A 57671-nucleotide genomic window follows, 5' to 3' on the forward strand; every position below is an offset into this window, starting at 1 on the left:
CGCTCCGTCGTTCCGTCTGGCGTCCCGTTAGCGCCTCAGCGCCGCCGGTGAGGGGGTATTTACGGTTGAGGGCCAAACTCCGCAAGGGCTTTTTTGACTAATTTACGAACTTCCTGTCGAAAAACTGTCATCCGCCGTCGGATTTTCCTAGGAAGCCTTATAAATAAGGGGTTCTATGGCGGCGGTGGTTCGCAAGTTCTTTTGCGCGCCCTGCCCCGGCCAGTGGTTTTCGGGGCCTCTGTGGTTACGGCCTGGTTAAATTCGGGCGGAATCGCCGCCAGAATCCCCGGAATCGCCCGAGTCACCCGGCCGACTCGGGGCGATTCACAGGGGAATCCCCCGAAAAGAATCTGCCCGACTCGTGAAATTTCTTCCGATTCCGCCCTTCGGGGGTGAATCGGCCCCTGGCGATTCCGCCGCCCGCGGCATCGGGCGCGAAATCGGTGCTGTGCAGGGTACTATATATATAGTGTCTCTCTCAGACCGAGATCGGCTGATCCGCCTTGATCGACTTCAGCACGACATTGGTCTGGGCCGAGGAGACCGCCGGCAGACGAAACAGGAAGTCATCCATGAATCGGTTATAGGCGGCGAGATCGGCACAGAGGATCCGCAGGTGGTAATCCGCCCGGCCGGTGGTGGCATAGCAGTCCTGGACCTCGGGCGCGGATCGCACCGCCTGGATGAAGGCCTCGATCGCCTGACGGTCGTGGCGCGTCAGCTCTACGTGCACGATCGCATGAAAGGTCAGTCCCAGGGCCTCGGGATTCACGCGGATCCTGTAGGTGTCGATCACCCCCGCATCTTCCAGCGCCCGCACCTTCCGCCACAGGGCAGAGGCCGACATGCCCACGGCGTCGGCCAGGTCGGCATTGGAAATCCGGCTGTCCTTTTGCAGCAAGGACAGGATTTTCCGGTCGCGATCGTCCAGCTGCATGGTTGGCCTTTTCCTTATTCACCTTCTGCATGGACAATCTATCCACTCATCGCATCAAAGGCACGACAATTCGGCCACCTATTCCACGATATCCGGGCCATCCTCCCGCGAAAGGGAGGATCACCATGACCATCACCACGCCTCTGGACCGCAGCTATCACCTGGCCGACCGCTATTCCCGGACCTCTGGCCGGGTGTTTCTGACCGGGACGCAGGCACTGGTGCGGGTGATGCTGGACCAAGCGCGGCGGGACAAACGGGCGGGGCTGAACACCGCCGGCTTCGTCTCGGGCTACCGGGGGTCGCCGCTTGGGGCGCTGGATCTTGAGATGTGGCGCGCCAAGGCGATGCTGGACGAGGAACGGGTCAGCTTCATGCCGGCGGTGAACGAAGACCTTGGGGCCACCGCCGTTCTGGGCGCGCAGCAGGCCGTGCTGGATCCCGACTGCGAGGTCGAGGGCGTGTTTTCCATGTGGTACGGCAAGGGGCCCGGCGTGGACCGGTCGGGCGACGCGCTGAAACACGGCAATGCCTATGGATCGTCCCCCAAGGGCGGCGTGCTGGTGGTGGCGGGCGATGACCACGGCTGTGTCAGCTCCTCCATGCCGCATCAGTCCGACGTGGCCTTCATGTCGTGGTTCATGCCGACGCTGAACCCGGCGAGCATTGCGGAATACCTGGACTACGGGGCCTATGGCATCGCGCTTTCGCGCTATTCCGGCACCTGGGTCGGCTTCAAGGCGATTTCCGAGACGGTGGAATCCGGGGCCTCGGTCCCCCTGCCCGAGAATCGCGACTTTGTCCTGCCCGACATCGCCTTTACCCCCGGCGGGCTGCATGTCCGCCCCTCGGATCTGCCAAGCGTCGAGATCGAAACGCGGATCCAGCACAAGCTGCGCGCCGTGCGCGCCTTTGTCGAGGCGAACCCGATCGACCATGCGGTGCTGGACCTTCCCGACGCGACATTCGGCTTTGTCACCACCGGCAAGGCGCATCTGGACCTGCTCGAGGCGCTGCGGCTTCTGGGTCTGGACGAAAGCGCATGCCGCCGTCTGGGCATCGACATCTACAAGGTCGGCATGGTCTGGCCGCTGGCGCGGCGCGACGCGCTGAACTTTGTGCGCGGCAAGGAAGAGGTGCTGGTGGTCGAGGAAAAGCGCGGCATCATCGAAAGCCAGTTCAAGGAATACTTCTATGACTGGCCGGGCGACAAACCGCATCGCATGGTCGGGAAATACGACAGCCAGGGCAATCCGCTGATCCCCTGGACCGGAGAGCTTTCGCCCCTGATGCTGGTGCCCGTCGTCGCCGAACGGCTGGATCGCTACTTCCCCGAAGAAGGCCTGCCCGCAAAGGCCCGCGCCCTGACCGAAACCCCCGCCCCGGTGCTGTCCGTGCCCGGTGCAGTGCGCACGCCCTATTTCTGTTCCGGCTGCCCGCACAATACCTCGACCAAGGTGCCCGAGGGCTCGACCGCGGCCAGCGGCATCGGCTGTCACGTCATGGCCAGCTGGATGAACCGCGACACCGTGGGCTATGCGCAGATGGGCGGCGAAGGGGTGCCGCATGCGGTGGCGTCGCGGTTCAACGGCGGCAAGCACATCTTTCAGAACCTGGGCGAAGGCACCTGGTATCACTCGGGGTCGCTGGCCATCCGGCAGGCGGTCGCGGCCGGGGCGAACATCACCTACAAGATCCTCTATAATGACGCGGTGGCGATGACCGGCGGGCAGCCCGTCGACGGTCCGGTCAGCGTGCAGGGTATTGCCCAGACCACCCGGGCCGAGGGCGTGACCCGGATCGCCCTGGTCTCGGACGACATTGCCAAATTCGCGGCGGCGGATTTCCCCACGGGCACGACCTTCCATGACCGCGCCGATCTGGATGCCGTCCAGCGTGAACTGCGCGAGGTTAAGGGTGTCTCGGTCCTGATCTACGAACAGACCTGCGCCACGGAAAAGCGGCGTCGGCGCAAGCGCGGCACCCTGCCCGACCCGGCACGCTTTGCCATGATCAACGATCTGGTCTGTGAGGGCTGCGGCGATTGTTCCGTCGAAAGCAATTGCCTGAGCGTGGAGCCAAGGGAAACCCCGCTAGGACGCAAGCGCCGGATCAACCAGTCGTCCTGCAACAAGGATTTTTCCTGTGTGAACGGCTTCTGCCCCAGCTTCGTGACGGTTCACGGCGCAACCCGGCGCAAGGGCCGCGCCACGGTCGACCGCGCCACGTTGGAAGACGGGCTGCCCCTGCCCGCCCCCGCCGACCTGGCGCAACCGTTTGAGCTGCTTGTGGCCGGGGTCGGTGGCACCGGGGTTGTCACCGTGGGCGCGCTGATCACCATGGCCGCGCATCTGGAAGGCAAGGGCGCAAGCGTGCTGGATTTCACCGGCTTTGCGCAGAAGTTCGGCACGGTGCTAAGCTACATCCGCCTCGGGGCCTCGCCCCAGGCGCTGAACCAGGTGCGGATCGGCACGCGGGCGGCGGATGCGGTGATCGGCTGCGATATCGTGGTCAGTTCATCCCCCAAGGCGTCGATGCATTACCGCCCCGGCACGCGCATGGTGCTGAACCGGGCCGAGATGCCGACCGGGGACATCGTGCTGAACCGCGACGCCAGCCTGTCGGTCGCCCGGCGCGAAAAACTGATCGCGGGCACCATCGGGGCCGAGAACCTGATGGCCAGCGATGCCAATGCCCTGGCGGAAACGCTTCTGGGCGATGCGGTCTTTGCCAATGTGATCCTGCTGGGTCAGGCCTGGCAGGCGGGGCTGGTGCCCGTGACCCTTGACGCGATGGAGCGCGCGATCGAGCTGAACGGCGTGAGCATCGAGGCGAACCGCACCGCCTTTGCCCTGGGCCGCTGCCTGCATGCCGCGCCCGAAAGGCTGACCCTGCCCGATGCGGCCCCGGCCGAGGAAACGCTGGACCAGATGATCGACCGGCGCGCGGCGCATCTGACCGACTACCAGGGGTCGGACCTTGCGGCCCGCTATTGCGCGCGGCTGGATCAGCTTCGCAGTGCCCTGCCCTTCGCCTCGGAGGCGCTGATGCGCAGCGTGGCGCGGAACCTCTTCCGGTTCCTGTCGCCCAAGGATGAATATGAAGTCGCGCGGCTGATGACCTCGGACCACTTCCGGGACGAGATCGCCCAGACTTTCGAGGGCGACTACACGATCAGCTACCACATGGCCCCGCCGCTTCTGCCGCTTGGCCAGGACGGGCGCGGCCGCCCGAAAAAGCGCAGCTTTGGTGGCTGGATGACGCCGGTGCTGACGGTGCTGGCCCGGATGAAGGGGTTGCGCGGCACCTGGGCCGATCCCTTCGGCTATAGCGGTGAGGCGCGGCTGCATCGCGACATCCTGCGCTGGTACGACGCCCTGCTGGATCAGGCCATGGCCGAGGGCACGCCAGAATCCGAAGACACCTGGATCACCCGGCTGGCCGCCGCGGATGAAATCCGCGGCTACGGCCCCGTCCGGGAAGAGGCCGCGCGGAAGGCCATAGGCGTGACCGACAGCGAAAAGGTCGACGGGGCCCTGGGCGTCCCGGCCGAGTAACCGGCCCCCACGATATACATACAAAGAAAAGCGCCGCCCCGGCCCAAGGGGGCGGCGCTTTTCATGCGGTCAGTCGCGGAAGGCGATCGTGTTGTCGGACCAGCGGCGCGAGATATGCGGAAACCTCAGGTCCGGTCCCGCGCCGTCCATCAGTGCCATCACCCGGGGCGCGGTCAGCGGAAGCTGGTTCGCGGCCTGCCCGGTGGCGCGCGCCAAGGCGCAGGCGATGGTCGCCCCGACGTTCAGGATCGGCACCTCTCCGGCCCCCTTGGTGCCAAGCGGCCCGCAAGAGGGCGCACCTTCGTACAGGTGAAAGTCGATCGGCAGCGTGTCCAGCGCGGTCGGGATCCGGTAGTCCGAGAACCCGGCCTGATCGAAGGCACCCTGGGCGTTGATCGTGATGTCCTCGTGCAGGGCATAGCCGATGCCCTGGGTCACGCCGCCCTGGATCTGGCTGTGCACTGCGCGGGGGTTCAGCGCGCGGCCGACATCCTGGACCACGCGGTAGGACAGGATCTCGACCGCGCCGGTGTCGGGATCGACAGCCAGTTCGCAATCGTGCACGGCAAAGACCGGAATATCGATGGCGTCGATGAAATGGCCCGCCGCACAGCCCGGCATGGCAGGAATGCCCGGCGCGGTGAAGGCCCCGCTGCCCGAGATCGGGCCGATATCGGCTTCGGCCTGGGCAATGACCGTCTGGATCGAGGTGCCAGAGCCGGGACGCCCGACGATCTCGACCCGCCCGTCCTTCAGAACCAGCTGCTCCTCAGACGTCTGAAGCATCTGCGCGGCGACGCGCAGCAGCTTCTGCCTTACCTCCTCGCAGGCAGCCTCGCTCGCTGCGCCGATGGACACGGTGGTGCGGCCGCCGCCGACGCCCAGATCCCGGCCAGAGGCATCGGTGTCGGCGGTCTTCACGATCACATCGTCGGGATGCAGGCCAAGGTTCGCCGCCACGATCTGCGGCAGGGATTGAACCATAGTGCCTGACCCGATCTCGACCCCCGAGGTGACAAGCGTGGCGCTGCCGTCGGCGTTCAGGTTCACGGTGGCCGCGGATGGCCCGACAAAGATGAACCAGGTGCCAACGGTTGTCGCGCGGCCATAAAGCCGGCCGTCGTCGGTATGGGTGCGGCCATCGTGCGGGCCGTGCTTCGTCAGCGCGAGGTCGAGCATGGGGCGCAGCACATCGCCTTCAAAGACCTGGCCGGTCGCCCCCAGATCGCCATCGCCCACGACGTTGCGGCGGCGGAACTCCATCGGGTCCATGCCGATGGCGGCGCAGATTTCGTCGGTGTGCCGTTCCAGCGCGAAGGTATTGTAGACGCCGTTGCAGGCGCGGAAGGCCCCGTTCGGCGGCGTGTTCGTATAGACCGCCCGGCTGCTGAGGCGCACGGATTCCAGCCGGTAGTTCCCGCCCAGGGTGTGGGCGGTCATGGTGGTCAGGAAAACCTGTTCACCGCCATAGGCCCCGCAATCCATCAGCACCGTCGCCTCGCGTCCCAGGATGCGGCCATCGGCGGTCACGGCAGAGCGGATCAGGATGTCGGCGTTTTCGCGCGACAGGCAGGTCATCTGTTCTTCGCGCCGCGAATTGACCAGCGACACGCGCCGCCCGGTCTTGCGCGCCAGGATCGCGGCGAAGGGTTCCAGCGAACAGTCGAACTTCAGCCCGAAGCCCCCGCCAACGGCCGGCACGGTGACGCGCACGCGGGATTCGGCCACGCCCAGAACCTTGGCGGTGACATGGCGGACGGTCCAGGGCACCTGGGTCGAGGTACGGATGTGAAAGCGCCCGTCTTCGTAATCCGCGACAACGGCGCGCGGTTCGAACGGGACGTGGCTTTGCCGTCCGACCTGATAGGTGCCTTCGACGATGGTGACATCATCGCGGGCGAAGGCGGCATCGGTATCGCCGCGCACCACTGTCGCCTCCCAGGCGACGTTACCACCGCGGGCGGCGCCGTCCTTGAGGATTTCGTAGCTTTGCCAGTCCGGGTGGATCAAAGGGGCATCCGCGGCCAGTGACTGTTCCATTGTCAGGCAGGCGGGCAGCGGTTCGATCTCGACCTCGATGGCGGCGGCGGCAGCACGGGCTTGATCCAGCGTGGTCGCGGCCACCACGGCCAGCGGTTCGCCATGATAGCGAACGACCTCATCCGCAAACAGGGGATGGTCGGCAATCCCGATGCCATGCAGACCCGGCGCGTCTTCGGCCGTGGCGATGGCCTTGACCCCGGGCATGGCGCGGGCGGCAATGGTGTCGATGCGCAGGATGCGGCCGCTGGCGATCTCGGCCCGGCGGAAGGCGGCGTGCAGCAGGCCCGCGTCGGTGTCGTCGACGGTATAGCGGGTGCGCCCCTGCAGCTTGTCGCGCGCGTCGCGGCGCGGCAGGTTCATCACGGCCTTGGTCAGCCTGTCGGGGGTGGTGGCCTGGGTGCTCATGACAGAGCCTCCTGTGCGGGGGCGATGCTGGCCAGCGCATCGACGATACGTTCGTAGCCGGTACAACGGCAGAGGTTGCCGGTCATGGCGCGCTTGATCTCATCGCGTGTGGGATGCGGGGTCTCGGCCAGAAAATGGCTCATCGACAGGACCATGCCGGGAAAGCACATGCCGCATTGCACGACGTCATGATCGACAAAGGCCTGCTGAACGGCGTTCAGCATATCCGGCGCGCCCAACCCTTCGATGGTGGTGATACTCCGCCCGGACAGGGTGCCCATGGGGATCAGGCAGGCGACCTTGGGCGCGCCGTCCACATGCACGGTGCAGGCCCCGCAGAAGCCTTCGCCACAGACCTCCTTGGCCCCGGTCAGGCGCAGATCGTTGCGCAGGACTGACAGAAGCGTACGGCGCGGATCGCCGGAATACTCCAGCGGGTCGCCGTTGATCGTCAGGGATATGGTCATGTCAGCGGCCCTCCGGGGCGGTCAGTGTGGCGAAGGCGCGGGCGACAAGGCCCGGCAGGACGCGGGTGCGATACCAGCCGGGGGCATCGACCGCGTCGCGCCCGATGAAATCCGAAAGGTCGCGGGCGATGCCGCGCAGGGCGGCGGGGTCAGGGGTGCATCCGATCAGTGCCGCTTCAAGCGCGGGCCAGCGGCGGGGCCGGGCCTCGACCGCGCCGACGGCGATCCGCAGATCGCGGATCGTGCCGTCCGGATCGGCCTTCAGCGCCATTGAAAGAGCAGCCAGGGGATATTCCCCGGCCTGGCGCTGCATCAGCCGGACATGGGTCGACCGGCCCGTGACGGCAGGCAGCTTGACATGCGTCAGCACATGCGGGCCGGGCGGGGTGGCAAGGTAATCGGCCAGCGGCAAGTCTTCCACCCCTTGCGCCGTGACGATGGTGACGCAGGCCCCCAGCACCAGAAGCGCTGGCACCAGATCGGGCGAGGCAAAGTCCGCCGTGCAAATATTGCCGCCCAGGGTCGCCATCCGGCGCACCGCAGGCGTGGCGGATTTCCCCGCCGCAAGGGCCAAGGCGGCGCGGCCCGGATCGGTCGACAGCGCGCGGGCCAGCGCTTCGTGTGTGACCAGGGCGCCCAGGATCAGCTGTCCGCCCTGACCTTCGATCAGGTCCAGGCCAGGAATGCCCGAGAGCGTGACAAAAGGCCGGTCCATCGGGCCGCGCATCGCCCAGGTGCCCCCGGCGAAAAGCACCGCACCCGAGGCCTGGTGGTCCAGCGCCTCCTGGAGTGAGGAGGCATGGATCATCGCGCTGTCCATCGCTGCAAACGCCATGATTTATTGACCCGTCGCAACGCGGCGCGACATCAGGCTGCCGGGGCGGGCCCGCGCCAGGGATGCGGTCAGCATGGCGGCGATCGCGGCTTTCAGAAGGTCACCGGGGATGAAGGCGGCCATCAGCAGGGTCGATTCCACCAGGGATTTCTTCAGCACCAGCGACATGCCCAGGATCCCGCAGGCATAAAGGACGACAATTCCGCCCAGGACCGAGGCCACCGCCGCCATGGGCAGCACCGGGGCCTTCGCCCCGCGCTCCATGATCCAGCCGGTCACAAAGGCGGCGGCGACCCAGCCCCAGAGGAAGCCGGCCGTCGGCCCGACAAAGACGCCCAGCCCGCCGCGGCCTCCGGCCAGAAGCGGCAGGCCAAGGGCCACGATCAGCAGGAACAGCAGAACCGCAAGCGCGCCGCGTTTCGCCCCCAGCACACAACCGGCCAGCATGACACCCAGGCTTTGCGCCGTGATCGGCACGCCAAAGCCCAGCTGAAGTTTGGGTAGAAGGCCCAGGACGGCGATGATTGCTGCAAAGAGCGCAACGTGGGTCAGTGACTTTTCCATTGGCTGTTCCTTTCGTCAGAGTGAGCGGCTGGAGGAGGTTCGGGGTATGGGCGTGGCGATACCGCCCCGGGCGCGCAGCGCCTCGGCCACGTGGTCGGCATCGTCGAGCGTGGCAAGCGTCAGGGGCAGCACGATGCGCCAGCGCGGTTTGCGGGCGGACCGCGCCGACCAGCTTTGCGTCAGCTGCGCCCCCTTGTCCGACAGCACGGGCACCATGCGGATCACCAGGGCGATCCCGATTTCAAGCGCGCGCAGGTTCAGGCCAAGCCGGGCCAGCGGCGCTCCGCCCCGGCGGATAACCTGCATTATGTCGCTCAGCCGGGTGGTCATTGTGACAAGGTTGGCCAGCCCCACGGCGGTGATCATGCGCAGCGCGATGCCCAGCCCTGTGGCCGGATCGCCGGTGACCAGGTGCCAGACCAGAACCACCGCGACAAAGGGCGCAAGTCCCCTGATCCGCCGCGCCCCATGGGACAGGAAGACCCGACCCGGCAGGGCATAAAGCGCGGCCATGCCCGCAAAGGCCAACGCCAGCACGGCGGGGGATTGCGTTGCCGCCAGCGCCAGCGTGGCGATCAGCAATGCCCCCAGTTTGGCCGCGGCAGGCCAGTCATGGGCCCGGGTTCTAACCGGCGAGGTCAGAGAGATCATCGCCCGCCCCCTTTTCCGCCATGGCATCCAGATAGGCACGTGTGACCTCTGGGCCGTCACCGGCGCGGATCACCCGCGCCTCGTCCAGCCAGAGGCACTGATCGCAATCCGCGATATCCTCTGGGTCGTGCGAAATATGGATGATCGCGCCGGGATGCAGGCGCAGGGCGCGGCGCAGCTGCATCCGCGTCGGAATATCCAGGCCTGCGAAAGGTTCGTCCAGAACGATGACGCGCGGCCGCATGGCCACCACCGCCATCAGGCAGACCAGGTGTTTCTGCCCATGGGACAGGGTCGCGACCGGGGCTTCGGCCCAATGGGGTTTTCCGAACCGTTGCAGCGTCTTGCGGGCCAGATCCTCGGCCCAGTGTTTGCCATGGCCCTGCTGTGTCAGGCCAAATGCGATTTCTTCCAGCACGGTCGGAAAGATGATCTGGTGATCGGGGTTCTGGAACAGGATCCCGACCTCTTGCAGGGCGGCGCGGCGATCGCGGGCCATGTCGATGCCGTTCAGGCGGGCGGTGCCTTCGCTTGGCTCGACCAGCCCGGCGATGATCCGCGCCAGCGTCGACTTGCCCGAGCCGTTGCGCCCCAGGACTCCCAGCCGGGTGAATTCAAGCGAAACATCGACATCCTGAAGGATGGCCTTGGCGTCGATGCGAAGACCCAGGCCAGTCAGGTCCAGCTGCGCCGGGCGGAGGGCACCGGCCGCGGGCGTCTGTGGTGTCAGCCTGTTTCTGTCCATCTTCATCACGCGGGGTCTTTCCCTGATTGAGCCCTGTTTGGCCCTGTTTCAGCCGGGGGCAGATCGGAACCGGGGCGCGGCCGGTTGACCGCGTCGCGCCCCGGCGCGTGTCAGCTTCCGCTCATGATCATGCGATAGCGCAGCTGGTCGAAGATCACGGCCAGGATCAGAAGCGCGCCCAGCAGGACCATCTGCATGTAAGAGGAGATCTGGGCCAGGTTCATGCCGTTCTGCACCAGCACGATGAAGAAGCCGCCCAGCACCACGTTCTCGACCCGGCCGATGCCGCCGCGCAGCGACACACCGGCGATGACACAGGCCGCGATGGATTCCAGTGCGATGGTGCCGCCCAGGTTGGCCTCTCCGCTTTCGACCCGGGCGGTCAGAAGCAGCCCGGTCAGCGATGCGATGAGCGCGCAGATCACATAGGCCATCATCAGCGTCCGCTTGGTGTTGATCGCCGACAGATGCGCGGCCTTGATATTGCCCCCCACCGCATAGACCTGCGTGCCAAGCGCCGTGCGGGACATGAAGATCCACATGGCAGCGATGCAGATCACCGCGACGATCACCGGCACCGGCACGCCCCATAGACGCCCGAAGCCGAAGATATCGGCAAAGGCGAAGGGCAGTCCCGAAACCGGCACGCCGCCGGTCAGGAACAGCGCGGCACCGCCGGCCAGGGACGAGACACCCAGCGTCATGATGAAGGGCGAGACGTCGAAATAGGCGACGCCGATGCCGTTCAGCAGACCGACGCAGGCCGCAGCGGCAAAGCCGGCGAAGGCCCCCAGAAGGATGACCAGCCAGATCGCATCGGGAAAAATCCCGGCCAGGAAAACCATGGCCGTGGCACTGACGACGGATGTCAGGGCGATCGCTGTGCCGACCGACAGGTCGAACCCGCCCGAGATCAGCACCAGCATCTGGCCCAGCGAGACCAGCACCAGATAGACCGACTGGCGCATCACGTTGACCAGGTTCTGCCCGGTCAGGAACTTGGGCGACAGCAGGGTGAAGACCACCAGGGCCCCCAGCAGGAAGAAGGGCAGGACCCCGACCCGGACAAAGATCTTCCGGATCAGGCCGGGGAATGAGGAAGTTGCAGCGGCGCTGGTCATTGTGTGGCTCCGGTTTCGTCGAAGAAGTATTTGAGGACCTGATCCTCGGTCATGTCGTCCCCGCTCAGTTCGGCCGAGATGCGGCCATGGGCAAGGACAAGGAGGCGGTGCGAGATGTTCATCGCTTCGGGCAGATCGGACGAGATCACGACAATCGCCTTACCGGCTTCGGCCAGCTGTTTGATCAGCAGGTAGAGCGCGGCGCGGGTGCCCATGTCGACGCCAACCGTGGGTTCGTCGAAAATGATCAGGTCGGCCTCTTGCCCGAAGCATTTGCCGAACAGCACCTTCTGCTGATTGCCGCCCGACAGCTGCGACACGGGCTTGTTGCGATAGCCGGGATGCAGCTCGACGTGGTCCGAGATCTCGTCGGTGCGGGTGTTCACGCCCCGCCAGCGGATGAAGGGGCTGCCGCCGGTATTCCGCGCCCCGGCGACGATGTTAACAGACAGGTTGTCCCGTGCGGTCTTGGCCAGGTCCAGCCCCTCGGCCTTGCGATCGGGCGACAGGTAATACATGCCGCCCATGATGATGTCGCGCGTGGCGGATCCGGTGATGTCCGTGCCCTGGAAGCTGACCGTGCCGGATAGCACGGGGGTCAGCCCCATGACGGCACGGAACAGCCGAGATTTGCCAGACCCGACAAGACCGGCCACGCCCAGAACCTCGCCCCGGCGAACGTTGAAACTGGCGGCCTTGATGCCCGGGGCGGTCAGCCCGCTGACCTTCAGGATTTCCTCGCCCTCGGTGCGGGCAATGGCGGGATAGATCTGATCGAAGGACCGGCCGGTCATCATCTCGATCAGGGCGTCGTCATTGGTGTCACTCATGGCGACCGTGCCGATCACCGCGCCGTCGCGCAGCACCGTCACGCGTTCGGCGATCCGGGCGAATTCCTGGATGCGGTGCGAAATATAGACGATGCCGACGCCACGGGCCTTCAGGCTGGCGACAAAATCGAACAGGTGATCGACCTCGCGGTCGGTCAGGGAAGCGGTCGGCTCATCCAGGATCAGAACCTTGAGGTCGCCGTGAAAGGCCTTGGTGATTTCCACCATCTGCTGCTGGGCGCGCGACAGATGCGCGACGATGGCCGAGGGGTCGATGTCAAAGCCCAGTTCTTCCAGCATCCCGCGCGCGCGTTTGCGCATCGCCCGGTGGTCCAGGAAGGGACCGCGCCGCAGTTCCCAGCCAAGAAAGATGTTCTGGGCGACGGTCAGCGTCGGGATCAGCGAAAATTCCTGAAAGACGGTGTAGATGCCCTTGGCCTGGGCCTGGCCGACGCTATCAAAAGCAACTTTTTCCCCATCCAGGTGAATGGTGCCTTCGCTTGGCGTATTGGCCCCGGCGAGCATCGAGATCAGGGTGGATTTTCCGGCACCGTTCTCACCGAACAGCACGTGCACCTCGCCCGGTTCCAGATCGAAATCCACGTGGTCCAGCGCCAGGACGCCGGGATATTGCTTGGTCAGGCCGCGTGTCTCGATCAATTTGGACATGGGTTTTCCTTGCGATGTGCGAAGCATTGTGCAGGCCGGGGGCGGGAGAAGACCCCGGCCTGCCAGTCCGGCGTTACTTCTTGACGCTGAAGACCGGAGAGAAGCCCTCGGGCGGGAGGATGTTCTCGCGCGCGACGTCCTTCACGTTGTCCTGGTCGACAACGAAGATCTTCGGACCGACGTGCTTGAAGTACTCCTTGCCCTCAAGGACGCGGACCGCCTGATCGACGGCGATCCGGCCCTGGATGACCATGGAATCCGCCGGGGCACCGGTGATGAAGCCACGCTGGATGCCGGTGTAGACGCCCGGGGTCATGTAGAAGGCCAGGATGTCGACCTCGCCCTTCAGGCCGCGTTCGCGGATGACGCCCTGGGCCGCTTCGGCGGTCACGGCGGTGCCCGCGATGTACTTGATCTCGGGGTTGGCCTGCAGAACGTCCTCGACCAGTTTCAGCTGTGCTTCCTTGCCGGTGTCACCATAGCGCGGTTCCAGCACGGTCACGGCCGACCCTTCGACGGCTGCCAGGAACCCGGTGTTGGCCGCTTCGACCCAGCCGGCACCTGCCGGTCCGGGGAACCAGCCCACAGTGACCGGGTCAGAGCCTGCGGGGTGCTTTTCGGCCAGGTACTTGCCGGTCTCGAAGCCCATGGTGTGGAAGGACACCAGCGACTTGGCCGCGATCTCGGACGAGGACACGCCGTTGATGACGTCGATGACCGGGATACCCTGGCCCGCAACTTCGCCGATGACGTTGTTCAGACCGTCATAGGAAATCGCGCCGACGATCACCGCGTCGGCACCGCTGGCCACGCAGTCCTCGATCTGGCTGATCTGGGTGTTCAGCTCGGTGTAGCCACCGGCCTCGACCACGTTCAGGTTGACGCCCAGACGTTCGGCTTCGGCAACGACGCCATAGTCGACGCCCAGCCAGTAGGCATCTTTCATGTGCGGGAAGGACACGCAGATGTTCCAGGGCTTTTCAGCCGCCGCCAGCGGTTCATAGGTCACTTCGGCAACCGATCCGTCGGTCGAGAAGGCCGGGGTGACCTCTTCCGCGGGATAGGGGAACCAGGCGTCTTGGGCCAGGGCCGCGCCCGGAAGGGCCACCGACACCAGCAGCGCAGAGGCTGTGTTCAGGACGAGTTTCATTGATCTGACTCCTTGTTGGCAAATCAGGTAAGGGCGATCGGGTCGCCGGACTTGGTTTTGGGTGGAGCAGGGCTCCGGGGGGGCCAGGCGCTTAGGTCAGCGCCTGGCGGATTTGCTCGATGACCTCTTTTCGGGCCTTGCGAGCAGCGAGCGCCTGATCCATGTCGACGCGCGCGAATGTGACCGGGGCATTCGGCTGAAGCTGTCCGATCAGGTCCATGTCTGCGGAAATCACTGCACCAAGGGTGAAGTAGCCCCCGCCCGACACCGCATCCCGGTGCAGCACGATGGGCTCCAGCCCGCCGGGCACCTGGATCGAACCGTAGGAATAGCAGCCGTCGACGATATTCGACGGATCCGACCCGGCCCCGAAGGGTTGGGGACGGTCGACGAATTCCATCGGCTGGCCACCGCGGAAGCGATAGCCCATGCGGTCGGCTTCGGGTGCGACGGTCCAGGCATCGTCAAAGAAGGCTTGCTGGCTTTTCTCGGTCAGACGGTGCCAGTACAGGCCCGGCAGAACGCGCAGGGTCGCGGGCTTGCCCGGACGGCGGCGCAGGTCTTGCGGTACGCTGCGGCTGGCGGCCACGGGATCGGCGGTGCCGACCGGGATCACGTCACCGGCAGCAATGGGGCGGCCTTCGAACCCGCCAAGCGCACCGATCGCATAGGTCGAGCGTGACCCAAGCGCCAGCGGCGTGTCGATGCCGCCCGACACCGCGATGTAGATCCGCGCGCCTTCCTTGAGAAAGCCGAAGGACAGCACCTGCCCCGCCTTCACATTGAAGCTGGTCCAGGTCTCGCGGGGTTCGCCATCCAGCATCACCGGAAGCTCGGCCCCGGTGACGGCCACGGACATATCCGCACCGAACCTGATCTCGGGGCCCATGAAGACCGCTTCCAGACAGGCGGCACCGTCGTCATTGCCGACCAGCATGTTGGCCGCCGTCAGTGCCAGGCGATCCATCGCCCCGCCTTCGGGAATGCCAAGGTGGAAATAGCCCGGGCGGCCAAGGTCCTGAACAGTGGTTGCCAGTCCGGGTTTGACAATCTCAAGCGTCATTGAGGGCCTCCATCAGCTTGGCGTTGAAGCCGGTCATGTCCTTGTTGAAGGCATCCAGATCGAATTCGACCTCGGCGATTTTCGGGGCATAGGTGCCCTCTTCGACCTGTTTGGTGATCGCGTCGTATTCTGCGCGGTCGATCGGCTTCCATTTGACGATATCGCCGGGGCGGAAGAAGACCATGAAATCCTTGAGATAGCTGATCTTCTGTTCGGGATCGAAGATCGGCATCGGGGTGATGCCGAACATCTGATAGCCGCCCGCACCGCGCACCGAATAGATGCACGAAAAACAGCCACCATAGCCCACGGTCAGTTTCGGCGTATCGGTCCGGGGGCGCAGATACTTGGGCACCTCCAGCTGCTTTTCGCGTTCGACCAGCTGATACAGGAAGGGCAGACCGGAGACGAAGCCGACCATGGAGACGAACCAGGGCTGGGAATGATGCGCCTCGATAAAGGCTGCGACCGAGTCATAGCCATTGATGCGCGCGGCATAGTCCAGATCGGTGCCGGACGGATCCTGGTGACGTTCGCGGAACCGCATCAGCGTCTCGTGGGTCCAGGGATCTTCGTAGAACACCGGGATTTCGATGATCCGCGTATCCAGACGTTTTTCCTGGGCCTGGGCTTCGCCCTCAAGCTCCTTGATGCGGGCCATCATCTCGTCGGGGGCGATGACATCGGGGTCAAAACGCACCTCGAACGAGGCATTGGCCGGGCAGATTTCGGTCACGCCGGGGATGTTGGCCTCGCGGACCAGGCGGGACAGCGAGAGGCCGATGAAGAAGGCATCCAGCGACATTTCATCGTCGACCTCGACGTAGACATGTTCATCGCCCCCGTAGGTGTAGCGCGTTTTCATGCGGCATCTCCTTTCGCGGTGAGGTTCCCGGCCTCGAGCCAGGGTTCGAGCCACTGGGTATGGAAGTCGCCCGCGCGCACGGCCGGATCGGCGGCCAGCGCCAAATGCAGCGGCGCAGTGGTCTTGGTGCCTTCGATCTCCATCTCGGTCAGCGCGGTGACCAGCTTGTCGATTGCGGCGTCGCGCGTTTCGGCATGCACGATGACCTTGCCCAGAAGGGAATCGTAGAAGGGCGGGATCTGGTAGCCTTCGGACAGGAAGTGATCAAAGCGCACGCCCTCGCCCGTGGGTTCCTTCAGGGTCTTCACCTGACCGGGCCAGGGCATGAAGTTCATGAAGGGATCTTCGGCGCAAAGCCGCACTTCGATGGCATGGCCCGTCCGGGTGATCTGATCCTGGGTCATTGACAGTTTCGCACCGCCGCAGACCTGGATCATCTCGGCCACCAGATCCACGCCGGTCAGCATTTCAGTGACGGGATGTTCGACCTGGATGCGGGTGTTCATCTCGATAAAGAAGAACTGGTTCGCGGCCTCGTCATACAGATACTCCAGCGTCCCCGCGCCGCGGTAGTTCACCGCCTTGGCCAAAGCCACCGCCGAGGCGCAAAGCGCTTCGCGGGTTTCGTCATCCAGGCAGGCCGCACCGGCCTCTTCCCAGACTTTCTGGCGGCGGCGCTGCAGCGAACATTCGCGTTCGTAGCAATGCACCGCGTTTTCACCGTCGCCGAGAATCTGAACCTCGATATGGCGCGGCGAGAGGATTGCGCGTTCAACATAAAGCCCGCCGTCGCCAAAGGCCGCCTCGGCCTCGGATTTCGCCTGGGGGGCCAGGGTCTTCAACTCTTCCACCGTCTTGGCGACGCGGATGCCCCGGCCACCGCCGCCTGCGGCGGCCTTGATCATCACCGGAAAGCCGATCCTCTCGGCCACGGCGACGGCGCTGGCGACATCTTCGACGCGCCCGTCCGAGCCGGGCACGACCGGAACACCGGCGGCCTCGGCAGCCTGGCGGGCGGCAACCTTGTCGCCCATCCGTTCAATCGTATCGGCCGAGGGGCCGACGAAGATCAGACCGGCCGCTTCGACGGCGCGGGCAAAGGCGGGGCTTTCCGACAGGAAGCCATAGCCAGGGTGGATTGCATCGGCACCGGTGTCCTTGGCGGCCTTCAGGATCGCATCGATCTTCAGATAGCTGTCTTTCGACGGGGCCGGCCCGATGCAGACGGCTTCGTCCGCCAGCTTGACCGCCAGCATATCGGTATCGGCCTCGGAATGGGCCTGGATCGCATGGATGCCAAGCGCCTGTGCCGCCCGAACGATTCTGACGGCGATTTCGCCCCGGTTCGCAATGAATAGTCGCTGGATGGCCATGGCTTATTTCAGCTCCGCCACGACGTCACCGGCGGTGACGGGGGACGCATTGTCGACCTTGTAGGCCACGAACACGCCCGAGGTTTCTGCCGTGACCTGGATGAAGGTCTTCATCACCTCGATCAGGCCGATCACATCACCCACCGCGACGTCGTCGCCCTCGGATTTGAACGGCGGTTCTTCCGGGGAAGCCTGGTGATAGAAGGTGCCGGGAAGCGGAGATTGGATATCGGACATGATGTGTTCCCTGTCTTGCTTTTGTGGCGCGGCTCAGGCCGCTTCGATCACGGCCGACGAAGGCGCGATCGTGATGTTGTTGGCAGTCAGTTCCTTCCGGATGGCGCGGCCGATCTCGACCGCACCGGGGGTGTCGGAGTGGAAGCAGATCGATTCAAATTCGATATTGATATCCGTGCCTTCGACGGTGGTTACCTTGCCCTCGCGGCAGGCACGCAGGCATTTTTCGGCGATCGCCTGCGGATCAAGCCGCCCGACCTTGCGGGTAAAGACGATCGAGCCGTCGGTGCCATAGTCACGGTCTGCATAAAATTCGCGCACGACCGGATGGCCCAGGCGTTTGGCGATGTCGTAGGTCTTCGAAATATCCATGCAGTAGACGATCAGATCGCCGCTGATGGCAGCCAGACTTTCGATCATCAGGCGGGACAGGTCTTCGTTCCGCGCGGCTTCCATATACAATGCGCCATGCGGTTTGACATGTTGCAGGCGGATGCCGTGGCGGCGGCCGAATTCCCGCACCGCGCCGACCTGATAGATGATGTCGTTGACCAGTTCTTCGGGCGAGGTGTCGATGAAGCGGCGGCCGAACCCCTGAAGATCGCGATAGCCGGGATGCGCCCCCAGACCGACACCATAATGGTTCGCCAGCTTGATCACGCGGTCCATGGAATTGGGGTCCCCGGCGTGAAAACCGGCCGCGATATTGGCGGATGAGATCAGCTCCATCAGCTGTTCATCAGGCGCTTCGCCCAGAACCCAATGGCCAAAACCTTCACCCATGTCACAGTTGAGATCGACAATATTTCGCATCACACGCCCTTGGAATTTCTGATGCCCTGAGCATGGCGAGCGCGTCACATTTTTGTAAAGTTCAATTATCAGATACCACATTATCGGAAAATCCGAATGCTTCGGATTCCGGTTTCACCTGTTTTTCAGGCAGAAAAGGGATGATCTGAAAGGCTTTGACCAATTTCCTTGCGGTCTGAAAACACATTATCGATTTTTCCGATAATGTGGTTGCAGGCTTTCAGAAAGGCGGAAATTATCCTGCCTATATGATGGGCAGATCACAGGGGCGCGCGCCGATATGAATCTGAGACAGCTGAAGTACTTCCTTGCGACGGCCGAACTGGGCCAGGTCAGCCGCGCCGCGTCCGAACTGTCTATCTCTCAGTCGTCGATCACCTCGGCCATCCGAGAGCTGGAGCAGGGCATGGGCACGACGCTGTTCAACCGCACCGCCCATGGCATGGATCTGACCCCCACGGGCCGCGATCTACTAAGTGCCGCGCGCGATGTGATGGAAAAGGTGCAGATCGCCCAGGACATCGGGCAGAACCATTCGGACGTGACCGGCACGATCAATATCGCCGCGACCTATACGGTCTGCGGCTACTTCCTTCCCTTTCACCTGGACCGGCTGGCGCATCGGTTTCCCAACCTGACGATCAATATCTCGGAACTGAACCGCGAAAGCATCGAAGAGGGGCTGATCGCCAACCGGTTTGACGTCGCGGTGATCCTGACCTCGAACACCTCGAACCCCGAACTGGCGACGCAGACGCTGCTGCGGTCGCACCGGCGGCTTTGGGTGCCGCAGAACCACGCGCTGGCCGGCAAGGAATTCGCCACCTTCGAAGAGGTCGCCGAACAGGATTACATCATGCTGACGGTGGACGAGGCCGCGAATACCTCGATGAAATACTGGGGGCCGACGGGTCTGGCCCCGAAGGTGCGGATGCGCACCTCCTCGACCGAGGCGGTGCGCTCCATGGTGGCGAACGGGCTGGGCGTGACGATCCTGTCGGACATGGTCTATCGCCCCTGGTCGCTGGAAGGGCGGCGGATCTCGACCCTGGTGATGGAGCGCGAAATCCCCTCGATGGACGTGGGCCTGGCCTGGCGGCGCAACCAGGAGATGCCCAATGCGGTGAAGCATTTCGTGGATTATTTCCGCACCGCCTATCTGTCGCCGCAGATGGCGAACACCGCCTGGCGCGGCTAGGCGGGCGCAGGCAAAAAAAGGCGGGGTCCGGCCGATTCGGGCCCCGATGGCGACAGCCTAACGGCGCTGCGGCACGCCGGGCAGCGCGCACAGCATCTCGTACAGGTAGTTTGCCGCGATCACGGCCGTGTTGCCCGCAGGATCATAGGGCGGAGAGACCTCGACCAAATCGCACCCCACAAGGTTCAGACCGGCCGTGCCCCGAATGATTTCCAACCCCTGCATGGTCGTCAGCCCGCCGACTTCGACCGTGCCGGTGCCGGACGCATAGGCCGGATCAAGGCTGTCGATATCATAGCTTAGATAGACCGGCGCATCGCCGATCTTGTCCCGGATCTCCTGCATCAGCGGGGTCAGCGATTTGTGCCAGCAGTCTTCGGCCTGGATGCAGGTCCAGCCCCTGTCCCGGCCCCAGTCGAAATCGTCGGGGCCATAGCCGGTGCCACGCAAACCGATCTGGAACACCTTGTCGTTGATCAGGCAGTCCTCTTCCCAGGCGCGGCGGAAGGGGCAGCCGTGGGCGGCCTTTTCGCCGAACATCTCGTCATTGGTGTCGGAATGGGCATCCACGTGGATCAACGCCACGGGCCCATGCTTCTCCCTCATCGCCCGCAGGATCGGCCAGGTCAGAGTATGATCCCCACCCAGTGTCAGCGGAATGGCCCCGTCGCCCAGGATCTTGCGATAGTGATCCGCGATGATCCCAACCGACGCCTTGAGGTCGAAGAGGTTGATCGGGACGTCGCCGATGTCGGCCACCTGAAGGTGATCGAAGGGCGCGGCACCGGTGGCCATGTTGTAGGGGCGGATCATGCGGCTTTCGTCACGGATCTGGCGCGGCCCCAGTCGTGTGCCGGGCCGGTTCGAGGTGCCGATGTCCATCGGAATACCCACGAAACAGGCGTCCAGCCCGGCGGCGGTTTCCGCCACCGGCAGGCGCATCATCGAGGCAAGGCCGCCGGGCCGAGGCATGGTGTTGCCGCCCAGGGGCTGGTTGAATTTGGAAGCGGACATCGCGGATCTCCTTATGTCGCCGGTCGTCTTCGCGCCCTTGGGTGTCTGCCGTCAGACCCGCCGGGACGATGCGGGCCGCCATATCAGGCATGCGCGAAAGGGGGGCGCCCCACCGCGCGCAGGGTCAGAGACCGTGCACCGATTTGACCTCGGTAAAGTCCTCCAACCCCAGCAGGCCGCCTTCGCGACCGTTTCCGGACTGGCCGTAGCCGCCAAAGGGGCTGCCGTAATTGTGCGGCGCGCCGTTCAGGTGAACCATGCCGGCCCGTAGTGCGCGGGCAACCCGCCGGGCACGGGCGGGATCGCCAGTCTGGACATAGGCCGCCAGCCCATAGGCCGTATCATTTGCCAGGCGGATGGCGTCGTCCTCGGTGTCGAAGGGGGTGATGGTCAGCACGGGGCCAAAGACCTCTTGGCGCCAAAGCCGCATGTCGGGGGTGACGTCGGCAAAGATCGTCGGGCGCGCGTAGTGCCCGGTGTCAAACCCCTCGGGTTTGCCGGGGCCGCCAGCGATCAGCCGCCCGCCATCTTCGATCCCCGCCTCGATCAGCGCCTGAACGCGGGTCCATTGCAGTTGCGACACCAGCGGTCCGATGTGCGGGCCTTCCTGCGCCGGATCCCCCACCGCGGTCGCAAGGGCCGCTGCGCGGGCCAGATCGACGACCCGATCATAGACGCTGCGTTCGACAATCAGCCGGGTCGGGGCGTCACAGCTTTGGCCGGTGTTGTTCATGCATTCCGCGACCGAGGCCGCGATCTGCGTATCCAGATCGCAATCGGCAAAGACCAGGTTGGGGCTTTTGCCCCCCAGTTCCAGCGTGACGCGTTTGACCGTTTCGGCGGCGTCGCGGGACACGGCAGCCCCGGCGCGGGTCGATCCGGTAAAGGACATCATGGCGATGTCGGCATGGCGCGACAGGGCTGCACCGACCTCGGGGCCGTCACCATTGACCAGATTGAAGACGCCGGGCGGGAAGCCCGCCGCGTCGATCATCCGGGCAAAAAGCATCGCGGACAAAGGCGCGATTTCCGACGGCTTCAACACGCAAGGACAGCCGGTCAAAAGCGCCGGGATGACCTTCAGCGCGATCTGGTTGATCGGCCAGTTCCAGGGCGTGATCAACCCCACCACCCCAATCGGTTCACGCACCAGCGTATCGCCATTGGGCAATTTCCATTCCCAATCCAGCGCATCAAGCGCGTCCAGAAACCCCTGGGTGTGGCCGATGCCGGTGTCGGCCTGCTGTTCGCGCGCCATGGTCACCGGCGCACCCATTTCGGTCGAGATTGCCTGCACCATCTCGTCGTAGCCGTCCTTGTAGAGTGTTAGAAACCGTTCGACCGCAGCCCTACGTTCGGCAACGGGTGTCGCGGCCCAGCCCGGGAAGGCTGCGCAGGCGGCGGCAACGGCGCGGTCCACGTCTTCGGCGGTGCCCAGTGAAATCTGCGCAACGGTTTCTTCGGTCGCAGGGTTTTCAACCGGGAACAGCCGCGGCGTCAGAGGCGGCACCCAGGCCCCGTCGATATAGAAAAGCGAATGGTCCATCAGGCGTCCTTGTCCTTGAGCCAGGTGGTGATCAATTGGGTCAGCCTCTCGCCCGAGAAGGACGGGAAATGCCCGCCGTGTACGACGCGCACCGGCAGATCCAGCAGACGTCGCATCGACCGGACATAGTCCTGAGCGTTCGAGTGATAGGTGTCTTCGATCAGCGGGCCGTCATAGATGATATCACCCGAGATCAGCACGCCGGTCGCCTGTTCCCACAGGGCAATGCCGCCGGGGCTGTGCCCGGGGGTATGGATGACCTCGAACTGGCGGTCACCCAGGTCGATCATATCGCCATCCGCCAATAGCCGCGTCGCAGGGGCGGCTTTCACCGCGTAGGTCGTCGATTGATAGGGCACGTCCGGCAGCGCGTCGAAGATGTCGTCGGTCACATAGGGATCGGCCAGGGTCGCGCGCCGGGTCGGATCGGCCAGGATATCGGCCTCGGCCGCGTGACACAGGCGACAGGGGAATTCGTGATGACAGCCGATGTGGTCGAAATGCGTATGGCTGGCGACCGCATCCAGCGGACGTTCCGACACCAGCGGCACCCATTCACGCAGCGACACGACGCCCATGCCACTGTCGATCATCAGATCACGGTCACGGCCCCGCACGTGCCAGATATTGCAGCGATAGAATTCCTGGATATGCGGCTCATCAATCCAGTTGATGCCGTCCCCGACCCCGCGCTGACGATACCAATCCTTGGGCGCGATACGGGTCATGCTGCGTCCCTTGGGAAGATCACCGGATTGCGGCCGAACAATTCGACCTCATCGCCGGGATGCAGCGCGATGCCCTGAGGCAGATGGGCGATCCATTCCCGATCCGGAGCCTCCAGCGGGCGGAAATGACAGCGATGATGCGACCCGAAAAAGGACGCATGTGCCAGCCGGGCGCGGCCGAGGCTGAAATCCCCCTGAAGGCCGATGCTTTCAGGGCGCAGACACAGGGTGCCGCCGTCCAATGCCGGCTGCGCATCGGTCCCCCCAAGGGATGCCGCCTGCCCGGTCGCGATCTCGATCCGGTTCATTTCCCCCATGAAATCCGCCGAGAAGGGCGTTTTCGGGTTCAAATAGACCTCTTCCGGGGTGCCGCAGTGTTCGATCCGGCCCTGGTTCATCACCACGATGCGGTCAGCGATGGCCATGGCCTCTTCCTGGTCATGGGTCACATGCACGAAGGTGGTGCCGACGCGCTGCTGGATTTCCTTCAGCTCGTCCTGCATCTGGCGGCGCAGTTTCAGATCCAGTGCGCCCAGAGGTTCGTCCAGCAACAGCACATCGGGATCCACGGCCAGGGCGCGGGCCAGGGCGACGCGCTGACGCTGCCCCCCCGAAAGCTCGTGCGGTTTGCGGCTGCCCTTGTCGGCCAGCCCCACCATGTCCAGCATCTCCATCGCCTTGTCCCGACGCGCGGCCTTTCCGACGCCGCGCATCCGCAGCCCAAAGGCCACGTTGTCGGCCAGGCTCATGTGCGGGAACAGGGCGTAATCCTGGAACATGGTCGTAGTGGGCCGGTCGCGGGGACCGACGTGGGTCATGTCCGCGCCGCCGATCAGCACCTGACCCTTGGTCGGGGTGAAAAAGCCGCCGATAATTGACAAAAGCGTGGTCTTGCCACAACCCGAGGGCCCGAGAAGGACGATGAATTCGCCCGCTTCGATCGACAAGTCGACCCGGTGCAGCGCGGTGAAATTGTTGAACCGGTGTTCGACGGCCTGAATGGTCACACTTGCGGTCATTTTGCACCCTTTCGAAAAAGCAGGAGTTCCAGCGCAACAACGATGACAATCGACACCAGAAAGACGAGAGAGCCGACGGCATTGGTTTCCGGCGACAGGCCAGAGCGCAGCATCGACCAGATCTCGACCGGCAGGGTCACGTCGAAACGGGTCAGCAGGAAGGCGATGATGAATTCATCCCAAGAGAAGGTGAACGCCAGGAAATAGGCCGCAGCGAGCGAGGGCAGAAGCATCGGCGCGGCCACCAGCCACAGCACCTGCCATTCCCGGGCACCCAGATCCCGCGCGGCCTTCAAGGCGTTTTTCTGATGCTCTCCGATCGAGGCATAGATGATCGCGAAGCAAAGCGGCAGGTTGATCACCACATGGCCGATGCCCGTCGCCAGAAGCGAAGGCCGCACGCCGATCTTGCCGAACATCTGCAACAGGCCAAGCGCCACGATCAAATAGCTGACGGTCATCGGTGCAATCAGCACCCCGCGCATCAGCACCGATCCCGGCAGCACGACCCGCGCCAATCCCGAGGCAGCCAGGAAGCCAAGCGTCAGCGACACGGCCGCCGAAATCAGCGCGACGATCATGGAATTCAGAAGCGCCTCCATCAGGGCGCGGTCGGCCAGGACGGAGGCATACCACTCCAGCGTCGCGCCCTTGAAGGGCGGCACCGGCAGGCGACCATCCTGGAACGAAAAGACGACCAGAACCCCGACGGGCAGAAGGATGAAGGTAAACAGGGCGATCAGATAGGCCCAGGACAGGATCCGCATCACAGACGCTCCATCTTCAGCCAGCGGGCCGAGGCCGCATAGGCCAGGGTCACGATTGCCATCAGCACAACCGACAAGGCCGAGGCCATAGGGTAATCGCCGCGCCGTCCAAGCTGCATCATGATCAGCTGCGGCAGGCTAAGTTCATTGTTCCCGCCCAGGATCTGTGGGGTGATGTAATCGCCAATGCACAGAACAAAGGTCAGGAAGGCGCCGGTCATCACACCGGGCAGCGTCAGGGGCAGGATCACCAGACGGATCACCTGCCAGCGGGATGCCCCCAGGTCCATCGCCGCGCGGGCGTAGTTCGGAGACAGCTGAATGAGGTTGGAATAGATCGTCAGCGTCAGAAGCATGACGAAGAAATGCACAAAGCCGGTCACGGTGGCGGCGCGGGTTGCCATGATCTGGATCGGTTCCGACAGAAGGCCCAGACCGATCAGCGCGTTGTTCACCACGCCCTTTTCGCCCAGCACAAGCGCCCAGGAATAGGAGCGCACAACATAGGACGTCCAGAAGGGCAGCACAGCGATCAGCAGCGCCATGCGCCGCCAGCGTTCGGGAACGCGGGTGGCGATGATCCAGGCCAGGGGCCAGGCCAGAAGCACCGAGATGACAGTGACCGTCAGCGTGATTTCGAGCGACACGAAAATACCGCGCCGGAACGAGGGATCGGTAAAGATCCGCAGGTAATTGCCAAGGTCAAAGCCCTGCACGATCTCGCGCCCTTCGAGGTGTGCGAGGCTCATGATCGCCATGCCCGCGAAGGGCACGGCAAAGAACACTAGCGTCCACAGCAAAGCAGGTGCGACAAGCGCCGCCCCCTGCCGTTTCTCTCGACGTTCAATGGTCATCTTGCGTTACTCTGGTCTGGTCCGGAACCGGGGGCTTCAGTTCTGAAGCATGTCGGTCCAGAGGTCCTGCATGGCGGCATCGGTGTCGCCGTCGGGCACAGGGTAAAGCTGCGCACGCTTCAGGTATTCAGCCTGGTCGTCCCAACGCAGAACCGCCTTCTGCTCATCGCTCAGGACATCACCCGCCGCCTTGTTGGCCGGCATGCCCCAATAGCAGGACGAGGTCGCAAGACGCGCCTGACCTTCCGGGGACAGCACGTATTTCACGAATTCCGCTGCCAGTTCGGGCTTTTCCGTACCCTCGACGATCGCCAGCGATTGCGCCCAAAGCAACCCGCCCTCTTCCGGGATAGTCCAGTCAAGATCGGGATTCTCGGCGTTCAGGACGGCCGTCAGCCATTCGCCGCCGCCAATCAGGATGTCCACTTCGCCGGTGGCCAGCGCGGTCTGGCTGCCGACCACGTCGGACACCTGTTTCGACGCGGACTTCAGGCTCATCAGCGGGGTGCGCAGACCTTCCAGCGCGGCAGCGTCCAGATCGGACGTGTCAACTCCGGCCTGAAGACCGACAAGACCCAGCACCGGCAGATAATAGTCATAGATCGCGATGCGGCCGTCGTATTTGCCCGACCACAGTGCGTCCAGCGACCCCATGTCGGCCGGATCCACGGCCGCCTTGTTGTAGGCGATGGTGTTGTAGCCGAACTTTTCGACCGCCGCATAGACCGTGCCGTCGACGGTGACGTGGTCCTTCAGCTGCACTTCAGGGAAATAGCTGTCAAGCGGCGCGGTCCCTTCGGGCAGCGGGGCCAGCAAGCCGCGTTCGACGGCGCGACCGACATCGACCGCGTCGATCACCATCACGTCCCAGTCGCCGGGGCGCGACTGCTCAAGCAGGGTCAGACCGGCGGCGGTGCCTTCGTATTCCTTGACGTTGACGCGGACGCCGTGGGCCTCTTCGAAGGGGCGCAGCAGTTCGGCATCGGCGTGATCACACCAGATCAGCGCATTCAGGTCTTCGGCCTGCAGCGCCGGGGCAAACCCGACGGCCAAGGCGACAACGGCGTAACTTTGCTTGAACATGTGAAGTCTCCTGTTGGGTTTTCCGGTGCTCTCGTCACCGTGCAGAAAAAAGTTGAACGCATTCATTTTTAGAGTCAATAATAATTTTATAACCGACCCAGGAGACGTGGCAGTGGGATTGCGAGAGAAGCAAAAAGCGAGCAGAAATCGGGCAATCGTCGAAGCGGCGAGCCGTCTGTTCCAGGAATCCGGTTACGAGGCCGCGCGGATCGGACAGATCGCAGAGCTGGCCGAGGTTTCTGTTGGCACGCTATACAACTACTTCAAAAGCAAGGCGGATCTTCTTCTTGCCATTGTGTCGCTTGAGGTCGAAGAGGTGCTGCACCAGGGAAAAGCGGTGCTGGAGGAAGACCCCAAGACCGCCTCTGATGCGGTGTACCGGCTGGCTTCGATCTACTATGATCATTCGCTGGTCTACCTGACGAAAGAGATGTGGCGCACGGCCATGGCGCTGGCGATCCAGCACCCCGACACGCCCTTTTCCGACCGCTATCACATGCTGGATGCAGCGCTGGCGCAGCAGGTGAAAGATCTTTGCGAAGGCCTGCGGGCGCGCGGGTTACTGTGCCCCGAGGTCGATCCTGACGCCCTGGGCGAGGCGCTTTTTCTTAGCATCAACGGGCTTTTCACGGCTTTCACCGTCTCGGACCAGATGACGCTTGAGGATCTGCGCACCACAGTGGCGCGACATATCCGGGCGGTCTGCGGCTGATCCCTTCCCCGCCCCCCCTTGCCTAGAATGTCGGCGGGGTGCAGGCGCTGACCAACACGCATTTCTCGGGGCCGACCTGACGGAAGCGGTGTGGCGCACGGCTGTCGAAATAATAGGCGTCCCCCGGTCCAAGGATCTTGCGTTCGGCACCCACGGTAATTTCGACCCGGCCGGACAGGACGATCCCGCCCTCTTCACCCTCATGGCCATAAAGAACCCGGCCGGTGTCCGCGCCGATGTCATAGGTTTCGTAGAGAATCATCATCTGCCGCCCGAACAGAGTCGATCCCACTTGTTTCAGCGACAGCTTGCCCTTGCCGATCTCGGTCAGGTCCTCGGCGGCGTAGAAGCTGGTTTTTTCCGGCTCGGGCTGGAAGGCGAAGAATTCGGACAGGCTGATCGGGATGCCATCCAGAATGCGCCTCAATGCCCCGACCGAGGGGTTCATCTTGCCCGATTCAATCAGCGAGATGGTCGAGTTCGGCACCCCGGTCTGTTTCGCCAGCGTACGCTGCGAGACCCCGGCCCGTTCACGGACGGCGCGCAGTCTCAGGCCAAGTTCCTGATCCTCTCGGGCGCTGTTAGTGTTGTTCATTATTGATTAACTTTCGCATCCGGGCTTAATAAAATCATACAGTTGCGTCCTGAAAGAAACAGACTTTCGCAAAAAATTCAACGTCATATCTTTCCGCGCATCGCAACAATCAGGGCCAGTGCGCCCTGCAGACAGGAAAAAGCCGATGTTGAATGCCGAAATCTCCACCCGCCGCGATGCTGCCATTTCCCGCGGGGTCGGCATGCAGACTCAGGTCTATGTCGACCGCGCCCTGGGTGCCGAAGTCTGGGACGTCGAGGGCAAGCGCTATATCGACTTTGCCGCCGGGATCGCCGTGGTGAACACCGGCCATTGTCACCCCAAGGTGATGGAGGCCGTGCGCCGTCAGACAGAGTCCTTCACCCACACCTGCCATCAGGTGCTGCCCTATGAAAATTACATCCGTCTCGCCGAACGGCTGAACGAAAAAGTGCCGGGCGACTTCGACAAGAAGACCGTCTTTGTCACCACCGGCGCCGAGGCCGTTGAAAACGCAATCAAGGTCGCCCGCGCCGCGACCGGTCGCAATGCCATCATCGCCTTTGGCGGTGGCTTCCACGGCCGGACCTTCATGGGGATGAGCCTGACCGGCAAGGTCGCGCCCTACAAGAAGGGCTTTGGCGCGATGATGCCCGACGTCTTCCACGTGCCTTTCCCGGTCGACCTGCACGGTGTGTCCACCGCCGACGCGCTGGCGGGGATCGAAAAGCTGTTCAAGGCCGACCTTGATCCCGACCGCGTGGCGGCGATCATTCTGGAACCCGTGCAGGGCGAAGGCGGCTTCTATCCTGCCCCCGCCGATCTGATGCGCGGGCTGCGCAAGCTCTGCGACGCGCACGGCATCCTGCTGATCGCGGATGAGGTGCAGACCGGCTTTGCCCGGACCGGCCATCTGTTCGCGATGGAGGGATATGACGTCGCCGCCGATATCACCACCATGGCCAAGGGTCTGGCCGGGGGTCTGCCGCTGGCCGCGCTGACCGGTCGGGCCGAGGTGATGGACGCTGCCGCGCCCGGCGGGCTGGGCGGCACCTACGGCGGCAACCCCCTGGGGATCGCCGCGGCCCATGCGGTGCTGGATGTGATCGAGGAAGAGGACTTGTGCAACCGCGCCAACGAACTGGGATCGCGGCTGAAACAGCGGCTGAATGCGATCCGCTCGCGCGTGCCGGAAATGGTCGACGTGCGCGGCCCCGGCTTCATGATTGCGGCCGAGTTCAACACCGCCGACGGCAAGGCCCCGAACCCCGAGATGACCAATGCCATCCGGGCCGAGGCCCTGTCCCGCGGGCTCGTCCTGCTGACCTGCGGCGTCTATGGCAACGTGATCCGTTTCCTCGCGCCGCTAACCATCCCGGACGCCATCTTTGCCGAGGCGCTGGATATTCTTGAGGCATCGATCGACGCCGTGAAAGGAGCCTGAGATGAAGGATATGATGACCCTGACCCTAAAGGATCCAAGCCTTCTGGAAACCCGCGCCTATGTGAACGGCACCTGGATCACCGGGGACACGCAGTTTGACGTGTTCGACCCGGCCACCGGTCAGCTTGTGGCGTCGGTCGCGGATCTGGACGTTGTTGCGACGGCGCGGGCGGTGGATGCCGCCCATGCCGCCGGCCCCGGCTGGGCCGCCATGACCGGCAAGGAACGCGCCGCGATCCTGCGCCGCTGGAACGATCTGATGATCGAGAACGCCGATGATCTGGCCACGATCCTGACCGCCGAGATGGGCAAACCCTGGGCCGAGGCGCGGGGCGAGATCCTTTATGGAGCGTCCTTCATCGAATGGTTCGCGGAAGAGGCCAAGCGCATCTATGGCGATGTCATTCCCGGCCACCAGCGCGACAAGCGGATCATGGTGCTGAAACAGCCCGTGGGCGTTGTCGGGTCGATCACGCCCTGGAACTTCCCCAATGCAATGATCGCGCGCAAGGTCGGTCCGGCCCTGGCCGCCGGCTGTACCTTTGTCGCGCGCCCGGCCGAACTGACGCCCTTGTCGGCGTTGGCCATGGCGGTTCTGGGCGAACGCGCGGGCCTTCCGGCGGGGGTGTTCAACGTGATCCCGTCGACCGATGCCTCGGGCGTGGGGAAGGAACTCTGCTCCAACCCCAGGGTGCGCAAGATCACCTTCACCGGGTCGACCCGCGTCGGCAAGATCCTGATGGAACAGGCCGCCGGCACTATCAAGAAGATGTCGCTGGAACTGGGCGGCAACGCCCCCTTCATCGTTTTTGACGACGCCGATCTGGACGCCGCGGTCGAGGGCGCGATGATCGCCAAGTTCCGCAACAACGGTCAGACCTGCGTCTGCGCCAACCGGATTTACGTGCAGTCCGGCATCTACGACGCTTTTGCCGAGAAGCTGACGCAGGCCGTCGGTCGGCTGAGTGTCGGCAACGGCTTTGCCGATGGCGTGACCACCGGCCCGCTGATCAACGAAGCCGCCGTGACCAAGGTCGAGGCGCATATCACCGATGCCGTCAGCAAGGGGGCCGAGGTCGCCCTGGGCGGCAACCGCTCGAACACCGGCGGCACCTTCTTTGCGCCCACGGTCCTGACCGGCGTGACCCGCGACATGCTGGTCTGTCACGAAGAAACCTTCGGGCCCCTTGCGGCGCTGGTCCGGTTCGAGACCGAGGCCGAAGTCATCGACATGGCCAACGATAGCGAATTCGGCCTTGCGTCCTACTTCTACGCCAACGATCTGTCCCGCGTCTGGCGCGTGGCCGAGGCGCTGGAATCGGGCATGGTCGGCGTGAACACAGGGCTGATCTCGACCGAGGTGGCCCCTTTTGGCGGCATCAAGCAGTCCGGCCTGGGTCGCGAAGGGTCCAAATTCGGGATCGAGGATTTCTTGGAACTGAAAAACGTCTGTCTGGGCGGGATCTCCTGATAGGGCAGACTTTTTTGCGTCGGACCACAAACGGTCCAACGTCATCATGTCTGATCTGAAAAGCACGGGGCGGCGCATCATTGCGCCGTCCTTTTTCATGGACCGTGGTCGTTTCGCCCCAGGCCCCTAGGCAGGGCTTCATCGGCCGGCTGCGGGCACTGGCAGGCGACAGGCACATATAGCCAGAAAACCCTTGCCGAATGCTTTACAACCGGCAGATCTGACAGCCCTTTGGAAGTCACCCGGGGCGCGTTGCAGGTAGCCCTGCCCCCCGTTCTGCATTTCCGTTTGGTCGCGACGCCAGACCTCGGAGCTGCTGGCCTCGCCCTGGCTGGCGACACCCAGACAATAGCTATCAAAGGGCAGGTCTTGTGTGTTGAGCCAGACAATCGTGTGCTGGACCCAGCCGCTTGGCCGGTCCGTGCGAATGACAATGAGTTCGCCCGCGACCTTCAGGCGGGACGTACCTGACATCACATCGCTTTCGATTTTGGAAGCTGCGCAGTTCAGGATGAGCAGCTGCGGCGTTGCATTGTCCGGACGCGCACCATCCGCTTCAATCGAAAAAGCCCGACCCAGGAAGGGTCGGGCTTTTCTGTTTGTGCAATCCGTCGGGCCGATCAGATTGCCGAATAATTCTTGGCAATCATTACCTTCGGTCTTGGTTGCGCGATCAAGTGTCAAACACTGGGTATCGCGGAGCCAGATGGATCAAAAGAGCACCACGGACCGGATGCTTTCGCCTGCATGCATCAGGTCGAAGCCCTTGTTGATGTCTTCCAATCGCAAGGTGTGGGTGATCATCGGGTCGATCTCGATCTTGCCGTCCATATACCAGTCGACGATCTTGGGGACGTCGGTCCGGCCACGGGCACCACCGAAGGCAGAGCCTTTCCAGGTACGGCCAGTCACCAGCTGGAACGGGCGGGTCGAAATCTCGGCACCGGCAGGTGCAACGCCGATAACGATCGACTGACCCCAGCCGCGATGCGTGCACTCCAGGGCCTGGCGCATCACATTGACGTTGCCCGTGCAATCGAAGCTGTAGTCGGCACCACCGATCGGGTCCAAGGGTGTCTTGGTCAGGTTGATGATTTCATCGACCACGTTCTCGACGTTCTTGGGGTTGATGAAATGGGTCATGCCGAAATGCTCGGCCATTTCACGCTTGGCGTCGTTCAGATCGACGCCGATGATCATGTCAGCACCGGCCATACGCAGGCCCTGAAGCACGTTCAGGCCGATACCGCCCAAGCCGAAGACCACGGCAGTCGCGCCAAGCTCCACCTTTGCGGTGTAGTTCACCGCACCGATACCGGTGGTCACGCCGCAGCCGACATAGCAGATCTTGTCAAAGGGCGCGTCCTCACGGACCTTGGCGACCGAGATTTCCGGAAGAACCGTGTGGTTCGCAAAGGTCGAGCAGCCCATGTAGTGGTAGATCGGGGTGCCATCCAGCATGGAAAAGCGGGTGGTGCCGTCAGGCATCAGGCCCTTGCCCTGGGTTGCACGGATGGCGTGGCACATATTGGTCTTGCCCGACAGGCAGGACGCACATTCACGGCATTCGGGCGTGTAGAGCGGAATGACATGGTCGCCCGGCTTGACCGACGTCACGCCTTCGCCGACTTCCAGCACGATCCCGGCGCCCTCATGGCCCAGGATGGCCGGGAAAACGCCCTCGGGATCGGCACCCGACAGGGTGAATTCGTCGGTGTGACAGATGCCGGTGGCCTTGATCTCGATCAGAACCTCACCGGCTTTGGGGCCTTCAAGATTGACCTCCATAACTTCGAGCGGTTTGCCTGCCTCGAGGGCGACTGCGGCACGTGTTCTCATCATCTGTTCCTTCGTTCCATGCCTGTCCATCGAAGCAGGGCAAGCGATCTTTGTGTGTTAAAGACGCTGGCGAAGCCTCACAAAGCGCGAGGATCGAGACTTCGCTCTGTCTGGCGGTAGAGGTCAGAAGTACCAGACGCGTCTTGCTGGGCAGGGTTAATGAATAAGATCATTCAGAGTTCAATCGAGACGGTTTATCTGGACTTGTCGTTCAGAAAATTGAACGCACTTTGCTGCGGGGCGTGAAGGCTGCCCCCGACCCGGGCTTCCCGGGGGAGACCGAATGCCGGCGCGGTCACAGGCAACGTCAACATCCAGTCGGTTGTTGAAGGCAGGATTCTCGTCCCGGACATGAGCGATTTCCCGATCGCCCAGACTTTGTGCAATGCGTCCGTGCCAGGTCCAATTCACAGGGAAAAATCGGGGCTGCACCGTTGTTCGACGGATGATCCAGGGCACGTTTCGGTGCCACAGATCCCGCTGCGGCCGTCGCATGCTGGATGCAATACTTAACGAACCCGGCCCCGAGGCAACGACTCTCCCGGCAGGAGCCGAATAACCCTCAACCTACTGACAAGCTTAGACTTTATCAGCTCCGATCGGACATCGCCGGCTCTTCTGATACGAGGGACTTTGAAACACCCAACGGAACATGTCGCGAATTTTGGACACCTTGTTCACATATTATCTCTGTGATGCGACGACATCTTGGACCGACACTGAAGGCCTATTCTATGCAGCTAAAGCTACAGAAGGAATGCCTGTATGAGCGCACGCCCCTTGATCGAGAACATGGAATTTCTCCGCCATTTCTGGCACCCGGTCGCGACCCTTGATGAATTCGAGCAAGCCCATGCCCTGGGTAATGGACCCATGGCCGTTACCCTTCTTGAAGAAAAGATCGTTATTGCACGTCTCGACGGCAAAATGGTCGCGATGAAGGATCAATGTGTCCATCGTTCGGCAAGACTGTCCGGCGGACAAGTTCAGGGTGACCAGCTTCAGTGTCCCTACCATGGCTGGATGTTCAATGCCGAAGGCAAGTGCACGCACATGCCCGCCTGCCCGACGCAGAAGATTTCCTCGCGCGCGAAGGTTCCGAGCTATCAGTGCGACCTGAAATACGGCCTGATCTGGGTCCGCCTGGACAGCTCCTGGGATGTGACGGAAATCCCGTACTTCAGTGTCGCCGATGATCCGAACATGAAGATCGTCGTGCAAGAGCCCTACTGGTGGAACGCCAGCGCCCCGCGCCGTTGGGAAAACTTCACGGACTTTTCGCACTTTGCATTCGTGCACCCGGGCACCCTGTTCGATCCGAACAACGCCGAGCCGCCGATCGTGCCGATCGACCGCGTGAAAGGTCAGCTGCGTTTCGTCTACGATACGCCTCCGGGCATGGATGTCCCCGATCAGGCACCGATCGGCAACTTCACCTACCACTGCAGCATGCCGTTCACGATCAACCTCGCGGTTCAGAAATACGTGGGCAACAGCCTTCACGTCCTCTTCAACGTGTCCTGCCCGATCAACGCCAAGCAGACGAAGAACTTCCTGATCTTCGCACGCGAAAAGAGCCTGAACGATTCGGATCATCCCCACATCGCCTTCAACGATCTGGTCTTTGCCGAAGACCAGCCTGTCATTGAATCGCAGTGGCCCGAAGAGATCTACGATGACGAACTGTCGGTCGTGACTGACAAGATCTCGATCCAATATCGGAAATGGATCAAGGAACTGGAACAGGCCCACGCACAGGGCAAGGAAGCTTTTGAGAAGGCCCTTCTGTCGCCTGTTGTGGAGAGCGATCGCCCGCATCCTGAACTGCAAGCGGCCGCGAGCTGATACGGCAGACAGGAGGTATCCCATTGCCAGTCCATTTTTTGACGAGTTCTCCCGAAGCGCTGCTTCGGGAGTTCAATCAGAGGATCGTCCAAGAAGACGATTGGGGGAAGGCCGACGGCTGGCTGCTGCAAGAGGGCAATGCCTTCTACCAGCATGCTGAAGACGTGTCCGACATCGGTGCAAGGCTCGTGCCGAGCATGGATGCGGACACGCTGTCCTTCGAGCTTCAGGCCAACGCCGGCAAGACCGTCCCGCTTGACGTGATCAAGCTGTACCATACCAGGCTGGTGGAAACCTTCCTCCGCTGGATGGACGTCCGCTTTGACGAAATTCGACTGAACTGAACAGTCACGATTCCCGTCAGACGGATCGCATTGGAACGGAAAGGAAGAAAGTTGGCCCTGTACTTGAAAACCAGCGAACCCGAGAAGGTTATGCAGGCCTTCAAAGCTTCGGTCGGAGATATCGACCAACCCCATGACGGCGCAAGATGGCTTCGACCGAAGGACTCGGAGTACATCACGCATGCGGATCCGGAATGGGCCTATAAGTCCTGGGTGCTGCCCAGTGTCCGCCAGGGAGCACTGTTGTTCAACATCATCAGACCCGAGGACCGTTACGTTTCGGTGAAAGCCTACGCTGCTTATCACGCCGAACTGGTCGGCACGCTGATGGACGCCGGACTAGCGCAGCCCCTGGACATCAAGATGTCGTCGCGATGCGCCGACGGTGACCTGAATGCTTGATCACAAAAGGAGCACGTTCACCCCCATGACGAGTGCCAGCAAGTTCCGGCCCATGCACAACATCTTCTGCGAGGATGTTGAAAACCAGATGCAGTTCTACGCTGCAATCTTGGGGTGGAACCCCATTCCCGAATATTTTTCGCCCATTTACCGGGTCTTGCAGAACGGCGACTTCCAGCTCGCCTTCAATGGCGACCCGGCTTATGAGCTTCTGGGACTGAAGGGTCGCAAGAGACGACGCAGGACGCCATCTTCCCTGATCAACACCATGGTCACCTTCATGGTTGATGACTGGACCACGGTCGACGAAATCGCCGCGAAGGTGCCTGAACTGGGCGGGTCGATCGTGCAGGGTCCGTTTGCGACCTATTACGGACAATGGCAGCTGGTCTTCAACGATCCAGAATTCAACGTTGCTCGCATCACGGCCATGAGCCTTCCCGAAGGCGTCGAAATTCCGGTAGTCACCTTCGATTGAAGTCTGGCGTCCGAACGCAGACTAACCGCGGGTGGACAAAACACCGGACCGAAAACGATCATACACCTTCCAGCAAGATCCAGCCGCGCCTTCGGGCGCGGCTTCCTTTTTCGGCATGATCGCTCCGGCGGCCCCGCTGCATCTGTCGCCTCGCCTGCTATGGCAGAGGAACGGATCCCGACCCGATGAGAGAGCTTCTCCTCAATTCTTTGCCTGACAGGGATGGCGATCAGCTTGATCAGTCCGCCGCTCAATAGGTTGCTCGCGGTCTGGATCGGCATGCTTCGCCGAGCCACGGATGGACATGCCTGAACGCAAGAGAAGACCTTTTGACGTGAGAGCCCAAACGGCATCCGACGCCAGGCAACAGTCTGCCTGCATGCGCAACACAGGCCGCCCTCGGCGTTGACCCAAGCGAAGATCACCAGACGACTCGTTCAGGAGGTCCGGCAATGGGACGAAAACGGCGCAAGACATGCTATCAAAGTCGGATTGAGCAGCCCAGGACAGGCTGTTTCTGACGATGGTTGCCTTAAAGGTCGATCCTAGGTGCCTATTTTGTAGGCGCTCGATCTGGCGGCACCGATGCGGTTGGGGCCGGTGCCGGTGCTCTCTCAAGACCCAGTTTCCCGTCGACACGACCATCCCCGCACGAAGCCGCACGTCATGCCACGCAGGACACAGTTTCGAAAATGCGGAGCTGAAGCGCACAATGGCCCGCAGGCAGGCGCCGGACGGCTCATACCTGTAGCACACTGTTAATAATTATTAAAATTCCGTTTTCAGGCGGATCCAAGGGCGACTGCCAGCACGGATCGACGTCGATTTCGGATTGCAGGATGCCGAAGGCACATGTGCCAAAATGTCGATCTCAGGAAAATTTTCGACATTTCTGACATCCATCAACCCTTCCTTAAGTTTCTCTCAGGATCGGGTCGCGTTCGATTCTTGGAACAGGACGTCTCGGTTGTTTGTCTATTCGTCCCCCAACCGCCTTGTTACCAAAAATGACGCTCGGGTTTCGGCGGTCTGGTATGCCAAATTTATCAGCCCTTCAATGCCCGAAGACAAAAATATTGGACAAAAATCGTCGTGAATCTGGCTCGTGTGACCCACGGGTGCTGCCAGCTTCCGGCGCCATCGACAACAGGGAGTAGCATTTGAAGACCACGGCAGGTGACCCCACCCTACTGCTTCAACTGCGCAATGTTACCAAGAGATACGGCACTTTTGTGGCAAACGACGGCGTGAACCTCACGCTGGAGCAAGGCCAGATCTGCGCGATCCTAGGTGAGAACGGCGCAGGCAAGTCCACGCTGATGAAAACCATCTACGGTATTCAGCAGCCGGACGAAGGCGAAATAATATGGAATGGCGACAAGGTCGCCGTGACCAGCCCAAGTGTTGCCCGAAACCTGGGTATCGGAATGGTTTTCCAGCATTTTTCGTTGTTCGAAACGATCAGCGTCGTTGAGAATATCTCGTTGACCGTTCCCGGAACATTGCCCGAACTGGCCGAGGCGATCCGGCAGAAGGCCGACGAATACGGCCTTGACGTGAATCCCGAGGCACAGGTTCACGGCCTCTCTGTCGGCGAACGTCAGCGGGTCGAAATCATCCGCTGCCTCATGCAGAATCCGAAGCTGCTCATCCTGGATGAGCCGACATCCGTCCTGCCCCCCCACAGCGTCCAGCAGCTGTTCGGAACGCTGAGGAAACTGTCCGATCGTGGCGTCGCCATGCTCTATATTTCGCACAAACTGGAAGAGATCCGGGACCTGTGCCATAGCGCCGTCGTCCTGCGACAGGGACGTGTCACGGGCACGACGAACCCGCGCAACGCCTCGTCGGCGGATCTGGCTCGCCTGATGATCGGGCAGGACATCCCCACAGCGCGCCATGCCGAGGCAAAGCCGAGCTGCGAACCTGCCCTGAAAGTCACCGACCTTTCCTATGAAAATCCCGACCCCCAGGGAGAGAGCCTCGACAACGTGTCGATGGTGGTCCGCCCGGGCGAGATCGTCGGCATCGCCGGCGTTTCGGGCAACGGTCAGTCTACGCTGGCACGACTATTGTCCGGCGAAATCAAGCTGGCCGATACCATTGCTGACCAGATCGAGGTCTTCGATACTCCGGTCGGGAATGTCACCCCAGGGAAGCGTCGGAAATTGGGACTGACCTTCGTGCCCGAAGATCGGCTTGGCCGCGCCACGGTCCCGAACATGTCCCTGTCGGACAATGTTCTGCTGACCGCACACCGGGCCGGCCTGGTTCGGAAGGGATTGATCAGACGCCGGACACAGGCAAATTTCGCTGACGAGTGCATCTCCAGCATGGATGTGCGGTCCCGGGGACGGCACTCCATCGCTTCCAGCCTCTCGGGCGGCAACCTTCAGAAGTTTGTTCTGGGCCGCGAAATTCTACTCAAGCCCCGGCTCCTGATCGTGTCTCAGCCGACCTGGGGAATCGACGTCGGAGCCGCGGCAATGGTCCGGCAAAAACTCGTGGACCTGCGGGACACCGGAACGGCGATCCTCATGATTTCAGAGGAGCTGGAAGAGATCTTCGAAATCTCTGACCGCATCCACGTCATGTATCACGGCAAACTGTCTGCCTCAGTCCAGGCCAGGTCCGTCACCGCCGAAGATGTAGGCCGCATGATGATGGGCGAATTCGACCAGACCATGAGGGCAGCCTGATGTTCAACCAATACACTCTCGTCCGGCGAAGCCAGGTTTCGTTCAAGGGCATCCTGCTCGTGCCGCTGGTGACGTTCGCCCTTGCACTGCTGGGAAGTATCGTCCTGTTCGGAGCTTTGGGGGCAAACCCTCTCGAGATCCTCTACCGGCTGCTGATCGACCCGCTGTCGTCAACCTATAACATATCCGAGGTGGTCATTAAGGCCGCGCCGCTGATCCTGATCGCTCAGGGGCTTGCCATCGGATTCCGGGCCAAGGTCTGGAACATCGGCGCGGAAGGCCAGCTGATCATCGGCGCGGTGGTGGCGAGCATCATTCCCATCACCTTCCCGGACAGCCAGAACGTGCTCATGCTTCCGTTGATGATGCTTGCGGGCATGTTCGCCGGAGCAGCATGGGCCGGAATCGCGGCAGTGCTGAAGACGCGTTTCAACGCCAACGAGATCATCGTGACGCTGATGCTGAACCAGATCGCGATCCAGATCCTTTTCTTACTGATCAACGGACCGCTCAAGGATCCCATGGGGTTCTCCTATCCGCAGTCGGTGAGCTTCCCGGAAGTTGCGATGTACCCGCTTCTTTCACCGGAAGGTCTGCTCAGGGCGAACGCGTCGATCTATGTGGTCCTGCTGCTGTCGGTCGTGGCGCTCATCTATGTCACGCGCACTTTCTCGGGATACACGCTGCTCGTCGGCGGCCTCGCTCCCGATGCCGCCCGCTATGCAGGCTTCAGTGCCAAGAAAGCGGTTTGGATCTCACTGCTGATCGGCGGTGCCGCGGCCGGACTGGCCGGAATGGGTGAAGTGTCCGGGCCTATCGGCCGGCTCCAGCCCTCGCTGTCGCCCGGCTATGGCTTTGCCGCTATCATCGTGGCGTTCCTCGGCGCACTGAATCCAATCGGGATATTCGTGGCCGGGACATTCATGGCCATCATCTATGTCGGCGCTGACGGCGCGATCATTGATGCCGGTCTTCCCCCCGCAGCACCGACGATCTTCCAGGGTATGGTCCTCGTGTTCTACCTCGCCTCCTTTGCCCTGGTTCAATACCGCATCGTACGGCTCCAGCCGGAGGCAACAGCATGACGGACACGATCATCTTCATCCTAGCGGGAGCCTTCGCGACCGCCACACCCCTTCTGCTTGCCGCGATTGGCGAAGCAGTGGTCGAGAAAACCGGCGTCATGAACCTTTCCGTGGAAGGCATGATGGCATTCGCGGCAGCGGTAGCCTTCGGCGTTACGCATCAGACGGGCGACATTGTTCTGGGCTTCGGCCTTGCGGTCCTTGCCTCGACGGCGTTGTCGCTGGTCTTCTCGGTGCTCGTGCTGGGGTTCTCGGCCAACCAGATTGTCTCGGGGCTGGCCGTCGGGATCCTTGGCCTGGGCCTCTCCGGCCTGGCCGGGCGTCACTTCGAGAACCTGACAATGATTGGCCCGGGAAATCAATCGGTGCCCGTCCTGTCGGATATACCCCTTCTCGGACCGATCCTATTCCAGCAGAGTGTCATCACCTATCTCGCCTTTGCGGCCGCCTTTCTGACGTGGTGGTTCCTTGGCAGAACACGCCAGGGCCGCATCCTGAAAGTCGTGGGTGAGGACCCGGCCATCGCACACAATCTGGGCTTCGCAGTTGTCCGGATCCGCCTGTTCGCGATCATCTTCGGCGCCGTGATGTCCGGCATCGCAGGGGCCTATGCCTCGACGATCCTGACGCCCGGCTGGTCGGACGGTCTGATTGCCGGACGTGGCTGGATCGCGGTTGCGCTTGTGGTTTTCGGCACCTGGCGGCCGCTCAGGATCGCTTTCGGTGCCTATCTGTTCGGAGCGCTCTTGCTCGGAGATCTGGCTGTCCAGGCCATGGGCTTCAGAATTCCGTCCCAAATCATGACGTCTCTGCCCTACGTGATGACCATCGTTGTTCTCGCGGCGGTGTCCAGAAACGCCCTTCTGATCCGGCTGAACGCACCCGTTTCGCTTGGCCAGAACTATCGTCCCTCGAAATAAGACTAATCAACCAACAGGAGCAAATATGTTCAAGATTGTTCGCGCACCTCTGATCGGGGCCGCCCTGGCGCTGAGCTGGGCCGGAGCACTCCACGCCCAAGACCCGCTCGAGATTTCGATCCTGGCCCCCAATGCCATCGGCGATGTCGGCTGGGACCACGAAATCTACCGCGGCAAGGAAGTTCTTGAAAAACGGTTCGGGGACAAGGTCAAGGTGGCGGTCGTGGATTCTGTCGGCGAAGGCCCGAACGCCACCCGCGCCATGAACCGGCTTGTGGCCAACGGAACCGACGTCCTGATCCTCGGTGGCTTCGGTCACATGAGCGACGGCCTGACCCTCGCCAAAAGATCGCCCGACCTCAAGGTCTTGCACATCGGTGGCTACCAGAACCTTCCGAACTTCGCGACGTTCACCGTCCGTCATTATCAGGCATCCTATCTGTGCGGCATGGCTGCAGGATATGCGACGCAGAACGGGCAGCTTGGTGTCGTGGCCGCATTCCCGCTGCCTGAGGTCCTGGGCATCCTCAACGCCTATGTCCTGGGCGCACAAAGCGTCAATCCGGACCTGAAACCGGTGAAAGTGGTGTGGCTGAACGCCTGGTACGATCCGCCCCGCGATCGCGCTGCCGCAGAGAGCCTGATCTCGCAGGGTTCCGACGTGGTCTATTCGCTCTTCCCGGGCACACCTTCAGCCGTTGCAACGGCTGAAGAAAAAGGCGTCTACGCCGTCACCACGCTCAGCGACAACTCCGCTCATGCTCCGACCAAGCACCTGTGTGCCGGTCAGGCTGATTTCGGTGTGGTCTATGGCAATGTCGTCCAGTCCGTCTTTGATGAAAACTTCGAAGGCAAGGACACCTTCGCCGGTGTCACCGAAGGTGCCATGCAAGTGGCCGGATTGTCCAAGGATCTGACGGACGAACAGCGTGCCGCAATCATGGCGAAACAGGAAGAGATGCGCGCCGGCACGTTCGAACCCTTCACCGGCCCGGTGACGAACAATACGGGATCCGAAGCGATCGCGGCCGAAAAGGTGCTGAGCTCTGCCGAGATCAAGAGCATGGACTTCCTTGTCGACGGTATCGACGCGCAGCTCAATAAGTAAGCAGTCCAAGCTGTGGACATTGGATCAGTCCGGAAACGGGCTGATCCCTTTGTCCGACAAACATGCCGATGACGGTCGTGATCTTCATAGACGACGGCAGCAGCTGCGAACCTGTGACAAGCCCCACGACCAAACACTCCTCACCGTGGTATCGCTTTGGGCATCGGGACCGGATAGCAGGCATCATGTGCGACTGACCCAAGTGCTTGTCTCCGAACGTGCTGTAAAAATGGACGCAACCCATACGGCAACCGCACCCCCACGATGGTCGGTGCCACGACGCCCTCATGAGACTTGTGCTCAGATAAAATGCGGCGATCTGCAGATATGCCCAATGGATAGGCAAAACCGGCTTCAGGCGCTTGCAGTAGAATACGAGACCGCAACACGGACTGCATCTTGCCGGGAAAACGTGCTGAACATGACCCAAGACCCAAGCTCGACGCCCCCGACCGAGCAGCTTCACCTCGCAAGGCTTCGTAGACGCCCCCAACAAGAGACCAAAACTCCACTTAAAATCCTGATAAATAGTTGTTTTTCTGCTTTCTTGCTCTGAGACGGCACGAAGTGATACCGTCATCAGCAAAGACGGAGCGCTGTCGTAATTTGGTTACACACGTTGTTAACCAGTGCAGGCCAACCAACAAGAATCACGTTGGAGATTTGGAACACAGCCCAGGTACCCCATGACGACCAAGGTTGAATTCAAAGATATCAGTAATTTCGTTCATGTCGCGAGGACAGGAAGTCTGACCCGCGCCGGAATGATTTCAGGTGTACCAAAAGCTACGCTCAGCCACAGCATCCGCCGACTGGAGGACCTGCTGGAGGTCGAACTGTTCCTTCGCTCGCAACGGGGTTTACAGCTGACTGATGCAGGTAATGCCCTCCTCGAAAATACCGGTCGCATATTTGACAGCATCGAACTGGCGGCCAGCGCGGCGCAGCGGGCCCATAGCTCTCTGAACGGGAAAGTCCGAATTCTGGGCAGCGCCGAATTCGGAACCAGCATTATTGGTGCCGCGACTTTGTATTTATCCCGAGAGCACCCGGGACTGTCTTTCGAAACACGAATGTATCCGAGTGACACTCCATTACCGGAGCAAACAGATTTCGATTGCTTGATTTTTGTCGGCACCGCACCATCGTCGGATCACGTTTGCCGAAAACTAGGCAACGTAGCGTATCGCGCCTATGCCAGTCCAATGCTCTTGAAGCGATTTGGAACCCCCAAGACCGTAGCAGATTTCAAAGAGCTTCCTGGAATAGAATACACCCGAAAAGGGATCGCAGAACCCTGGTTGCTGCAAGACGGCGAGGGGCAGCGCATTGGCGAATACGATGTGCGATTCAGCGTTCATGATTATTGGATGGCCAAATTCTACGCCGTCTCGGGCGAGGCCATAGCATATCTTCCAGACTTTTTCGTCCATTATGAAGTCGCCCAGGGGCACCTAATACCACTCCTTCAAGAAGCGGAAGAGAGCGAAAAAATATCTGTCTGGGCGATTTATGGTGGAGCCCGGCACAGGAACCCCCGAGTTAAATTGGTAATTGACACCCTTTGCCAGAACTTTGAGAAATTGATTCGCCATCCGGGTTATGCACTCGTGCGCCAAGAAATATAATAACGATGAATTTGAATGATCCTTCCCTGGACTTTCTCGGCTAATCCAAATGGAAAATAGCCGCATCGGCCTGTGACGGAAAAGTCGGGGGCTCTCTCCCCTTCCTTGCTGGCAGACGTCCACGGGCCTTGTCAGGTTTCAGACCGCCGGAGAGCGGAGGTTTGTTCTGAAACTAAACGCCCCGTCCGGGATCAGGGGCTTTCGAATTCCCGCCCCATGCCTTCCGACACCAGACCCGGTACTTCGGGATCAGACCGTCGCCGGAGGCGTCCCCGCCTGCATGTCCAACACTGCCGCTTTCACCGCCTCTGCCATATACTCGACAAACAACCTGATCTTCGGATCCTGCAATTTCCGATGCGGGAAAAGACAGCCGAGGGTCGCGGGCAGCGGAGGCGTCTGCTTCAGGATCTCGACAAGAGCACCGCTGCGAAGATGCTGCTGGACCTCTAACCGCGGACGGTTGGCGATGCCATGACCGTCCAAGGCCCACCTTGTCAGCACTTCGCCGTCGTCGGCATCGAAACGCCCCGCAACCTCAAGCCGCCGCAATCCGGTCGCGGTGCGCAATTGCCAGAAATACTCGGGCGAGCGCGGATAGCGCAGCAACAGGCAATTGTGCTTCCCGCCAAGCAGATCTTCGGGTGAGGTCGGTGTGCCGTGCCGGTCGAGATAGGCCGGCGCGGCGCAAAGGACACCCGGGCAATCGCAGATATGGCGCAGCTTCAGGTTCGAATCCCGCGGAACGCCCAGGAAGAACGCCACGTCCAGCCTCTCTCCCATCATGTCCACCAGCCGGTCTGACAGGCGCATCTGAACCTGCACCTCGGGGTATCGTTCGGTAAATTCGGGGACCAATGGCGCAATGATCCGTCGCCCGATCCCGAGCGGCGCGGTGACCCGCAGAACACCGCGCGGCGTCTCGGAAAAATTGGCCACAACCGCCTCGGCTTCTTCGAGCGACGCGAGTACGGTCTTGGCCTGCTCATAGAACACCCCTCCGACCTCGGTCAGGGTGATCGAACGCGTGGTCCGGTTGAAGAGACGGACCCCGAGACGGCTTTCCAGCTCTTTGATCCGTTTGCTGGCCACGGCGGGGGTCAAACGCAGATCGCGCCCGCCCGAGGTAATGCTGCCCAACTCTACCACTCGGACAAAGACCCGAAGGCTTTCAATATATTGCACTAAGCCTCTCCTCTAGCGACATCGGTCTTCCAGGGCTTTCGGGATCGCCGCAAGGTACCACCAGTCACCAGAGATTATTATCAACATTCCGTATAAAGTCCTTGGCGAAAGAACGCATATTCATTGAGATTGCCCTCCGCTAGCGTCCTGTCTGATTGCCCAGCCACATGTTCAGCCACGGAGGGATGCATGACGCACCGGAGCGAGATCCGCTTTCTGCTCAACGGACGGACGGTGAACCTGCCCACGGTTCCCGCCACGCAGACCCTGCTAGACTTTCTGCGGCTTGACCGCCGGCTCACCGGGACCAAAGAGGGCTGCGCCGAAGGCGACTGCGGTGCCTGCACGGTGCTCGTCGGTCGTCTGCACGCGGGCGTCCTGCGCTATGAGGCGGTGAACGCCTGCATCCGGTTTGTTGCCTCTCTTGATGGATGTCACGTGGTGACGATCGAACATCTGTCCGGCCCGGATGGCGCGCTGCATCCGGTGCAGCGGGCCATGGTTGAACACCACGGTGCGCAATGCGGTTTTTGCACGCCGGGTATCGTGATGTCGCTCTATGCGCTGTGGATGCAGACGCCCGTGCCGACCGAGACGCAGGTGGAAACCGCCTTGCAGGGCAATCTCTGCCGGTGCACCGGATATGCCCCGATCATCCGCGCTGCCGTGGCGGTCAGCCAATACGGCACCCCCGAGGCAGATCATCTGACGCAGGAGCGGGAGCGCATCACCACCGAGCTTCTTGCCATGAAGGACACGCGCCGGGTCGAGACCGGACCCGAGGAAAACCGGGCCATCCTTCCGGCAGATATCAATGATTTCGCCGCAGCCTATGCCGAGCATCCGCAGGCAACGGTGATCGCTGGCGCAACCGACGTCGGGCTCTGGGTGACCAAGTTCTTGCGCCCGATCTCGCCCGCGATCTTCATCACGCACCTGCCCGAACTGAAGGCGATCAAGGTCGGCACTGACGACATCACCCTGGGTGCGGGCGTCAGCTATTCCGAGCTGCAGCCTCTGATCGCGCAGCACCTGCCGCACCTGGCCGAATACTGGGACCGCATCGCCGGCTGGCAGGTGCGCAACATGGGCACCATCGGCGGCAATATCGCCAACGGGTCGCCGATCGGTGACACGCCCCCGGTGCTGATCGCGCTCGGGGCCGAGGTCACTCTGCGCCAAGGCGCTGCCGTCCGGACCCTGCCTCTCGAGTCCTTCTTTATCGACTACGGAAAACAGGACCGCCGCCCCGGCGAATTCGTCCAGAGCATCCGCATTCCGCTTCCCTCTGACGCAACCCGCTGTGCCGGCTACAAGATTTCCAAACGCCGCGACGAAGACATCTCGGCGGTCGCCGCAGGGATCAGTGTCACGGTGGAGGGCGGGATCATCCGCAGCGCCCGCATCGCGTTCGGCGGCATGGCCGCCACACCCAAACGCGCCAAGGCAGCCGAGGCCGCATTGTTGGACCAGCCCTGGAACGAGGCCAGCTTCGCTACCGCCGCGCGCGCCGTCGCCGAAGATTTCGCACCGCTCAGCGACTGGCGTGCCAGCGCCGAGTACCGGATGTGCGTTGCGCAGAATCTTTTGCGGCGATTTTTCCTCGAACAGGATGGCGCGCCCGTCCGCCTGAGCGCCTGAAGGAGCAGAGACGTGAAGCACCAGTCCAACATCCGCGGCGCCGTCAACGAAGATCGTCAACATGACAGCGCAATCAAGCACGTCCGCGGCATCGCCGAATACACCGATGACATCGCCGAACCGGTCGGCACGCTGCATGCCTATCTCGGCGTCTCTTCTGTTGCCCATGCCACGTTGAAAGGCATCGACCTGTCCGATGTGCGTACCGCGCCCGGCGTCATCGACGTCCTCACCGCGGCTGACATCCCCGGCCACAACGACATCAGCCCGACCGGACGCGGCGATGAGCCGGTTTTCCCGACCTCCAAGATCGAGTTTCACGGACAGCCCCTCTTTGCCGTGATCGCCGAAACCCGGGACGCCGCCCGCCGTGCCGCTGCGCTCGCCAAGGTGGATGCCGACGTGCTGCCCCATGCGCTGGACCCGATCGAGGCGCAGGCAGCGGGCTATCCGCACATTACCGACCCGCTGAAACTGGAACGCGGAGAGGTCGAGACCGCGATGGCCTCGGCGCCGCACCGGCTTCAGGGCCGGATCGCCATCGGCGGGCAGGATCACATGTATCTGGAAGGGCAGATCACTTTTGCCATGCCCGGCGAGGACGAGGACGTGATCGTGCACTGCTCGACCCAGCACCCAAGCGAGGCCCAGCACATGGTAGCACATGTGCTGGGTGTGGCGTCGAACGCCGTGGTCGTCAACGTGCGGCGCATGGGCGGCGGCTTCGGCGGCAAGGAAAGCCAGATGAACCTCTTTGCCGTGGTTGCGGCTTTGGCTGCCAAGCGTCTGAACCGCCCGGTCAAGATCCGACCCGACCGCGACCAGGACATGACCTCGACCGGCAAACGCCATGACTTCGTCATCGACTATGACGTGGCCTATGACGAGGACGGTCGTATCCAGGCAGTCGACAGCACCTTCGCGGCACGCTGCGGCTGGTCATCGGATCTGTCGGGCCCGGTAACGGACCGCGCGCTGTTTCACGGTGACAACGCCTATTTCTACCCTCATGTCCGGCTGAAAAGCCGCCCCATGAAGACCAACACCGTTTCGAACACCGCGTTCCGCGGCTTCGGCGGGCCCCAGGGCGTCGTCGCCGCAGAGCGGATGATCGAAGAGATCGCCTATGCCCTCGGTAAGGACCCGCTGGAGGTGCGCAAGGTCAACTTCTACGGCGATGTGGACAGCGGCCGGACCCTGACCCCGTACCACCAGGAGGTCACCGACAACATCATCGACCGCGTCGTCTCGGAACTGGAAGACGGCTGCGCCTACCAGCAGCGGCGCCGCGACATCATCGCGTTCAACGAACAGGGCGGCGTGCTCCGCAAAGGCATCGCCCTGACGCCGGTGAAGTTCGGCATTTCCTTCACTGCCACGCACTTCAACCAGGCCGGGGCGCTGATCCATATCTACTCCGACGGCTCGGTACATCTGAACCACGGCGGAACGGAGATGGGCCAAGGGCTCAACACCAAGGTAGCCCAGGTTGTGGCAGACGCGTTCCAGATCAATTTCGAACGTATCAAGATCACCCGCACCACCACCGAAAAGGTCCCCAACACCTCGGCCACGGCCGCGTCCTCGGGGTCCGACCTCAATGGCATGGCCGCACTTGACGCCGCCGAACAGATCAAGGCGCGCCTGGTGGACTTTGCCGCCGGACACTGGGACGTCGACCCGGACGAGGTTCGTTTCCTGCCAGGCCATGTTCAGGCGGGCACGCAACTGCTGACGTGGGAACAGGTGATCAAGGCCGCCTATATGGCCCGTGTCCATCTGTCCGCCGCAGGTTTCTACAAGACGCCGGACATTCACTGGGACCGTGCCGCCGGCAAGGGACGTCCGTTCTATTATTATGCGTACGGTGCCTCCTGCTCTGAAGTCACCATCGACACACTGACCGGTGAATACCGGGTGGACCGCACCGATATTCTGCATGACGTGGGGCGATCGCTGAACCCGGTACTTGACCGCGGTCAGGTCGAAGGTGCCTTTGTACAGGGCATGGGCTGGCTTACCACGGAAGAGCTGTGGTGGGACCAGAAGGGCGCGCTTCGCACCCATGCCCCCTCGACGTACAAGATCCCCCTCGCATCGGACCGCCCGCGGGTATTCAACGTGAACCTCGCCGAATGGTCCGAGAACACCAAGCGTACGATCAAGCGCAGCAAGGCTGTGGGCGAACCCCCCTTCATGCTTGGCATTTCGGTGTTCGAAGCCCTGTCCATGGCCGTCGCCAGCGTGGCAGACTACCGCGAATGCCCGCGCCTCGACGCCCCCGCCACGCCGGAACGTGTCCTGCTGGCCGTCGAACGTATGATCGGGCGGACGGCATGATCGCACTTGAAAGCCTGCTTAGCGGATCCAGCCCCGTGGCCCGGATCCTGGTCCGGCGGGTCCGCGGGTCCGCCCCACGCGAGGCAGGCTGCGAGATGTTCGTCAGTGAAGACGCGCGCCATGGCACAATCGGCGGCGGTCGGCTTGAACATGGGGCCATTGGCGCTGCGCGGGCCTTGCTGGCGCGCGGCGATCTGGCCGAAACGCTGGATATTCCTCTCGGCCCTGAGATCTGGCAATGCTGCGGCGGTCGGGTCGAAATCGCGCTAAGCCGCATGAGCACCCAGGACAAACGGGCCGCTCTGGACAGAGCGGCAGAGGCCACGGCGTCCCGGCCGATGGTTCAGATCCACGGCGCGGGCCATGTCGGCAGGGCATTGGCGGACCTGTTGCAACACCTGCCGATGCGCTGCGTGGTGATCGATGGTCGCGCCTCGGAGCTGGCGCTTTGCACGGCCCTGGTTGAAACGCGGCTCACGCCGCTGCCGGAGATCGAGATTTCGTCGGCCCCTCCAGGCAGTGCCTTCGTCGTGTTGACCCATGACCATGCGCTCGACTTCATCTGCACCGCAGCCGCGCTGCAAAGGACCGACGCCCGCTACGTGGGGCTGATTGGCTCTGCGACCAAACGCGCGAGATTTCAGCGTTTTGCCAAACAACAATGCGACAGTCTCGACACCCAGGCCCTGATCTGCCCGATTGGAGCTCAAGGCAGCCAGGACAAGCGGCCGGAGGTCATCGCGGCCTTCGTCGCTGCCGAAGTTCTGGCCGCCGTCACCCCTGTGGAAAGTGCCACGCGGCCCGCGATCCAGGCGGCCGAACAGGTCCCGGCGAGCTAGAGCCCGCAGCACTTGAGGGCAGGATCGAAGCGCATGGCACATTCAATAGGGTGCCTTTCAGATCCACAACGTTCCCTTCCGACCGAGACCGACCTGCAACCGGCTTCTCGCAAGAACTCGAAACTTCGTCCCTTCAGTGATGCTCTTCTGCGGACATGTCCGACGTGCTTCGCCTATGCCGCCGCGAAGCCAGTTTCTCACTGAGCGCGCCTTATTTTCCGACGCCCAGGCAGTCATCCCCAGGAGAAAGATGCGCGCTATCGTGGCCAACTTGCTGCCGTTTTGACAGGGCAAAGGGCTCTGGGTGTCGTCGCGCCCTCTCGGCAAATTTGCCGAGTTTTTCTTACAATACGTCATGGACGTGCAGCCGGGCTGAGGTTCTGACCATGTTCAGGCCCAGCCAGGTCAGCGCGCCGGCGGGATGACACCTCCGATCGCCGCCGTAAGCTCGCGGGCTGCGTGCATCACTGCGCGGCTTGTTTCATCGGTGCTCTCCTCGCTCATCCGAATGAGCGGCCCCGACACAGAGACGCCCGCCGCCGCCTCGCCCGAGGCATCGAAGACCGCGGCTGCAATGCACCGCATTCCAAGGTTTTTTTCCTCCGCATCAACGGCGTATCCGCGCGTCCGTATCACCTCGAGGTCAGACCTCAACGCGTCCGGCGATGCCAGGGTATGCGGCGTGAACCGTTCCATCCGCCTCGACAACAGCTTCTCAAGCCGCTCATTCGGGATCTCGGCCAGCAGCGCCTTGCCGATGCCCGAAGCATGCAACGGCGACAGCGTGCCCGGAGGAAAGAACGCGCGGATGCTCTCATGGGTCTCGACCTGGCTGACGAAAAGCACCGCATCCTCGCGCACGATGCCCAAGTTGGCCGTTTCCCCCGTCTCTTCCATGAGCCGACGCAGGATAGGCCGTGCCCGCTCGACCAGACTGGTCCGACGCAGGAAACGCGCACCTATGACAAAGGCCTGCGGACCGATGTGCCACAGCTGTTCTGCCGGGTCGAACTCGACCATCCGCCGCCCCTCGAGGGTGACAAGGATGCGATAGACCGTGGCCGGTGATTGCTGCAAATCCCCGGCAAGGTCCGACAAGGTGAGGCCGGATCGGCGGCTCAGATATTCCAGCACCTCCATCGCCCTATCGAGAGACTTGATCGTGTACTGCGCGCTGTTGTCATCCCAGCCGCGCGGCCGTCCCCGGTTTCGGCGAGGAGTGCTTTCCGTACTTTTCGGAGAATCCATCAAATCCCTCTCCTTTTATCGTAAAAACAATTTCACATTATGAAAAAGTTAACCGTCTGACAACGATCGACTTTCCGACACATCGCGTTTATGAAAAATGATTTCAAAAAAATTTTGCCGCAGCCCCTGTCCGGTTACTCTGAAATCCAGCGACCACAGGAGGTGGCAATGAGCTTCCAGAATCCCGTATTCATTCCGGGCCCGACCAATATCCCCGAAAGCCTTCGCAAAGCCTGCGACATGCCGACGATCGACCATCGCTCACCATTGTTCGGGCAGATCCTTCACCCGGCGCGCGAGGGCGTGCGCAAGGTATTGCAGAGCGAGTCGGCCGAAATCTTCATCTTTCCTTCCACCGGCACAGGCGGATGGGAAACTGCGCTCAGCAATACTCTGTCGTCGGGTGATACCGTGCTGGCGGCCCGCAATGGCATGTTTAGCCACCGCTGGATCGACATGTGCCAGCGCCAAAGACTGCGAGTCGAGATCGTCGAAACCCCCTGGGGCGAGGGCCTGCCTGCGGACCGCTACGCCGAGATCCTGGCGGCCGACAAACATCACCGCATCAAGGCAGTACTCGCCACCCACAACGAAACCGCCACCGGCGTGCGCTCGGACATCGCCGCAGTACGCCACGCGCTCGACGCGGCGGGCCACCCGGCTCTGCTCTTCGTCGATGGCGTAAGCTCGATCGGTTCGATGGATTTCCGCTTCGATGAGTGGGGTGTCGATTGCGCTGTCACCGGCTCTCAGAAGGGCTTCATGCTGCCCCCCGGCCTCGCCATCGTCGGCTTCAGCGAAAAGGCCATGGAGGCGACCAAAATCGCCATGTTGCCGCGTACTTTCTTCGACGTGCATGACATGGCGAAGGGCTACGCCAACAACGCCTATCCCTATACCCCCGCCGTCGGCCTGATGAACGGGCTGAACGAGGCCTGCCGGATGCTGCTGGACGAAGGCCTCGAAAACGTCTTTGCCCGTCACCACCGCATTGCGGAAGGCGTGCGCTGCGCGGTCCGCGCATGGGGGCTGAACCTCTGTGCCGCTTCGCCTGATATCTATTCCGACACGGTCAGCGCGATCCGCACACCTAAGGGGTTCAACGCGACGGATATCGTCAGCCACGCCGCGCAGACCTATGGGGTCGCCTTCGGCACCGGGCTTGGCGAAGTCGCCGGAAAGGTGTTCCGCATTGGCCACCTTGGCAGCCTGACCGACGTGATGATGCTTTCTGGCCTTGCAACGGCCGAGATGTGCATGGCGGACCTCGGGCTCGACATCACGCTCGGCTCGGGCGTTGCGGCAGCACAGGAATTCTACCGCGCCACGCCCGCCCTTTCCCGGAAGGTCGCCGCGGAATGACGGACGGTGCCCTGAACATCCCAACCTATGACGACATGCTGGCGGCCCACGCCCGCATCGCGCCATACATACACCGCACCCCGGTCCTGACATCTTCTTTCCTGAATGACCTCACCGGAGCGCAGATCTTCTTCAAGTGCGAGAACTTCCAGAAGGCCGGGGCTTTCAAGGTTCGTGGGGCGTCCAACGCCGTCTTCGGCCTTTCGGATGCCGAGGCAGCCCGCGGCGTCTGCACCCACAGTTCCGGGAACCATGCCCTGTCGCTTAGCTACGCTGCCGGGCGGCGTGGCATCCCCTGCAACGTGGTTATGCCTCGCACCGCTCCGCAGGCGAAGAAAGACGCCGTGCGGGGCTATGGCGGCATCATAACCGAGTGCGAACCGTCGACCTCGTCTCGCGAAGCGGTGTTCGCCGATGTGCAGGCAGAGACGGGTGGTGACTTCGTACACCCCTATAACGATCCGCGCGTGATCGCCGGCCAGGGCACCTGCGCGCGCGAGTTCATGGAACAGGCGGACGGGCTTGATATGGTCCTGGCACCGATCGGCGGGGGCGGCATGATCTCGGGCACCTGCCTGACGCTTTCCACACTTGCGCCCGAGGTACAGATCATTGCGGCCGAACCCGAACAGGCTGACGACGCCTACCGCAGCTTCAAGGCCGGACACATCATTGCCGATGATGCCCCCGAGACCGTGGCGGATGGGCTGAAGGTGCCGCTCAAGGATCTAACCTGGCATTTCGTGTCGAACCACGTCAGCGACATCCTTACCGCCTCGGAGGACGAAATCGTCGACACGATGAAGCTGATCTGGAAGCGTTTGAAAATCGTGATGGAACCCTCAAGTGCCGTTCCGCTCGCCACCGTCCTCAAGAACCGCGATCGCTTCGCCGGCAAGCGTGTCGGTATCATCATCACTGGCGGCAATGTCGATCTCGACCGCCTGCCCTGGACCAAAGGAACCTGAGTCATGAATGCACCCGTGAACTTCGACCAACTCGAAGTCGGCTTTGACGTGCCGGCCTTGCCCGGGATGGATGCCGCAGAGATCCAGACCCCCTGTCTGGTGCTCGACCTTGACGCACTCGAACGCAATATTCGCAAGATGGGCGATTATGCCCGTGCTCACAACATGCGCCACCGCGTCCATGGCAAGATGCACAAATCGGTTGATGTGGCCAAGCTGCAGATCAAGCTTGGTGGTGCGATCGGTGTCTGCTGTCAAAAAGTTTCGGAGGCCGAGGTTTTTGTGCGGGGCGGCATCATCGATGTCCTGGTGTCGAACCAGGTACGCGATCCCCGAAAGATCGACCGTCTGGCACAACTGCCGAAACACGGTGCAAAGATCATTGTCTGCGTCGACGACATCGAAAACGTCGCGGAACTCTCAGATGCGGCGCAAAAGCATGGCACCACGCTGGAGTGCTTCGTCGAGATCGACTGCGGTGCCGGGCGCTGCGGCGTGACCACGGCAGACGCGGCAGTCGAAATCGCCCAGGCGATCGATGCCGCCAAGGGGCTCAAATTCACCGGTATTCAGGCCTACCAGGGTGCGATGCAGCATCTCGACAGTTACGAAGCACGGCGCGACAAACTGAACGTGGCCATCGCCCAGGTGAAAGAGGCCGTAGCGGCGCTCGAAGCTGTCGGGCTGAAGCCCGAGCTGGTGTCGGGCGGCGGCACCGGAAGCTACTATTTCGAGAGTAATTCGGGCGTCTACAACGAGCTTCAGTGCGGCTCATATGCGTTCATGGATGCCGATTACGGTCGTATCCTCGACAAGGACGGCAACCGCATCGACAATGGCGAATGGGAGAATGCCTTCTTCATTCTCACCCAGGTGATGAGCCATGCCAAGACCGACAAGGCGATCTGCGATGCTGGCCTCAAGGCACAATCGGTCGACAGCGGACTGCCGGTGGTCTTCGGACGAACCGATGTCGAATACGTCAAGTGTTCCGATGAACATGGCGTGATCGCCGATCCGAGTGGCGTCCTGAAAGTCGGCGAAAAGTTGAAGCTCGTGCCGGGTCATTGCGACCCCACTGCCAACGTCCACGATTGGTACGTCGGAGTTCGCGATGGCAAAGTCGAACAGCTCTGGCCGGTCTCGGCCCGCGGCAGAGCTTACTGATCCTCTTCCAGATCCTCCCCTGCCCGGTCCGACAAGACCGGGCACACTTCGCCCGCGCGCTCACTGTCCCGGCGCGCGGGCGACATTTCTTTGAAAGGAGAGCCCATGCTTATTGTTCCTGAACGCGAGGTTGCCGGCCTGATGACCCGCGAGGCCGCCTTCACGGCGGTGGAACAGGTGTTCGCTGCAATGGCCAACGGCAATGCCTACAATTTTCCCGTCGTGCGCGAAGCGATCGGTCACGAAGATGCCCTTTACGGATTCAAAGGCGGCTTCGACAGAACCGGCCTTGCTCTCGGCCTCAAGGCCGGCGGCTACTGGCCGAACAACCTTGAAAAGCGGGGGATGATCAATCACCAATCCACCGTATTCCTGTTCGATCCGGACACGGGCAAGGCCAGGGCCATGGTCGGCGGCAACCTTCTGACGGCCCTGCGGACTGCCGCGGCCTCCTCGGTGTCGATCCGGCACCTTGCTCGTGAAGAATGTAAAGTGATCGGCATGGTCGGCGCAGGCCATCAGGCGACCTTCCAGCTGCGTGCGGCACTCGAACAGCGCGCATTCGAGAAGGTAATCGGCTGGAACATGCACCCCGAGATGCTGCCCAATATCGAAAAGGTCGCGGCCGAGGCCGGCCTGCCCTTCGAGGCGGTCGAACTGGACGGACTGCGCGCTGCGGATGTGATCATTTCGATCACCTCATCTTTCGACGCGATCCTGACGGCCGACCACGTCGCACCCGGCACCCATATTGCCTGCATGGGCACCGACACCAAAGGCAAGCAAGAGGTTTCGCCCGAACTGCTGAGCAAGGCCACCGTGTTCACCGATGAGGTCGCACAATCGGTGTCGATCGGCGAGGCACAACATGCCGTGGCGCTTGGGCTCATCCGCGAGGCAGACATCTCGCAGCTTGGCGCGGTGATCGACGGCACGCACCCCGGCCGTCAGTCGGATGAGGAAATCACGCTTTTTGACGGTACCGGCGTCGGACTTCAGGACCTTGCCGTTGCTGCCGCTGTGGTCGATCTTGCCGTTGAAAAGGGCATCGCCATCGAGGTTGATTTCTGAACACTGGACGGGATGCCGCCTGGTTCGGCGTCCCGAACCTTTTTGGGCCAGGGCAGGACACAGCCCGCCGTCGACAACTGACGCCCCTGTCCGACAATACATTCAGCGACGGACGTGGAAACGGACGATCCCTTCGCCAACCCCGCAGCTTTGCTCTGCATGGGCTAATGGTGCGACCGGCAGGCCCAGCCTTCGGGGTGAGAAACGCCCCCCGGAAGATACGGGATCGGATGACATTCAGATCTGGGCTCCGTGGGGGAGCGGTCTTTTGGGTCGCTGCCCAAGTTCATTCGATCCGGTAGGGTTCCCGGAACCAGTGTTCCTTCAGATTGTCCCCGTCACTGTTTCAATCGACCAACGGAAAGAGACCCGAACCGGAAAGCGGGCCCCGAACACCGTGCCATCTGTTTGGGTGGACATTGATGCCGTACTTAAGTTGCGAGACGAAGGCCTGCAGACGAACCGGCTTGCGCTCCTCATCTGGCGGGGCAACTATCAGAAAGCCATCCATCGGCGGTAGCGGGAAAGCCGGGCTGCCGGGCGGATGGCGCTCCATCATCTCCTGTCGGTACCGAAACGCGCGGCGCGGCCTCGAAAAGACTGATGCCGGCGCGTCCTTCTTCGGGAAAATCCAGCGTGGCGCGATCATGGTAGCGTCGTCAAAGCCGCTGTTAGATCATCGCGCCACGTGCCCTTTCAGTATCGAGCACCTCACCGAAGGGCGCGAAACCCTCGGCGGTCAGTGGCTTGATCCGGATCTTCAAGCGCCCAGCATCTCAATCAGACGCAGTTCGGCGATGCGTTCAACTTGACGGCAGGCCTCGGCGAATTCCGTCGGACGATCGTTTAGGATCCGGCGGTGGAACCCATCCCGGATCGAAGCCTTGCTATGGTCCTTCACCGCAATGATGAAAGGAAAACCATGGCGCGACATGTACTCGGCGTTGAGTCTTCGGAAGACCTCGCGTTCCCGGTCAGTCAGCATATCAAGCTCCGCCTCCGCCTGCGCATCTTTGGACTCAGCGGTCAGCCGTCCCGCGGTGGCAAGCTTGCCCGCAAAATCGGGCTGAGCCTTCAGAACGCCCAGGCGCTGTTCATCCGTGGCCGACCGGAACACCCGTGCCAGCGCATTATGGACACCGGCAGCACTGTCGTGATGAGCGCCCAGTTCAAGCGCATGCGCCCCCTCGGCGATCCACGAAGAATGCTCGAATACGCCGCCGAAGGCCTCGACGAAGTTTTGACGGTCCATCTGTGACGGGCGGGGGCCGGTCCTGGGCGGATGGGTCTTCGCCCAATGGTCCGCGATTTCTTCGCGGGTGGCGAACCAGACGCCCTCGTGCCCGGCCATGTGCTCCAGCACGCGCCTGAGCGCAATGACCCGCCCCGGGCGACCGACCAGACGACAGTGAAGGCCGATGGACAGCATCTTCGGCTGGCCCCTCTGACCCTCGGCATAAAGCATGTCAAAGCTGTCCTTCAGGTATCCTTCGAACTGCGCACCATCGGTAAAGCCAGCCTGGATCGCGAAACGCATGTCGTTGCAATCCATGGTATAGGGCACGATCAGCTGATCCTTATCGCCCGCTTCGACCCAATAGGGCAGATCGTCTGCGTAACTGTCGGCGATATAGGCAAAATTCGCCTCGGACGCGGCCAGGTTGATGGTGTTCATCGAACACTGCCCGGTATACCAGCCACGCGGCGCGCTGCCTGTCACCTCGGTGTGCAGCCGGATCGCCTCTCGGATCTGGGCGCGTTCTTCCTCGGAGGACATGTCCCTGTGCTCGACCCACTTGAGACCATGGCTGGCGATCTCCCAGCCGGCCTCTTGCATTGCCTTGACCTGCTCCGGCGCGCGCGCCAGCGCGGTCGCGACACCGTAGACAGTTACGCCACCCTTGCCGACAACGTCTGTCAGAAGATCCTTCAGGCGCCAGAATCCTGCCCGGCTGCCGTATTCATAGATCGTTTCCATGTTCCAGTGCCGCTGGCCGGGCCAGGGCCGAGCGCCGGTGATCTCGGACAGGAATGCCTCGGACGCCGAATCGCCGTGCAGGATGTTGTTCTCGCCGCCCTCTTCGTAGTTGACCACGATCTGAACAGCGATCTTGGCACCATTTGGCCATTGGGCATCGAGCATATTCGGGCCGTGACCGACCATGTCTCGGGGATAGCGTTGCAAATCCAAACCTCCGTTTTAACCGCCTTCTAGGCGATGAAATCGCCCGGAATTATCAAAAAGAATGCGAAAGAGACTTCGGCAACTGCCGCTTTGCCTGCCTGACATTTACGGGGTTGGAAAATGGCATGAGACGTCCGGCAGGAGCTCAGGATGACCGGAGACCTTGCGCCCCATGGTCTTGTTACTGCCTGCGGGATGCCCGCCGAGGGCATCACGATCCCGCTTGATCTAGGCTCGGAAACGTCTCACCGGACAATCGCCAAGAGCGTGACAAATCACGATGGCCGTACCGACATTCCGGACCGGCGTCCGGCGGTCGGGCTCAGCGGCCCATCGACCTGCAAGCCGCAATCTCCCGCCTTCGACCAGGGTAGAAACTGACGGGCCGACCGAGAATCGCCGTCAAACGGCGGCTCTCCGGAGCGGCCTGACGTCTCGTTCATAATCCGAAACACAAAGTACAATTTAATGCACTTTTTGAAACGAAAGCTCCTCCGCTAGGCTTCTTGAAAGCAACTATTAACGGTAGCCAACCGGGAGGTATAATGAACGCCCTGTCCCCACTCACCGCAGACCAAAGCT

51 protein-coding genes (1 of these 51 running past the window's edge) are annotated in these 57671 nt (G+C 62.2%); 22 read left to right on the forward strand and 29 right to left on the reverse strand.

The genetic code is table 11. The features are described from left to right. Positions 1–478 precede the first annotated feature (478 nt). Positions 479–937: an Lrp/AsnC family transcriptional regulator gene (locus BMX99_RS18000; RefSeq protein ID WP_093454973.1), complete on the reverse strand. Its 459-nt coding sequence runs from the start codon at positions 935–937 to the stop codon at positions 479–481. A 125-nt stretch (positions 938–1062) separates the two neighbouring features. Here BMX99_RS18000 and BMX99_RS18005 point away from each other — a divergent pair, with 125 nt between their 5' ends. Then, positions 1063–4494 (forward strand): indolepyruvate ferredoxin oxidoreductase family protein, encoded by a 3432-nt coding sequence (locus BMX99_RS18005; protein ID WP_093454974.1) that lies wholly within the window; start codon positions 1063–1065, stop codon positions 4492–4494. 69 nt (positions 4495–4563) lie between these two features. Here the strand turns inward: BMX99_RS18005 and BMX99_RS18010 are convergent, their stop codons facing one another. From BMX99_RS18010 to BMX99_RS18075, 14 genes are all read right to left on the reverse strand, one after another. Further along, positions 4564–6942, reverse strand: coding sequence for a xanthine dehydrogenase family protein molybdopterin-binding subunit (locus tag BMX99_RS18010; RefSeq protein ID WP_093454975.1), 2379 nt, complete (start codon positions 6940–6942; stop codon positions 4564–4566). After that, a complete protein-coding gene (locus BMX99_RS18015; protein WP_093454976.1) occupies positions 6939–7409 on the reverse strand; it encodes a (2Fe-2S)-binding protein in 471 nt (156 codons plus the stop codon). Before BMX99_RS18015 ends, BMX99_RS18010 begins: the two co-directional genes overlap by 4 nt. Before the next feature lies 1 nt (position 7410). Next, a complete protein-coding gene (locus BMX99_RS18020) occupies positions 7411–8244 on the reverse strand; it encodes an FAD binding domain-containing protein (RefSeq protein ID WP_093454977.1) in 834 nt (277 codons plus the stop codon). A gap of 3 nt (positions 8245–8247) precedes the next feature. Continuing rightward, positions 8248–8808: a biotin transporter BioY gene (locus tag BMX99_RS18025; RefSeq protein ID WP_093454978.1), complete on the reverse strand. Its 561-nt coding sequence runs from the start codon at positions 8806–8808 to the stop codon at positions 8248–8250. Positions 8809–8823: 15 nt separating this feature from the next. Then, on the reverse strand, positions 8824–9459 hold the full coding sequence (locus BMX99_RS18030; protein WP_093454979.1) for an energy-coupling factor transporter transmembrane component T family protein: 636 nt from the start codon (positions 9457–9459) through the stop codon (positions 8824–8826). After that, positions 9434–10210 (reverse strand): energy-coupling factor ABC transporter ATP-binding protein, encoded by a 777-nt coding sequence (locus BMX99_RS18035; RefSeq protein WP_244525684.1) that lies wholly within the window; start codon positions 10208–10210, stop codon positions 9434–9436. The genes BMX99_RS18030 and BMX99_RS18035 overlap by 26 nt, the downstream gene beginning before the upstream one ends. Positions 10211–10314: 104 nt before the next feature. Next, on the reverse strand, positions 10315–11325 hold the full coding sequence (locus BMX99_RS18040) for an ABC transporter permease (protein ID WP_093454980.1): 1011 nt from the start codon (positions 11323–11325) through the stop codon (positions 10315–10317). Next, on the reverse strand, positions 11322–12824 hold the full coding sequence (locus BMX99_RS18045) for a sugar ABC transporter ATP-binding protein (protein ID WP_093454981.1): 1503 nt from the start codon (positions 12822–12824) through the stop codon (positions 11322–11324). Before BMX99_RS18045 ends, BMX99_RS18040 begins: the two co-directional genes overlap by 4 nt. A gap of 73 nt (positions 12825–12897) precedes the next feature. Next, positions 12898–13974: a TMAO reductase system periplasmic protein TorT gene (gene torT / locus BMX99_RS18050; protein ID WP_093454982.1), complete on the reverse strand. Its 1077-nt coding sequence runs from the start codon at positions 13972–13974 to the stop codon at positions 12898–12900. A 91-nt stretch (positions 13975–14065) separates the two neighbouring features. Beyond that, positions 14066–15037: a 5-oxoprolinase subunit C family protein gene (locus BMX99_RS18055; protein ID WP_093454983.1), complete on the reverse strand. Its 972-nt coding sequence runs from the start codon at positions 15035–15037 to the stop codon at positions 14066–14068. Next, positions 15027–15902, reverse strand: coding sequence for a 5-oxoprolinase subunit B family protein (locus BMX99_RS18060; protein ID WP_093454984.1), 876 nt, complete (start codon positions 15900–15902; stop codon positions 15027–15029). Before BMX99_RS18060 ends, BMX99_RS18055 begins: the two co-directional genes overlap by 11 nt. After that, positions 15899–17275, reverse strand: coding sequence for an acetyl-CoA carboxylase biotin carboxylase subunit (locus tag BMX99_RS18065; RefSeq protein ID WP_093454985.1), 1377 nt, complete (start codon positions 17273–17275; stop codon positions 15899–15901). Before BMX99_RS18065 ends, BMX99_RS18060 begins: the two co-directional genes overlap by 4 nt. Positions 17276–17278: 3 nt before the next feature. Continuing rightward, positions 17279–17512, reverse strand: a complete 234-nt coding sequence (locus tag BMX99_RS18070) for an acetyl-CoA carboxylase (RefSeq protein ID WP_093454986.1) — start codon at positions 17510–17512, stop codon at positions 17279–17281. Between the two features lie 33 nt (positions 17513–17545). Next, positions 17546–18325 carry a 5-oxoprolinase subunit PxpA gene (locus BMX99_RS18075; RefSeq protein WP_170848860.1) on the reverse strand — a complete coding sequence of 260 codons (780 nt, stop codon included), beginning with the start codon at positions 18323–18325 and terminating at the stop codon, positions 17546–17548. Between the two features lie 280 nt (positions 18326–18605). Between BMX99_RS18075 and BMX99_RS18080 the strand changes: the two genes are divergently transcribed. Further along, positions 18606–19523 (forward strand): LysR family transcriptional regulator, encoded by a 918-nt coding sequence (locus BMX99_RS18080; protein ID WP_093454988.1) that lies wholly within the window; start codon positions 18606–18608, stop codon positions 19521–19523. Between the two features lie 57 nt (positions 19524–19580). On the opposite strand, the gene speB is transcribed toward BMX99_RS18080, so the two are convergent. From speB to BMX99_RS18115, 7 genes are all read right to left on the reverse strand, one after another. After that, positions 19581–20537: an agmatinase gene (gene speB / locus BMX99_RS18085; RefSeq protein ID WP_093454989.1), complete on the reverse strand. Its 957-nt coding sequence runs from the start codon at positions 20535–20537 to the stop codon at positions 19581–19583. A gap of 124 nt (positions 20538–20661) precedes the next feature. Then, positions 20662–22083, reverse strand: a complete 1422-nt coding sequence (locus BMX99_RS18090) for an aldehyde dehydrogenase family protein (RefSeq protein WP_212632907.1) — start codon at positions 22081–22083, stop codon at positions 20662–20664. Continuing rightward, entirely contained in the window at positions 22083–22811 is a 729-nt protein-coding gene (locus BMX99_RS18095) for an MBL fold metallo-hydrolase (RefSeq protein WP_093454991.1), read from the reverse strand. The genes BMX99_RS18090 and BMX99_RS18095 overlap by 1 nt, the downstream gene beginning before the upstream one ends. Further along, positions 22808–23830, reverse strand: coding sequence for an ABC transporter ATP-binding protein (locus tag BMX99_RS20085; protein WP_093454992.1), 1023 nt, complete (start codon positions 23828–23830; stop codon positions 22808–22810). The genes BMX99_RS18095 and BMX99_RS20085 overlap by 4 nt, the downstream gene beginning before the upstream one ends. Continuing rightward, entirely contained in the window at positions 23827–24597 is a 771-nt protein-coding gene (locus BMX99_RS18105) for an ABC transporter permease (RefSeq protein WP_093454993.1), read from the reverse strand. Before BMX99_RS18105 ends, BMX99_RS20085 begins: the two co-directional genes overlap by 4 nt. Continuing rightward, entirely contained in the window at positions 24597–25451 is an 855-nt protein-coding gene (locus BMX99_RS18110) for an ABC transporter permease (protein WP_093454994.1), read from the reverse strand. The genes BMX99_RS18105 and BMX99_RS18110 overlap by 1 nt, the downstream gene beginning before the upstream one ends. Before the next feature lie 36 nt (positions 25452–25487). Next, the gene (locus tag BMX99_RS18115) at positions 25488–26534 is read right to left on the reverse strand and encodes a polyamine ABC transporter substrate-binding protein (protein ID WP_093454995.1); all 1047 of its coding nucleotides are present in this window, start codon (positions 26532–26534) and stop codon (positions 25488–25490) included. Positions 26535–26646: 112 nt separating this feature from the next. On the opposite strand from BMX99_RS18115, the gene BMX99_RS18120 reads away from it, so the two are divergent. Continuing rightward, positions 26647–27246, forward strand: a complete 600-nt coding sequence (locus BMX99_RS18120; protein WP_093454996.1) for a TetR/AcrR family transcriptional regulator — start codon at positions 26647–26649, stop codon at positions 27244–27246. Positions 27247–27268: 22 nt separating this feature from the next. Here BMX99_RS18120 and BMX99_RS18125 read toward each other — a convergent pair whose 3' ends face one another. After that, positions 27269–27841, reverse strand: coding sequence for a cupin domain-containing protein (locus BMX99_RS18125; RefSeq protein WP_093454997.1), 573 nt, complete (start codon positions 27839–27841; stop codon positions 27269–27271). A 145-nt stretch (positions 27842–27986) separates the two neighbouring features. Between BMX99_RS18125 and BMX99_RS18130 the strand changes: the two genes are divergently transcribed. Next, positions 27987–29264, forward strand: a complete 1278-nt coding sequence (locus BMX99_RS18130; RefSeq protein WP_093454998.1) for a 4-aminobutyrate--2-oxoglutarate transaminase — start codon at positions 27987–27989, stop codon at positions 29262–29264. A gap of 10 nt (positions 29265–29274) precedes the next feature. Beyond that, positions 29275–30735 carry an NAD-dependent succinate-semialdehyde dehydrogenase gene (locus BMX99_RS18135; protein ID WP_409371788.1) on the forward strand — a complete coding sequence of 487 codons (1461 nt, stop codon included), beginning with the start codon at positions 29275–29277 and terminating at the stop codon, positions 30733–30735. 138 nt (positions 30736–30873) lie between these two features. Here BMX99_RS18135 and BMX99_RS19555 read toward each other — a convergent pair whose 3' ends face one another. Both BMX99_RS19555 and BMX99_RS18145 read right to left on the reverse strand, forming a co-directional pair. Then, on the reverse strand, positions 30874–31419 hold the full coding sequence (locus tag BMX99_RS19555) for a hypothetical protein (RefSeq protein WP_139199591.1): 546 nt from the start codon (positions 31417–31419) through the stop codon (positions 30874–30876). 27 nt (positions 31420–31446) lie between these two features. Then, positions 31447–32574, reverse strand: coding sequence for an S-(hydroxymethyl)glutathione dehydrogenase/class III alcohol dehydrogenase (locus tag BMX99_RS18145; protein ID WP_093455001.1), 1128 nt, complete (start codon positions 32572–32574; stop codon positions 31447–31449). A gap of 765 nt (positions 32575–33339) precedes the next feature. Here BMX99_RS18145 and BMX99_RS18150 point away from each other — a divergent pair. The 9 genes from BMX99_RS18150 (at position 33340) to BMX99_RS18190 (ending at position 43083) form a co-directional block, all read left to right on the forward strand. Then, positions 33340–34419 carry an aromatic ring-hydroxylating oxygenase subunit alpha gene (locus tag BMX99_RS18150; protein ID WP_093455002.1) on the forward strand — a complete coding sequence of 360 codons (1080 nt, stop codon included), beginning with the start codon at positions 33340–33342 and terminating at the stop codon, positions 34417–34419. Between the two features lie 38 nt (positions 34420–34457). Further along, complete coding sequence (locus tag BMX99_RS18155; RefSeq protein ID WP_093455003.1) at positions 34458–34763, forward strand: hypothetical protein; 306 nt, start codon at positions 34458–34460, stop codon at positions 34761–34763. 51 nt (positions 34764–34814) lie between these two features. Continuing rightward, on the forward strand, positions 34815–35165 hold the full coding sequence (locus BMX99_RS18160; RefSeq protein ID WP_093455004.1) for a hypothetical protein: 351 nt from the start codon (positions 34815–34817) through the stop codon (positions 35163–35165). Positions 35166–35190: 25 nt separating this feature from the next. Beyond that, a complete protein-coding gene (locus BMX99_RS18165; RefSeq protein ID WP_217645624.1) occupies positions 35191–35643 on the forward strand; it encodes a VOC family protein in 453 nt (150 codons plus the stop codon). Between the two features lie 1160 nt (positions 35644–36803). Continuing rightward, on the forward strand, positions 36804–38342 hold the full coding sequence (locus BMX99_RS18170) for an ABC transporter ATP-binding protein (RefSeq protein WP_093455006.1): 1539 nt from the start codon (positions 36804–36806) through the stop codon (positions 38340–38342). Further along, positions 38342–39427: an ABC transporter permease gene (locus tag BMX99_RS18175; protein WP_093455007.1), complete on the forward strand. Its 1086-nt coding sequence runs from the start codon at positions 38342–38344 to the stop codon at positions 39425–39427. Before BMX99_RS18170 ends, BMX99_RS18175 begins: the two co-directional genes overlap by 1 nt. Continuing rightward, positions 39424–40347 (forward strand): ABC transporter permease, encoded by a 924-nt coding sequence (locus BMX99_RS18180; RefSeq protein WP_093455008.1) that lies wholly within the window; start codon positions 39424–39426, stop codon positions 40345–40347. The genes BMX99_RS18175 and BMX99_RS18180 overlap by 4 nt, the downstream gene beginning before the upstream one ends. Then, a complete protein-coding gene (locus tag BMX99_RS18185; RefSeq protein WP_212632908.1) occupies positions 40319–41455 on the forward strand; it encodes a BMP family ABC transporter substrate-binding protein in 1137 nt (378 codons plus the stop codon). Before BMX99_RS18180 ends, BMX99_RS18185 begins: the two co-directional genes overlap by 29 nt. 686 nt (positions 41456–42141) lie before the next feature. After that, on the forward strand, positions 42142–43083 hold the full coding sequence (locus tag BMX99_RS18190) for a LysR family transcriptional regulator (protein WP_093455010.1): 942 nt from the start codon (positions 42142–42144) through the stop codon (positions 43081–43083). A gap of 249 nt (positions 43084–43332) precedes the next feature. On the opposite strand, the gene BMX99_RS18195 is transcribed toward BMX99_RS18190, so the two are convergent. Beyond that, entirely contained in the window at positions 43333–44268 is a 936-nt protein-coding gene (locus BMX99_RS18195; protein WP_093455011.1) for a LysR family transcriptional regulator, read from the reverse strand. 189 nt (positions 44269–44457) lie between these two features. Here BMX99_RS18195 and xdhA point away from each other — a divergent pair, with 189 nt between their 5' ends. The 3 genes from xdhA to xdhC are packed head-to-tail and all read left to right on the forward strand — an operon-like array spanning position 44458 to position 49088. After that, positions 44458–45909, forward strand: coding sequence for a xanthine dehydrogenase small subunit (gene xdhA, locus BMX99_RS18200; protein WP_093455012.1), 1452 nt, complete (start codon positions 44458–44460; stop codon positions 45907–45909). 12 nt (positions 45910–45921) lie between these two features. Then, positions 45922–48249 carry a xanthine dehydrogenase molybdopterin binding subunit gene (gene xdhB / locus BMX99_RS18205; RefSeq protein WP_093455013.1) on the forward strand — a complete coding sequence of 776 codons (2328 nt, stop codon included), beginning with the start codon at positions 45922–45924 and terminating at the stop codon, positions 48247–48249. Then, positions 48246–49088, forward strand: a complete 843-nt coding sequence (xdhC, locus tag BMX99_RS18210; RefSeq protein WP_093455014.1) for a xanthine dehydrogenase accessory protein XdhC — start codon at positions 48246–48248, stop codon at positions 49086–49088. The genes xdhB and xdhC overlap by 4 nt, the downstream gene beginning before the upstream one ends. Before the next feature lie 405 nt (positions 49089–49493). On the opposite strand, the gene bhcR is transcribed toward xdhC, so the two are convergent. After that, a complete protein-coding gene (bhcR, locus tag BMX99_RS18215; RefSeq protein WP_093455015.1) occupies positions 49494–50336 on the reverse strand; it encodes an HTH-type transcriptional regulator BhcR in 843 nt (280 codons plus the stop codon). 168 nt (positions 50337–50504) lie between these two features. Between bhcR and bhcA the strand changes: the two genes are divergently transcribed. The 4 genes from bhcA to bhcD all read left to right on the forward strand — a co-directional run bounded on the left by bhcA (position 50505) and on the right by bhcD (position 54904). Then, entirely contained in the window at positions 50505–51698 is a 1194-nt protein-coding gene (bhcA, locus tag BMX99_RS18220; RefSeq protein WP_093455016.1) for an L-aspartate--glyoxylate aminotransferase BhcA, read from the forward strand. After that, complete coding sequence (gene bhcB / locus BMX99_RS18225) at positions 51695–52666, forward strand: beta-hydroxyaspartate dehydratase BhcB (protein ID WP_093455017.1); 972 nt, start codon at positions 51695–51697, stop codon at positions 52664–52666. Before bhcA ends, bhcB begins: the two co-directional genes overlap by 4 nt. A 3-nt stretch (positions 52667–52669) precedes the next feature. Next, the gene (gene bhcC, locus BMX99_RS18230; RefSeq protein ID WP_093455018.1) at positions 52670–53833 is read left to right on the forward strand and encodes a 3-hydroxy-D-aspartate aldolase BhcC; all 1164 of its coding nucleotides are present in this window, start codon (positions 52670–52672) and stop codon (positions 53831–53833) included. A 105-nt stretch (positions 53834–53938) separates the two neighbouring features. Then, positions 53939–54904 carry an iminosuccinate reductase BhcD gene (gene bhcD, locus BMX99_RS18235; RefSeq protein WP_093455019.1) on the forward strand — a complete coding sequence of 322 codons (966 nt, stop codon included), beginning with the start codon at positions 53939–53941 and terminating at the stop codon, positions 54902–54904. Positions 54905–55250: 346 nt separating this feature from the next. Here bhcD and BMX99_RS18240 read toward each other — a convergent pair whose 3' ends face one another. Together BMX99_RS18240 and puuE are read right to left on the reverse strand one after the other, a co-directional pair. Then, positions 55251–55553, reverse strand: coding sequence for an ureidoglycolate lyase (locus tag BMX99_RS18240; protein ID WP_244525685.1), 303 nt, complete (start codon positions 55551–55553; stop codon positions 55251–55253). 111 nt (positions 55554–55664) lie between these two features. Further along, positions 55665–57089 carry an allantoinase PuuE gene (gene puuE / locus BMX99_RS18245; protein ID WP_244525686.1) on the reverse strand — a complete coding sequence of 475 codons (1425 nt, stop codon included), beginning with the start codon at positions 57087–57089 and terminating at the stop codon, positions 55665–55667. 545 nt (positions 57090–57634) lie between these two features. Here puuE and BMX99_RS18250 point away from each other — a divergent pair. Further along, on the forward strand, positions 57635–57671 hold the beginning of the coding sequence (locus BMX99_RS18250; protein WP_170848861.1) for an aromatic ring-hydroxylating oxygenase subunit alpha. 1019 nt of this gene lie beyond the right edge of the window; 37 of the gene's 1056 nt are visible here — the first part of the coding sequence; its start codon is at positions 57635–57637; its stop codon lies beyond the right edge, outside the window.

The sequence above is a fragment of the Pseudooceanicola nitratireducens genome, from assembly GCF_900109195.1.
In the GTDB taxonomy this organism is placed as follows: Bacteria; Pseudomonadota; Alphaproteobacteria; order Rhodobacterales; family Rhodobacteraceae; genus Pseudooceanicola; species Pseudooceanicola nitratireducens.

Excerpts from the sequence above, each read along its gene's own strand:
- BMX99_RS18000 (WP_093454973.1), bottom strand. The coding sequence starts at position 937 with ATGCAGCTGGACGATCGCGACCGGAAAATCCTGTCCTTGCTGCAAAAG.
- BMX99_RS18005 (WP_093454974.1), top strand. The coding sequence starts at position 1,063 with ATGACCATCACCACGCCTCTGGACCGCAGCTATCACCTGGCCGACCGC.
- BMX99_RS18010 (WP_093454975.1), bottom strand. The coding sequence starts at position 6,942 with ATGAGCACCCAGGCCACCACCCCCGACAGGCTGACCAAGGCCGTGATG.
- BMX99_RS18015 (WP_093454976.1), bottom strand. The coding sequence starts at position 7,409 with ATGACCATATCCCTGACGATCAACGGCGACCCGCTGGAGTATTCCGGC.
- BMX99_RS18020 (WP_093454977.1), bottom strand. The coding sequence starts at position 8,244 with ATGGCGTTTGCAGCGATGGACAGCGCGATGATCCATGCCTCCTCACTC.
- BMX99_RS18025 (WP_093454978.1), bottom strand. The coding sequence starts at position 8,808 with ATGGAAAAGTCACTGACCCACGTTGCGCTCTTTGCAGCAATCATCGCC.
- BMX99_RS18030 (WP_093454979.1), bottom strand. The coding sequence starts at position 9,459 with ATGATCTCTCTGACCTCGCCGGTTAGAACCCGGGCCCATGACTGGCCT.
- BMX99_RS18035 (WP_244525684.1), bottom strand. The coding sequence starts at position 10,210 with ATGAAGATGGACAGAAACAGGCTGACACCACAGACGCCCGCGGCCGGT.
- BMX99_RS18040 (WP_093454980.1), bottom strand. The coding sequence starts at position 11,325 with ATGACCAGCGCCGCTGCAACTTCCTCATTCCCCGGCCTGATCCGGAAG.
- BMX99_RS18045 (WP_093454981.1), bottom strand. The coding sequence starts at position 12,824 with ATGTCCAAATTGATCGAGACACGCGGCCTGACCAAGCAATATCCCGGC.
- torT (WP_093454982.1), bottom strand. The coding sequence starts at position 13,974 with ATGAAACTCGTCCTGAACACAGCCTCTGCGCTGCTGGTGTCGGTGGCC.
- BMX99_RS18055 (WP_093454983.1), bottom strand. The coding sequence starts at position 15,037 with ATGACGCTTGAGATTGTCAAACCCGGACTGGCAACCACTGTTCAGGAC.
- BMX99_RS18060 (WP_093454984.1), bottom strand. The coding sequence starts at position 15,902 with ATGAAAACGCGCTACACCTACGGGGGCGATGAACATGTCTACGTCGAG.
- BMX99_RS18065 (WP_093454985.1), bottom strand. The coding sequence starts at position 17,275 with ATGGCCATCCAGCGACTATTCATTGCGAACCGGGGCGAAATCGCCGTC.
- BMX99_RS18070 (WP_093454986.1), bottom strand. The coding sequence starts at position 17,512 with ATGTCCGATATCCAATCTCCGCTTCCCGGCACCTTCTATCACCAGGCT.
- BMX99_RS18075 (WP_170848860.1), bottom strand. The coding sequence starts at position 18,325 with ATGCGAAATATTGTCGATCTCAACTGTGACATGGGTGAAGGTTTTGGC.
- BMX99_RS18080 (WP_093454988.1), top strand. The coding sequence starts at position 18,606 with ATGAATCTGAGACAGCTGAAGTACTTCCTTGCGACGGCCGAACTGGGC.
- speB (WP_093454989.1), bottom strand. The coding sequence starts at position 20,537 with ATGTCCGCTTCCAAATTCAACCAGCCCCTGGGCGGCAACACCATGCCT.
- BMX99_RS18090 (WP_212632907.1), bottom strand. The coding sequence starts at position 22,083 with ATGGACCATTCGCTTTTCTATATCGACGGGGCCTGGGTGCCGCCTCTG.
- BMX99_RS18095 (WP_093454991.1), bottom strand. The coding sequence starts at position 22,811 with ATGACCCGTATCGCGCCCAAGGATTGGTATCGTCAGCGCGGGGTCGGG.
- BMX99_RS20085 (WP_093454992.1), bottom strand. The coding sequence starts at position 23,830 with ATGACCGCAAGTGTGACCATTCAGGCCGTCGAACACCGGTTCAACAAT.
- BMX99_RS18105 (WP_093454993.1), bottom strand. The coding sequence starts at position 24,597 with ATGCGGATCCTGTCCTGGGCCTATCTGATCGCCCTGTTTACCTTCATC.
- BMX99_RS18110 (WP_093454994.1), bottom strand. The coding sequence starts at position 25,451 with ATGACCATTGAACGTCGAGAGAAACGGCAGGGGGCGGCGCTTGTCGCA.
- BMX99_RS18115 (WP_093454995.1), bottom strand. The coding sequence starts at position 26,534 with ATGTTCAAGCAAAGTTACGCCGTTGTCGCCTTGGCCGTCGGGTTTGCC.
- BMX99_RS18125 (WP_093454997.1), bottom strand. The coding sequence starts at position 27,841 with ATGAACAACACTAACAGCGCCCGAGAGGATCAGGAACTTGGCCTGAGA.
- BMX99_RS18130 (WP_093454998.1), top strand. The coding sequence starts at position 27,987 with ATGTTGAATGCCGAAATCTCCACCCGCCGCGATGCTGCCATTTCCCGC.
- BMX99_RS18135 (WP_409371788.1), top strand. The coding sequence starts at position 29,275 with ATGATGACCCTGACCCTAAAGGATCCAAGCCTTCTGGAAACCCGCGCC.
- BMX99_RS18145 (WP_093455001.1), bottom strand. The coding sequence starts at position 32,574 with ATGAGAACACGTGCCGCAGTCGCCCTCGAGGCAGGCAAACCGCTCGAA.
- BMX99_RS18150 (WP_093455002.1), top strand. The coding sequence starts at position 33,340 with ATGAGCGCACGCCCCTTGATCGAGAACATGGAATTTCTCCGCCATTTC.
- BMX99_RS18165 (WP_217645624.1), top strand. The coding sequence starts at position 35,191 with ATGACGAGTGCCAGCAAGTTCCGGCCCATGCACAACATCTTCTGCGAG.
- BMX99_RS18175 (WP_093455007.1), top strand. The coding sequence starts at position 38,342 with ATGTTCAACCAATACACTCTCGTCCGGCGAAGCCAGGTTTCGTTCAAG.
- BMX99_RS18180 (WP_093455008.1), top strand. The coding sequence starts at position 39,424 with ATGACGGACACGATCATCTTCATCCTAGCGGGAGCCTTCGCGACCGCC.
- BMX99_RS18190 (WP_093455010.1), top strand. The coding sequence starts at position 42,142 with ATGACGACCAAGGTTGAATTCAAAGATATCAGTAATTTCGTTCATGTC.
- xdhA (WP_093455012.1), top strand. The coding sequence starts at position 44,458 with ATGACGCACCGGAGCGAGATCCGCTTTCTGCTCAACGGACGGACGGTG.
- xdhC (WP_093455014.1), top strand. The coding sequence starts at position 48,246 with ATGATCGCACTTGAAAGCCTGCTTAGCGGATCCAGCCCCGTGGCCCGG.
- bhcR (WP_093455015.1), bottom strand. The coding sequence starts at position 50,336 with ATGGATTCTCCGAAAAGTACGGAAAGCACTCCTCGCCGAAACCGGGGA.
- bhcA (WP_093455016.1), top strand. The coding sequence starts at position 50,505 with ATGAGCTTCCAGAATCCCGTATTCATTCCGGGCCCGACCAATATCCCC.
- bhcB (WP_093455017.1), top strand. The coding sequence starts at position 51,695 with ATGACGGACGGTGCCCTGAACATCCCAACCTATGACGACATGCTGGCG.
- bhcC (WP_093455018.1), top strand. The coding sequence starts at position 52,670 with ATGAATGCACCCGTGAACTTCGACCAACTCGAAGTCGGCTTTGACGTG.
- bhcD (WP_093455019.1), top strand. The coding sequence starts at position 53,939 with ATGCTTATTGTTCCTGAACGCGAGGTTGCCGGCCTGATGACCCGCGAG.
- BMX99_RS18240 (WP_244525685.1), bottom strand. The coding sequence starts at position 55,553 with ATGATCGCGCCACGCTGGATTTTCCCGAAGAAGGACGCGCCGGCATCA.